Here is a 57,671-nt window from a genome sequence, read left to right on the forward strand (position 1 = left end):
TTACGCCGTATTGGCGGCCATCTGCTGGGGTTTGTACATCAAGACGGCAAGCACAGTCTCACAAATTGGCAGTAAAGGTGTGGCAACGGGGATGCTGATCGCCGCGCTGTTTATGGTGCCTATTGGCACAGTTCAAGCGGGACTCTCTCTCTTTACTCCAAATGTTCTTATGCTTGGTTTAATCATTGCCTTGCTATCCAGCGCCATCCCTTTCTTGCTCGATATGTACGCGCTAAAACGGCTGCCAAGAAGTATTTTTGGGGTTTTAATGAGCGCATCGCCTGCGGTTAGCGCCATTGCTGGCGCCATCATTCTTAACGAGCAACTAAGCGCATTACAGTGGCTGGGCATTGTGGCGATCAGTCTAGCCTGCATTGGTGCAAGCCTTACTAAAAAATCATAAGTCACTGCTTGTCGCGCTCGCCTCCCTCTTTGAGGCCTTGCCCGCTCTCATTTTTCAAACAAAAAAACAGAGCGGGCGCCGATGAATCCCTTCTTTATTTAAGCGCCACCGACAACAGATCAAAAAACAAGCAATTGTGTCACATTTAATCTCTCGTCCCTATGGTAGACTAGCGACTCCACGGAACCTGCCAACCTCAAAAAAGCCAAACAGCGCGCCGTTTTTTAACTTAATTAAAAGAGCCATATATGCAAAATTTAACGCAAGACGGACAACAATTAGTTAATAACCTTAGCCGTAAGTACAACCTGAGTTTCGATGCGGTGATGCACATGCTGATCGCCGTCAATAACGGGGCTGGTAGCATGGCACAATTCAATTGCCCAGAGTTAGGCGGCGGCGGTCAATGGATGCGCGGTGGCATGACCATGGTAGGCGACATGTTCAATTATGGTTTGAAAAACACCGTAGACAACCTTTGTAACGAATTGGCCAATGGCCTAGTCAACTTTCAAGTGTTTGTTCCTATTCCAAAAGGCACGCCCGGTAGCAACCAATGGTGGCCAGGCGATTTAGGTCAGCCGTTTAGCAGTGGCGCACAAAACAATATTCGCTACGCAGTCTTTCCCAACCGTTTGGCGGTGGAGCTCAATGGCCAAGTCACCGTTTACAACACACTGGACAACAATATTGGCGGCGTTAGCCAGCAACAAGGTGGCGACTCGTCTCTCACCTTCAGCAGCCAATACGGCACCATCGCGGTCAATAGCTTGCCCATAGTGTCAGGAGTAGGCATAGCGCCTGCACCACAGCGTAATTTCGCCGAACCGACACAGAATAGCTATGCGCAGGCGAACAACAACCAAACAAGCAGCCATTCAGTGCAAACCAATAATGCACCACAAAGCAACACCAGCCTTCCGAGTAGTACATCGATTGATGAGACCTTACAAATCATCGAGAAGCTGGCCAAATTAAAAGACGCTGGCGCCATCTCCGAAAACGAATACAACTCGAAAAAGACAGAACTGCTTAATCGTATCTAGTCGCTATTAAGAGATACGAAACCACTCCCGCCCATTGAGTTTTCAATCAGCGGGAGTGGTTTCACACTCTCTCATGCGTGTCGTAAGACCTTATCGAATTAAGCCGAGAATGGAACGAAACTCCGGTGCTCTGCAGTCTTTTACCAGTTCGTACAGACACATTTCCAAGCCCGTTATCGCCACCCCTTTATTCATCAGTGCGGTTATCCCAAGTTGCTTATTGGTCTGCGTTCGGGAAGAAACGCAATCACTGACCAAGTGCACATCGTAACCACGATCCAACAAGCCAATGGCGGTTTGATAAACGCATATGTGCGCCTCAATGCCACATACTAACCAAGTGGTTACCTGTGATTCTGCCTGCACCGCTGCGCGAAACTCGGTTGCTTCACAAGCATTGAAGGTAAACTTTTCGATTGCCTCCAACGGGGCTAGTAACGAGTGAACTTCTTCTATCGTCGAGCCTAATTTATCCGGATTTTGTTCAAGGTAAATAATCGGGAGAGCGAGCGTCTGGGCAGCCTTAATCAGCTTTTCGCAATGGGAAATAAAGGATTCACTGTCGTGAACTAGGCGAGCAAGCTTACCTTGAATATCCACCACGATAAGGCCCGTCGTTTCTTTTGCTAACATGAACACCTCCTAAATATTGACCAAACCTAACGCCAATCTGCACGCTGTAATCCATACACAGCATGATCAAGCACTCGACCATTCACGTTTTCGGCTCGTGTAATCATACCTTCAAGCTTGAAACCTAAACGTTCACACACTCGGCGACTGGGCCGATTGTCTACCGCCGCTGATATTTGCACTTTCTCCATATCGAGGTCAGTAAAGGCCATCGTTATTAGTTTAGTAACGCATTTAGAGACAATCCCTTTACCTTGATAATTAGCGCTTAGCCAGTAACCAATCTCCACCTTTTTCAGATCATGATCGATGCTGTTAAAGCTGATATTACCCACTAAGGTTTCATTATAAAACATTGCACAAACCAGTGATTTTCCATCGGCGTAGTCGCGCAAAGAGCGACTAATAAAATTCAGAAAAAAACCGTCATCATGAGCCTGTGGCGGCCAAGCCAACCATTCCCCCAAATAGTCACGCTCTCTCGTCACAATATCAAAATATAAGGGCGCGAATGTGCGGTGAACCAGAGCCAGTTTTAAGCCTTTTTCAACCTCCAATGTAAACATAATTTCCTCTTACGTTAGGCAAGCTTTGCAATAAATCAGATAGTCTTTCTGCGTTTGCGACACTCAAAGACAGTACGAATCATTTTAAAACGACACCGATGAAAAGCTAGAGAATAATTAGGAGAGTAATAACAGGAAAGCGGTAACAGGAAAAAGGGAGAGGTAAAAACGACGTTACCCATGTCGTCTGGGTAACGCGCTTTAGCGTGTGGTTAGGCGTCTTGCAACTCTTTTAGTAGGTCGTGAATTTCCGCTTTGAGCTCTTTGTCGATGATTTTATTGCTGTTGATTTTGGCTTTTTCTAACGAGGCAATGGCCCCGGCCGTATCGCCAAACTCAACTTGCAGGCGGGCTGTGGAATAACCAATAGAAGACAAGTAGTCTTTTGAATTAATCGCTTCCGCTTTTGATAAAGCCTTATGGTAAAGCGCAATGGCCAATTCAATGTCATCAGTAAAGTCAGCAAGCGCTTCCCATTGAACCGGGTGATCCTTGTCGGTGTTGTCGTGTTCGTCACAGATTTTTTTCAATTGCGCGTAGCAAGTATCAAAGCCCGCTTGATCTTGTTTATTTGCACAAGACATCAAATCACTGGCAAGGGAAAAGACTTCTTTATAAATTTTCGTGTTCATATGTCACTCTAAGGTATGCGTTCAAAGGGAATTGTCGCCTATGGTAATTTTAATCGCGTCGTTATGACAGTTCTGTTGTGACAAAGCCCACTTTTCTTTAAAAAGCGTGCCACCCACAAATACGATGAAGTTAAGATTCGACGACGGCGCTAGCTTGGTTCGCTAAATTCTTTGCCAAAAAGATGAATGTCTTCTTTGACGCTGCCATTTTGCGCAATGTTGGGCAATAACCCCCACTGCTCAAACCCTTGCTTTGCAAAAAAGCCTTGGCTGCGAACGTTACTTGCGTAGATAAACGCAATCAGATGAGTAAAGCCAATGTCGTCTTGGTGCTGCGACAAATAATGAATAAGCTGTTTCCCCAACCCTCTGTGTTGATGTTCAGGAGCAACATAGAGGCTAAATTCGGACGCTTTATCAAAGGCAGGAAGACCATAAAAAGGCTCAAGAGAACACCAAGCAAGCACCTCCCCATGGGCTTCAATCACCAACATTGGGTGCTTGTCTGTAGCGGTTTCAAGCCATTCCATTACGTCGAGCAGACCGATGCAGTCTTGTCGATTGGCGGTGACCGCAAACGGATCACCTTGCTGAAAGATGGCTAAAATAGCCGGGGCGTCGTCTAACACAGCGGCACGAATAAAATGACTTTGCTTTGTATTCATACCGCTATGGTCTCTTAGACGGTCGTTATTGAGGCTTGCAACCTAGCCTTGCTCAAGCAAACTGCGCAAATCAATCAAGGCCGCGTTAGCACGAGAAAGGTAAGACGCCATCACCAAAGAATGGTTCGCCAACACCCCAAAGCCACTGCCATTTAGAATCATTGGAGACCACACACTTTCCTGAGTGGATTCCAGTTCTCGAATAATTTGACGCAAGCTAACAAGCGCATTTTTATCGCGCAGTGTCGGAGCAAAATCCACTTCTACGGATTTAAGAATGTGAATCAAGGCCCAGCTTGTACCACGCGCTTCATAAAAAACGTTATCGATCTGACCCCAAGGAGTCTTAACGTATTTATAAGCTTCTTCATTGTTATTGTTGCTCGCATCCTGTGCGCTCTTATTACCGGCCAAATCTGTGTTCTCGCGCACTTTCACCACACTGGCAGATAAACGCTGAGACAAGCTGCCTAATCGCGTACTAACATCAGACAACCAATCCACTAGATTGTCTGCACGGGCATAAAATTTCGCGGGGGCTTGTGAAGAATTTCCCGCCAAGCGATCCATGTATTCTAATATTTCTTTGTTGCCACGCAGGTACTCGCTTTCACTAGACGGCAATGCCCAGCTGTTGTTATCGAAGTTAAACTGCGGCTCAGCGACTTTTAGGTTCACATCTTCGGTAGATTGAGATTGCGAACGGCTAAACTCTTTACGCATCGCGCGGGCTAAATCCCTGACTTGTACCAAGACGCCAAATTCCCAAGACGGCATATTGTCCATAAATATACCTGGTGGCATCACATCATTCGAAATAAATCCGCCTGGCTTATTAAGTAAGGTATCCACCATTTCATGCAATGTATTGGCGGTGGTGTAACCCACAACCAATTGCTTGTTTTCCCCCAGATCATCGCGCGCTTGCGCCGTCGCTTTGGCTTCTGCAACCACATCAAACTGGCTCGGTTCATTGCTCCAATACATGCCCAACACAGAGAGCAAAATAGCCAACACACACACCAACGCCAGCAACCATTTCCACAAACCAGGTAAATGGGAGCTACCTTTCCAAAACTGCAATTTACTTAATAAACTCGCCATCATTATTTCACCTTAATTCTGTTGTAATTCGACCATGTAATCTGAGCGATGATAAATCATAGCCCGCACACGAAAATCAACCACACGACTGTTAATAATTTGATAAATCAATCGCGCTTCTTTGTCATTCGGCCAATAAATGGCAATGTCATTTTTGTCTTTTTTTACCTTATCGATGATAGGCTGCATTTTCTCAACAATCTCATCGTCACTCAAACTAAATAGCGTCTTTGGCAAAAAGTATTGCCCAGCTTTTGCTGGCGCCGTCGTCACTGCTGTCTCAACGGCGTGGCCGCTCTCCTTTTGTAATGACTCAGCAGATGGCTGAGCCGCCTTTTGACGCGCTACTGCGGCCGCTCGCTGTGCTTTTAAACGGGCAATTCGTTGGTCCATTTGCGTAATAGTCGCATCTTCTGGGTTAGCAGAACGCGCGGACGCCAAATAACGAGTCGCCATTTTATAATTACCCTGTTGCGCAGCATTCCACGCCCACTGGGTGTAAGTATCGACAATCTCGGCAATCCCTACTGTCGCAGAGTAATTACCTGGGTCGCGCCCTAACACCGCTTGAAAATACAAATTAGCATTGTCTTCTACAGGCGTAAGCAAACGCTTCTCCGCCAGCGCTTGTTGACCCTGTTTGACCAGCTTGTCAGTAAGACTCTCATACGCCGTCATCGTTTTTTTAGGTAAAGCCGCCGCTTGTGTGACTGACGTGCGAGGCGGCGTTGTTGATTGTGATGATGCCAAGGTCGGCGCGGACGGTTCTGCGTCAGCCATCGTTTGTGATGAGTCTGATTTTTTCACATTTGCCTGACACCCTGCTAGGAAAATGACAGCAAACAGTAAGGATATCGTTTTAATGCTCAATTTAACCCCTTATGACTAGCAACTTTTTGACGGCTTGATAGTCTATATCCGCTATTCGCGTGATGGAATAGATTCACGCACTCTAACTTATTTTACGAAAGATTATTATGCGCACATTGATTGTATTTTTTTTGCTATTGGTTAACAGCACGGCCTTTGCCTTTACTTTTGCCCCCACTAGCAAATCATTAGAGCCAACCTTTCTTCCCGTTGAGCAAGCATTCAAAGTGTCTATTGATGCCCCTCAAAATGGCATCATCAAAGCCAATTGGTTTATTCACGAAGGTTATTATCTCTATCAAAACCGCCTGTCTCTTTCTGGTCCGCAAGCCGACAAACTGCATTTCGCGGCGCTGCCGAAAGGAGAAGACAAAACCGACAAATACTTTGGTGATGTCATTGTTTACAAACACCAGCTATCGGTTCCTATTTATTATGACATTACCTTACCTGCTGGCACCAAAATCAAGGCCGCCTTACATTATCAAGGTTGTGCTGAAAAAGGCCTCTGCTATGCGCCACAAGTAGAGCCAATTGAATTTACCGTACCGCCCGTAGAAAAAAAGTTCACGACAACTACCGCTGAACAAACAAAGCCTAGCATAGACAGCAAAAAGACGTCATCGTCTGCGTCACAAACGCCTGATTTTGCGCCTTCAGAAGCCTCCTCCATTAGCCAATTGCTTGCATCAAGCAGTCTGTGGACCGCTATTGCCGCGCTCTTTGGGTTTGGGCTTTTGCTCTCACTCACCCCTTGCGTATTGCCTATGATTCCAATTGTTAGCGCTATTGTGGTGGGCACTCGGCGCTCAAAACTAGGGGCTTTCTATTACAGCGTTGTCTATGTGTTGGCCATGGCTCTGACGTATGGTGCCATTGGTGCCATCGCTGGCGTCTTTGGCACTCAACTCAACCTGCAAGCGCAATTGCAAAGCCCTATTTTACTGGGCATTAGTGCCGCTCTCTTTATTGCGCTGGCGCTCGCCATGTTTGGTGTTTATGAGTTGCGTCTGCCATCTTCTTGGCAAAACCGACTGCAACAAAGTGGCAAGTCTGCAACAAACTCTAGCGTACGCACTACTCTAAATACGTTTATGGCTGGGGTACTGGCGACGCTGATCGTTTCACCTTGTGTCTCGGCTCCCGTGGCAGGCATCTTGCTTTATATTTCCAGCCAAGGGGATATTTGGTATGGCGCGCTGATGCTGTTTGTCATGGCGTTAGGCATGGGGATTCCTTTGCTCTTGGTCGGACTTTTTGGCCCCAAAATACTACCCAAAAATGGCCCTTGGCTGCACGATACCAAAGTCATTATGGGCTTTGCCCTACTGGCGGTGTCGATTTGGCTCGCCACCCGTTGGCTACCCGCTATGACACACCTTGTGTTGTGGGGCGCGCTGGCTTTTGCGATCAGTGCCTATTTCTTACATAGAGTCACCACGTCTTACTCTCACCCAGTGCGCTGGTTCTTCGCCCTATTCTTTGGCGTCATTGGTGCGTTCGAAATGTACGGCGGAGCCACTGGTTCAAGCAACCCTCTAAAACCCATTGCTGCCAGTCAAGGCATGGTCACGACACTGTCCGCACCTATGTTCAAACAAACCATCGGTGGATTGGATGAGATCCACGCCTTGGTAGCCGCCGATGACAACAGACCCATAGTGTTGGATATTTATGCGGATTGGTGCATTAGCTGCAAAGTCATGGAAGAAGAGATTTTTAAAGCCAACGACGTGCGTCCACTGCTGCAAAACGTTCAGCTTGTGAGAGTAGATGTGACCAAAAACACGCCAGAGAACAAAGCGCTGATGGCGCATTTCGCTATTTTCGGCCCGCCATCACTGATTTTTCTAGACACTAAAGGCAATGAAAGGAAAAAGTTAACCCTCGTGGGTGAGCCGACTAAGGCTGAGGTTTTAAATCGTCTACACTTTGTAACGAAAAGCGATTAAGTGAAAAAAGGCCGGTCGGTTTACCACTGGTTAAATATAAAACAGGAGTGCCAGTTTTCGGTTTTTTTACGTCATAACTGGACAATTTCACGGTTTTTAACGATAATTTCTCGCCACATGACTCTGACCCCTTCCCTTTGGTCATTTGATGTTAGCAGGTTGCCAGGACGGCTGTTTTGCAATCTCTTCATTAAAGATCTTTATTTTTGCCAGAGCGTGCCGAATTAATAATGATTAGCCTTCATAAAAGCGCTAAACAATTTAGACCGAAAGAAGAGAGTAACAATGGATATTCGCAAAATTAAAAAACTAATCGAGCTTCTAGAAGAATCTAACGTCTACGAGATTGAAATCAAAGAAGGCGAAGAAGCCGTTCGCATTAGTCGTGGCGGCGCTCCCGTTGCTATGGCGCCACAAATGATGGCAGCGCCAGCACCTCAAGCTGCGCCAGCGCCTGCACCAGCGTCTTCTTCTGCCGCACCAGCAGCCGCACCTGAAATCGCAGGCCACACAGTAAATTCCCCAATGGTTGGAACTTACTACAAATCTTCAGCACCAGGTGCTAAAGCCTTCATTGAAGTCGGTCAAAAAGTCAACGCTGGCGATACTATCTGTATCGTTGAAGCCATGAAAATGATGAACCAAATCGAAGCTGACAAGTCTGGTACTATCGGTGCCATCCTTGTAGAAGACGGCGAGCCAGTTGAATTTGATCAACCTCTCGTTTCCATCGTTTAATCCACAGCAATAGGTTTCATCATGCTCGATAAGGTATTGATTGCAAACCGAGGCGAAATCGCGCTACGTATTTTACGTGCGTGTAAAGAACTCGGTATCAAAACCGTTGCGGTTCACTCTAAAATTGACCGCGACCTACTTCATGTTCGCCTAGCAGACGAATCCATCTGTATCGGACCAAATCCTTCAGCGCAAAGCTATCTGAACATTCCTGCGATCATCAGTGCCGCAGAATTGACAGACACTTCTGGGATTCACCCAGGTTACGGCTTTCTAGCTGAAAACGCAGATTTTGCTGAACAAGTTGAACGCTCTGGCTTCGCCTTCATTGGCCCTAAAGCTGAAACAATTCGCCTTATGGGTGACAAAGTTTCTGCGATTAAAGCCATGAAAGAAGCTGGCGTTCCTACCGTTCCAGGCTCTAACGGCCCAGTGCCAGAAGATCCAGAAGAATGTGTTCGCATTGCTCGTGAAATTGGCTTCCCTGTGATCATCAAAGCCGCTGCAGGTGGTGGTGGTCGTGGTATGCGCGTTGTTCACAACGAAGGCAGCCTACTTAAAGCCATCAGCGTGACGCAATCTGAAGCGGGCTCTTACTTCGGTGACAGTACGGTTTACATGGAAAAATTCCTACAAAACCCACGTCACGTAGAAGTTCAAGTACTTGCTGATGGCCAAGGCAACGCGATTCATTTATACGATCGCGACTGTTCTTTGCAACGTCGTCACCAAAAAGTATTGGAAGAAGCACCAGCACCAATGCTGAACGAAGAATCTCGCCAAGCCTGTTTAAAAGCGTGTGTTGATGCTTGTATCAAGATCAACTACCGCGGCGCAGGTACATTCGAATTCCTATACGAAGATGGCGCTTTCTACTTCATCGAAATGAACACTCGTGTACAAGTAGAGCACCCTGTTACAGAAATGGTAACGGGTGTCGACATCGTAAAAGAACAGCTTCGTATTGCCAGCGGCATGCCTTTGACTCTTAAACAAGAAGACATCAAGCTAAACGGCCATGCAGTAGAAGCACGAATTAACGCTGAAGACCCTAAAACCTTCATGCCAAGCCCTGGTAAAGTGAACTACTTCCATGCGCCAGGCGGTAACGGTGTACGCGTTGATTCTCACCTTTACAGCGGCTACTCAGTACCACCAACGTACGACTCTATGATTGCAAAAATCATCTGTCATGCGCCGGACCGTACTATGGCACTAAAACGCCTTTCTGGTGCATTAGATGAAACCTTCATCGATGGCATCAAGAGCAACATTGACCTGCAAAAAGATCTCACAAACGATGCGAACTTTATTGCTGGTGGCGTTAACATCCATTATTTGGAGAAAAAGCTCGGCCTTTAATCGCTGACGCTTTTACCCCTAGCGATCGTAAAAATCGCTAGGGGTAATCATTTTCTACTCGCGAACCTTCCCCAGCTTCGTTATTCTACCCCTTGATTGTTTATTTTCGGATTCTTGTTTTATGCCTTGGCTTCAAATACGTTTAAATACCACACCTGAGCACGTCCCAGCCTTTGAAGATACTCTGCTAGATTGCGGCGCAATCGTGGTGACCTTTGAAGACGTGCATGACGACCCAGTCTACGAACCAGACCTGAACACCACACCATTATGGAAGCACACCCAAGTCACTGGCTTATTTGAAGCGGATGCTGACCTTGAGCACATTCGCCCAGCCGTTGAACACAAAGCCGCTGCATTAGGCGACGCTGAGTCACTTGAGCTAAAAATTGAAATCGTAGAAGACAAAGATTGGGAACGAGAATGGATGGACAGCTACCATCCCATCAAATTCGGCGAACGCCTATGGGTATGCCCTAGCTGGCGCGAAGTGCCTGATGAAAATGCCATCACACTGATGCTAGACCCAGGCTTAGCCTTTGGCACAGGCACTCACCCAACCACAGCGTTATGTCTACAATGGCTAGACAGCATTGACTGCGAAAACAAAACCATCATTGATTATGGTTGTGGCTCCGGCATTCTAGGCATTGCAGGGCTATTGCTTGGCGCGAATAACATGGTGGGTATCGACATTGACCCACAAGCGGTTCAAGCCACCCAAGCCAATGCAGAACGCAACCAAATAGACCCAGCGCGCATTGAAGTAAAACTGCCGCCTTATGAGTCAGACTTGCAAGCTGATATCGTGGTAGCAAACATCCTAGCGGGCCCTCTTGCTCAATTGGCTACAACGATCACCGCCCTAGTGAAACCTAACGGTAAACTGGCGCTATCCGGCATCCTTGCGAATCAAGCACAGGAAGTCATCGAGGCGTATCAGGAATGGTTTACCATTGAGTCAATGACAGAAAAAGAAGAATGGGTACGCATTGTTGGCGTAAAAAACGCTTAAAACAACATTGCTCTTTGTGAAAGTTCGATAAGGAAGGCCGTAACGCAATGACCGATAGCTTAATTACTCGTTGTCCAAAATGTTCCACTGCATTTCGTGTAACCGATGATGTATTAAGCATGGCAAAAGGAAAAGTGCGTTGCGGTCAATGTTTCCATATTTTTGATGCCATGGAAGCCGCTAACCCCTCATCCCATGGTCCTATCGCCACGCCATCCCCAGTCACAGAGCATACCGCGACAAACGACACAGCAACCAAGGCGGGCTACAGCGAGACACAAGACCCTATAGCCAGTGCATTTGATGACGCTTTTGCAGAGCAGCCAGACACATCGGCGAAAAACACCATGTTGTTCACCTCGGCTGATGATGAACCCGTCAATCCGGAATGGCTGCAAACCTTATTCGACGAAGACGATCTAGCCCCAGGCACACCAGACGATCCATTATTCGACGCGCCAAAACACAACAAAACCTATTCCGCCACACCACCAAACAAGGCGACCAAAGTCAGCGAAAGCACGTACGCTGGCAATGAAACACCACACACGCCTCAAGCCAAACCGTCCCCCAAAAAGCCTGTCACAGACAACAGTGACCCGGCACCGTGGGAATTAGAACTGGCCGAGGTAGAAGCCGCCCTTAGCGCGTCGCCAAGATCGCAGCCCATCAAAAAAGAAACCATAGAGCACTTTGCGACAACCCAGAAAGAGCCTAAGCAAGATGCCAAGGCCAATGAGCCAGAACCCGATTATATGGTGGCACTGCATTCACTCGCGCAAACCGCAGCGGAAGTAGAAGCCCCGAATCGAGTCAGCCAGCAAAACAATGCGCTTAACCAAATCACCAGCCAAGAATACCTAGACCCCTTGATTGGCGAATATGAAAAAGAGCAGAAATCCAACAAAAAACCTCGCACTTTCCTGTGGTTTTTAGGCGCGCTATTGGCCCTATTCGCACTGGCGACACAAGTAACAGGGCACTTTTTTGTGCAAGGCAGTCAGTCGGAAAATTTTCGCGTTTTTTACCGAACTTTTTGCACCTATACCGGCTGCACACTCCCCACGTTTGTAGACATCCATGCCATTAGCATTCAACACGTGCGCATTCAAAGCCACCCGACTCAAACCAATGCGTTGTTAGTCAACGCCATTATCACTAACACCAGTCGCTACGCTCAACCCATGCCCAAAATTGCCCTGGAGTTTTTCGACCTTAATGGCGCACCAGTGGCCGCCCGCCTCTTCGCCCCTAAAAACTACCTAGACAAAGACTTCCTCGACATCACTTATATGCCACCCAACACGCCAATTCATCTGGTGATTCCGATCCGTGATCCAGGCGCAAGAGCCGTCACTCACCAACTCAGAGTTTTCCCAGCAGAGACTCGCTCTTACTAATTTGGGGTTATTTTGATCTAGCGGCAAAATAAGCACAATTTTTAGTCAATTTTTGTGCTGTCAAGACTTCAAAAATGCCTATCGACTAGGTATTATGCACGCCCGCTCGACGTTGTCGCCGATCTTTAAACATCCGATTCAGTATTCAGGAACAACATGGCATTTGCTATTGGTTCATATTGCGTTGACAAACCCGTTATTCTTGCCCCTATGGCAGGTGTAACAGATTTGCCTTTTCGCCGTCTTTGCCATGATCAGGGTGCCGGTTTAGTCGTCTCAGAAATGGTGACGTCTGATGTTCGTCTTTGGAACTCAACGAAGAGTCGTCATCGTTTAATTCATGATGCCGAAGTCTCGCCAAGGTCAGTGCAAATTGCTGGCGGAGACCCACTGATGATGGCTGAAGCCGCTCAACAAAATGTTGAGCTTGGCGCACAAATCATCGATATCAACATGGGCTGCCCTGCTAAGAAAGTCTGCAACAAAGCCGCAGGCTCTGCTCTGTTGAAAGATGAAGTGTTGGTTCGAGAAATACTAGAGTCGGTGGTAAATAGTGTGTCCGTTCCTGTGACGTTGAAAATCAGAACAGGATGGAGCCTAGACCAGAAAAATGGTCTCACCATAGCCAAGATGGCAGAAGACATTGGCATTAAAGCATTGGCCGTTCATGGAAGGACTCGTGAATGCAAATTTAAAGGCCAAGTCGAATACGATACCATCGCCGAAATTAAACAACACCTTACCATTCCGGTGTTTGCTAATGGCGATATCAAGGACGCGAAGACCGCAAAGTTTGTGATGGATTATACCAAAGCAGATGGCGTTATGATTGGACGTGCCGCACAAGGACGACCATGGATTTTCCGGGAAATAAATCACTATTTACAAACCAATGAACTGTTAGCGCCTCCTTCTCTTTTAGAAGTGCAACAGTTAGTGATCAGCCATGTGAATGCTCTTCACCAGTTTTATGGTGATTATCTAGGCGTGCGCATTGCACGCAAACATGTTGGCTGGTACCTGCAAACGTTGGCGGACAAAACACAATTTCGCAGCGAATTTAACCGTATTACTAATACGCAAGAACAGCTCGATCAATTGAACGAATTTTTTGTTTGTCATATGGCAAACGAACCTTGTACTTAATAGACAACGATTTCATAGTCTCGGCTGATTTATCCTCATCCGTGGTCTATGCTCAATGCCTATTACTAAATGGTTAGCTTTAAACTAGAAGGTTACTCTGTGGTAGAACAAACTCATACTCAAACGTTTCAAGCTGCTTCTTCAGAGCAGTCACAAACCCTACGTGACAATGTTGAAAAGGCACTGCAAAACTATTTCGCTCACTTGGATGGGCAACCAGTGACTGACTTGTATCAGTTAGTCTTAGCTGAGGTTGAGGCACCTCTGCTAGAGTCTGTCATGAGCTACACAAAAGACAATCAGACAAAGGCGTCAACTATCCTTGGCTTAAACCGAGGTACGTTGCGCAAAAAGTTAAAGCAGTACGGCATGCTTTAACCATTGAAAAAAGGGCGGTTTCGCCCTTTTTTCGTTTTACCTTCCCCTTGTTTATTTATCGTTAATCAATTGCGAGAACCATGATGGCAAATCACACTACTGTTACTCCAATCAAACGAGCTCTAATCAGCGTTTCCGACAAAACAGGCATTGTCGAATTCGCACGCGAATTGACCGCACAGGGCGTCGAAATCCTTTCTACTGGTGGTACTTACCGTCTACTGCTTGAAAACCAAGTAGCAGCAACGGAAGTGTCTGATTACACCGGCTTTCCTGAAATGATGGACGGCCGTGTAAAAACACTGCACCCGAAAGTACATGGCGGCATCCTTGGACGTCGTGACATCGACGGCGCGATCATGAAAGAACACGGTATCGACGAAATCGATATGGTTGTCGTTAACCTATACCCATTCGAAGCAACCATCGAACGCCCTGACTGCGATTTGCCAATGGCAATTGAAAACATCGACATCGGCGGCCCTACTATGGTTCGCTCTGCTGCGAAGAACCATAAAGACGTCGCAATCGTTGTTTCTCCAGCAAGCTACGACACACTGCTTGCTTCGCTAAAAGCAGATGGCGGCTTAACCTACGACCAGCGTTTCGACTTGGCCGTTCAAGCCTTTGAACACACGTCTCATTATGATGGCGCTATCGCTAACTTCCTTGGCAAAAAAGTGGCTGGCGGCAGCGAAGATTTTGCTCGCACTTTCAACTTGCAATTCAACAAGCAAGAAGAAATGCGCTACGGTGAAAACCCTCATCAAAAAGCGGCGTTTTATGTAGAAGCCAATCCAAAAGAAGCGTCCATCAGCACCGCGAAGCAAGTTCAAGGTAAAGCCTTGTCTTACAACAACATCGCCGATACAGATGCCGCTCTAGAATGCGTTAAAAGCTTCGACAAGCCAGCCTGTGTTATCGTTAAACACGCCAACCCTTGTGGTGTCGCGACGGCTGAAAATCAGCTGGCAGCGTACGAACTGGCCTTCCAAACTGACCCAACGTCTGCTTTCGGCGGCATCATTGCTTTCAACCAAGAATTAGACGCTGCAACGGCTCAAGCCATTGTTGACCGTCAATTCGTTGAAGTTATTATCGCGCCAAGCGTCAGCCAAGCGGCAGCCGATATCGTTGCAACTAAGCAGAACGTACGCCTGCTAGAATGTGGCCAATGGTCAGCGAACAAACCCGCTGCCCTAGACTACAAACGCGTTAACGGCGGCTTATTGGTTCAAGACCGTGACGACGGTGTCATCACTCTTGATGACCTTAAAATCGTGTCTAAGCGTCAGCCAAGTGAAGCAGAACTAAAAGATCTATTGTTCGCTTGGAAAGTCGCTAAATTTGTTAAGTCTAACGCCATTGTTTACGCGAAAGCAGAACAAACGATCGGTGTGGGCGCTGGCCAAATGAGCCGTGTATACAGTGCAAAAATCGCTGGCATTAAAGCCGCAGATGAAAATCTAGAAGTGGTTGGCTCTGTTATGGCCTCTGATGCTTTCTTCCCATTCCGCGACGGCATTGATGCCGCAGCACAAGCGGGCATCACAGCGGTCATTCAGCCTGGCGGATCTATGCGCGACGCAGAAGTTATTGCGGCTGCCGACGAAGCTGGTATGGCCATGGTCTTCACTGGCATGCGTCATTTCCGTCACTAAAATAGACGTCACTATTTAGCGAATAACCAGTGGAGCGATCCACTGGTTTACAATAGAAAGGATGAAATAATGAAAGTTCTTATTATTGGTAACGGCGGCCGTGAACATGCTCTTGCATGGAAAACCGCAGAATCAAACGATGTCGAAAAAGTCTTTGTTGCTCCAGGTAACGCTGGCTCAGCAACCGAAAACAAAGTCGAAAACGTTAATATCGGCGTGACTGACATCGCCGATCTTGTTGCCTTTGCAAAAAAAGAAAACATCGACCTGACCATTGTTGGTCCAGAAGCACCGCTTGTTATCGGTGTGGTTGATGCTTTTGAAAAAGAAGGTCTTGCGATCTTCGGCCCAACCGCCGCAGCCGCTCAATTAGAAGGCTCCAAAGCCTTTACTAAAGACTTTTTGGCTCGCCACAACATCCCAACAGCGGCTTACGGCAACTTCACTGAGATCGCACCTGCGGTTGCTTACATCAAGCAACAAGGCGCGCCTATCGTGGTAAAAGCCGATGGCCTAGCCGCTGGTAAAGGCGTGATTCTGGCTCAAACAGAAGCAGAAGCCATCGAAGCCGTTGAAGACATGCTACAAGGCAACTCTTTTGGTGACGCTGGCAGCCGTGTGGTTATCGAAGAGTTCTTAACTGGCGAAGAAGCAAGCTTCATCTGCATGGTTGATGGCGAAACGGTTCTACCAATGGCCACCAGCCAAGACCATAAAGCGCGCGACAATGGCGACTTAGGTCCAAACACTGGCGGCATGGGCGCTTATTCTCCTGCCCCTGTTGTTACGCCTGAAATCCATGATCGCATCATGAACGAAGTGATTATGCCAACCGTGAAAGGCATGAATGCAGAAGGCAATCGCTATCGTGGTTTCTTGTACGCTGGTGTCATGGTTGCCGCGGACGGCACACCAAAAACACTGGAATACAACTGTCGTTTTGGCGACCCTGAAACGCAACCTATTATGATGCGTTTACGTTCCGATCTAGCAAAAATGTGTTTGGCGGCCATTCATGGCGAGCTAGACAGCGTGGAAGCAGATTGGGACCCTCGTGCCAGCCTAGGCGTTGTACTGGCGGCGGGCGGCTACCCTGCTGACTACCCGAAAGGCGACGTAATCTCTGGTTTGGACACAGCACTGCCTGCACACCAAAAAGTCTTCCAAGCGGGCACCGCATTGAAAGATGGTAACGTGGTTACTAACGGTGGTCGTGTCCTTTGTGCGGTCTCTCTTGGCGACACAGTAGCTGATGCGCAAGCTGGTGCTTACGACGTAGTGAAAACACTGTCTTGGGATAAAGTTTACTTCCGCACCGACATTGGCCACCGTGCCATTGCTCGTGAGCAAAAGTAATACCCAGTTCTGCTGACAAGAAAGCATTAAAAAGGCCTCTAGATGAGGCCTTTTTAGTTGGTGAATTCGTTTACTGTTTTATCTGTCGCTCTTTTTTGTCGAGCCACTGCTTAAATGTGCGACCAAGCTCGAGCACAATTAAGCCGAAAATTACTCCTGCTACCCAATCCAGCGCAAGCAAAAAGCCCACAACAATCAGCATTCCATAGCCATACATCAAGTTAGTACGTGTTTTTGGCTTGTGTTGGCGAGTGAACCAAGTAATGCACAATAACGCTAAGCCGAACCAAACATAATACTCGACCAAAATTGGATATAGCATTTCATCCCCTATCTAGTTAATAATAATAGCCTTACTTCAAATAGGTTGGGCTAGCTTTTTGTTTTCACGACTAATTCTACTCTTTTTATTGTGCGCAACCAATTACTCATGGGCAGCCAACGACATTGCTTTGATTGATGATAATCACAGCGATTTTAACGTGGCCAAGAGTGCGTACTACATTATTGATGAAACTGGGCAGCTTTCTATCGACACCATTTCATCGGAAGAATATGCCTCGCATTTCTTGCCGGTGAACGACCGTTTTCTACAACTTGGCTTAACCAAAGGCAATATTTGGTTACGAACCGAAGTGGCGATTCGGATCACTAAAAATGAGCCTGTGTTACTCGAGCTGAACGCCCCGCGTTTAGAGTACCTGAATATCTATATACCCAGTCTCTACGGAAACCAAGCTCAGGCCAGATTAGGCGAGGCTCGCCCTTATAGTAATCGACTGATTGAGCACCCCAGCTATCTGTTTCCTATGCCCAGCACCGCACCGCCTGTTTTTACCGTGTATATAAAGCTGTCATCCCATTTACCGGTTAATGTACGCATTCATCTTAAAACCCTCTCACAGGTCTCTCTCGACTCCCAAATAGACTTTTCTTTTACCGGGTTACTGATGGGGATTTTGTTAATCCTGTTCTTGAGCAATATATTTTTCTACATCAAAAGCTCTCACCCAATGTACATATTGTACAGCCTACTATTGCTCGGAATTGCCTTATTGCACCTTGCTTTACATGGTCAGTTGTATCAGTTTTTTCCGAATCAAATCGGCATTCAAGAACGAATCTATAATTTTGCCGCGCTCTCCTGTGGCGTTGCCATTACTTTTTTCTCACGGCTATATTTAGACACCAAGTCGTATTTTCCTACGCTAGACAAGGCAATGATTGCTCTGGGTGTCACCAACGCATTGGGGACTATTTTATTCACTGTGTCGCCTCAGCTCATCAACATTTTCTTTTTGTCGTTGATGACATTTTTCACCTTGTTTGCGCTCACCGCATTGGCCATGTACGCGTTCTTTAAAGACACGCCGTTTTCTGGCTATTATTTGATTGCCCGCCTCGTTCTCTTCATTGGTTATTTTATTTGGACCATGTCAGCTTATGGCATTCTTCCAAGCCCGACCGTGTATGAATGGGGATTGACCATTGCCATTATTATCGAGGCCATGATTCATTTTACCGGCATGATTGCGCAGCTAAACCCATTGCTCAGAAATCACGCCAGATTGACTCGTCACTCACAAGCCAAGCTCTTTGACCTGCTCTCGGACCTCTCTAGCCGCTTACGTCGCCAATTGAATGTAATCGATGGCAGTTTTACACAAATAGAAAAAGCCATTAAAAACGAGCGCAACAAACCCTTGGTACATAACGGCCAAGTTGCCAATAACAACCTACAAAAACTGGCGGAGCGCCTTGATTACTACATCAGTGCGGAGCAAAACCACAGTCACGTATTGGCTGAGCAATCGTTGCCTCTGTTTCTAACAACGATTATCGACGAAGCCTACAACACCTTCCAACAGCTAGACCAAGACAACGCCAGCATCGAATTCGTCGTGAAAAACATTCATCACGTTGAACTCCTGCACGACGCCGAGCTTATTCAGCACCTTATTGAAACCATGCTTTTGGAGTTCAAATACTTCACCGATCAAACACTAACCTTAGAAATCACTCGCCATGAGCTAAACCGTGAAGGCATTACTACTCTTGAGATACGCTGCTCCCCACTACCAACTCGTGTCTCCACCCATGATAGCTCAGTGGATTTAGGCATGAGTTACATCATGCTGTTAATCGAGCAACTCAATGGCAGCATAAAAACCATCCAGCAGGGACAATTTCGCGCCTTAAGCATCTACATCCCAATCCACTCCCATGTCAGACACATGAATTTGGAGCATGAAGAAGAGGTGTACTACGACCTAGTGCTTTTCGGGCAACATGATAAAGACCTGCAGCAAGCCTTTAATATTCTGCAAGCAAAACCCTATAGCATTGAACATTTCTCCCAGCTCGATGAGCTGCTAGCGTCCTTGGAAAAACCCGACACCCGACGCAACGGCAGTGTTATTTTAGTGTTTGATAATGGCGGTCATATTCCACACATCACCTACCAAAAACTCCGTCCGCTGATGAGACCAGAAGACCAATGCCTACTGATTACAAATAATGTTAAAATGTCGCGCGATTACGCAAAGACCATTGGCTTTGATGAGTTATTAACCTGCAGCGAACTAGAACCAGAGCTGCTACAGCAATTGTTACGCCTAACTCGCAAAGGTGAGAGGTTAAGAACCACTTTATTGCCTCGAATCAAACCTTTGCTCAATGAGCCTTGAGAAACCCACAAACGCCTTAAATAATAGAAACAAAGGGAATAATATGGACTGTCTATTTTGTAAATTAGTCAAAGGCGAGATACCTGCCACTATTTTGTACCAAGACGATGATGTCATTGCCTTTGAAGACATAATGCCTCAAGCACCGACGCACTTTTTGGTGATTCCTAAGCGCCATATTAGTACGTTAAACGACTTGACCGATGCCGATGCTCCCATCGTAGGAAAGCTCCCCATCGTGGCCGCAAAAGTCGCCAAAGAAAAAGGCATCAGCGATGCAGGCTATCGCGTAACAATGAACTGCAATGAGATGGGTGGCCAAACGGTTTACCACATTCATATGCACGTCCTAGGTGGCCGCGCCATGACCTGGCCACCAGGTTAACGACAGGAGGTTAGATGTTTTCTTTTCTAGATAGAACGGTGTTGCAATTTGATCGCGCCCTACAAACATTGGTCCCCCATGCTGCCCGTGCCATGCGAGTATCACCGGCCGACAACGAGGAAGAAGCACCACTAAACGCCGCCGAACGCAAACATTCGATTGGCTTAATGCGCATTAATCACACTGGCGAAGTCTGTGCACAAGCGCTGTACGCAGGCCAAGCCAGCACAGCAAAATTGGATGCCGTCAGAGAAGAAATGGAACACGCGGCAGAAGAGGAAGTGGATCATTTGGTTTGGTGTGAAAAACGACTCTATAGCCTAGGCAGCCGCCCAAGTATTTTAAACCCGCTGTTTTATGGTGCGTCTTTTAGCATTGGGGCCGGTGCCGGCCTGATCAGCGACCGCTTAAGCTTAGGCTTTGTGGCCGCCACAGAAGACCAGGTGTGCCTGCATTTGGACAAACACATGGAGGCGTTACCGGCTCAAGACGCCAAGAGCAAAGCCATTTTGACACAAATGCGCATTGACGAAGCCAAACACAAGCAGGCGGCATTAGCGTCAGGTGGTTATGTTTTTCCTAAACCGATTATGGCCATCATGACCCAGGTTTCAAAAGTCATGACAACCTCTACTTACAGGATTTGATTATGAACCGTGACCTTCACTCCATTAGACGCGATTATCAATTTGAAGACCTACTCGAAGACAGCGCGGGCGACGACCCTTTCGCTTTCTTCGACCAGTGGCTTGCTTTCGCCATTGATGAAGGCGTCGATGATCCAACCGCCATGATGATCAGCACAGTCGATGCCCAAGGCCAGCCCCACGCCCGCATCGTATTGCTAAAAGATCGAAATGAGTCAGGTTTTACCTTTTTCACCAACTACGACAGCGACAAGGGTCAACAGCTTGCACACAACAACAAAGCTTGTTTGACCTTCTTCTGGCCGACACTATCGAGACAAATTCGCATTGAAGGCGAAGTAGAAAAAGTCGCTCGTGAAGTGTCTGAGACCTATTTCTCTAGCCGCCCTCGAGGCAGTCAACTGGCCGCTCGCACGTCAAAACAAAGCGCCATTATTAAAAATAGAGAAGCCTTACAAAAAGCCTTTAAAGCAGAAGACGATGCTTTCTTAAACCAAAAAGTAGCTTGCCCAGAAAACTGGGGCGGATACACATTGAAACCGACTTTCATTGAGTTTTGGCAAGGCCGCCCTAGTCGACTCCACGATCGACTCTGCTTCAATAAAACTGGCGACCAGTGGACACTCGTGCGCAAAGCGCCATAGTTCAGTACAAAGCGATTAAAATAAGAGGAGTCGAAAGGTTAAACTTATGCGCTCCTCTTTTACTTTTCTTCTTTTCGGCAAACTATGCTGCCACAGCACCTGAGTAGATGGCGCCATCACCAACCAACTTTCGTTCGCCAACCACCGCTCATGCTTCACCTTGTGATTGCCTTTTAATCGAAACAAAAACGTCCTTTCTGCCCCTAGACTTAGCATAGTCACCACTGGCGCTGGCCCAAGCGTTGCTTCGCTGTCGGAATGCCAGCCCATATAATCATCGCCATCCTGATACCAATTGAGCAACACAGAGTTAAACCCTTGACCTGACAAACGCTCCGCTTCTTGTTTCGTGCTCAACAACCAGTCAGGCCACCCTTGCCCATAGTGGTCTTTGCCTGAATAACGATAACAAAGGCCATGATCTCCCAAGAAAGCGACTTTTCGAGGCACACTGACCTCACGGCCAAACAGAACGAGCCGTTCTTGCTCCCACGCTAAACGCGTTTTAAGGCAAGGCAGCAGATCAGGAAATCTTGAGCTCGAATTTGAGTATCGGTATGATGGCCGACGTCTCTTTGTCATATTTCCTTTGGACCCCAATGTCAGCTGATCCTGGTACGTTAAAGATTTCACGTAGTACATTCCTTGATGCGTATCGAGGTTTTGCGGTTTTGCTTATGATGATCTTTCATCTTTGCTGGGATTTAGGCAATTTTGGCTTTATCTCATTCTCTTTTGCAGACCCGTTTTGGATCGACTTTAGACGTGTCATAGTCACGTTATTTCTGACCGCCGTTGGCTGGTCTGCGTACCTATCTAATCGCCAACGACTCAGGTTGATTATTTGGCCACGTGACGCCAAAGTACTGCTGGCCGCGGTGCTAATTTCCCTTGGAACCTATCTGGCACTACCGAATAACTGGGTGTTCTTTGGCATTTTACACTTTATTTTTCTAGCCACTTTTTTGGTACGGCCGTTAAGTAGCCGCCCTATTCTATCAGCCTTAATCGGCAGTGCTATCCTTGTCATCTACAGTGAAACCTCTTGGTTGCATTTTCCTAATGCGCTTCCTACCATCGTACATTACTTAAATTTGCCCCACCAAACACTGGACATTCTTTTTCCATTGCCGTGGATTGGGGTGGTTCTCATTGGTCCCTTGCTTGGTTATCTAAATTGGCACAAGTGCACCATTCCAAACCACTTTTTGGTTCGCGCATTGAGTGCCATGGGACGCTTTGCCTTACCTATCTATCTGTTGCATCAGTTAATTTTATTTGCTTTGGTGGCCCTCGCCAAAATAGTGCTAAGCCATTAACCCTGTTCGATGTTTGGGCAAGAAAAAAGGCTATTTTTTTTTCGTAAAAATAGTTAAAAAAAGGCAAAAAGCATATTGCCTCCCACCAAGTTTCCGCTTCCTAAGGCGAACCTAGTTAGTAGACACTTACAGCAAGCAACAGCCCTCAAGTTGGAGCAATTATCAAGTCTTGATTTTAAAAAAAAAGAGCACTATTGTTCGCACAGTCAGGTGATAAAAACACTATATGTAGTGTTCTAACAAGCAAACTAACACTAGATACAGTAAACACCTCTTAAATCACAGAATGCACTAATGGGAAGTTAAGGCATGAGCACTCTCACAGTTACTAAGCGTAACGGGCAGACCGAAAACATCAATCTTGAGAAGATTCATAAAGTCATTACATGGGCCGCTGATGGCTTAGACAATGTCTCCGTTTCCCAAGTCGAATTAAAAGCCCAAATTCAGTTCTTTGAAGGGATTCGAACCACTGATATTCACGAAACTTTGATCAAATCGGCGGCGGATCTAATCTCGGAAAACACCCCAGATTACCAATATCTTGCAGCGCGTCTTGCTATCTTCCATTTGCGTAAAAAAGCCTTCGGCGATTTTGAGCCACCGCACCTTTATGATCATGTACAAAACCTTGTTGAGCAAAAACGTTACGATGAGAATCTGTTAAAAGATTATTCTAAAGAAGATTTTGAGCAACTAAACAGCTTCATTGATCACTCTCGTGACATGGACTTCTCTTACGCTGCCGTTAAGCAGCTAGAAGGGAAATACCTCGTTCAAAACCGTGTAACTGGTCAAATCTACGAAAGCCCACAGTTTATTTATATTCTGGTCGCTGCGTGTTTGTTTGCAGGCTACGATAAGAGTGAGCGTTTGTTATTGATCAAACGTTTTTACGACGCGGTTTCTAAGTTCAAAATCTCGCTACCAACACCGATCATGTCTGGCATCCGTACGCCAACACGTCAGTTTAGTAGCTGTGTCTTGATCGAATGTGGCGACTCGCTGGATTCTATCAACGCAACCTCTAGCGCCATCGTTAAGTACGTCAGTCAACGTGCTGGTATTGGTGTGAACGCTGGTGCCATTCGCGCTTTGGGTAGCCCAATCCGTGGTGGTGAAGCTTTCCATACAGGCTGTATCCCATTCTACAAACACTTCCAGACAGCGGTAAAAAGCTGTTCACAAGGTGGTGTACGTGGTGGTGCTGCGACTGTTTTCTACCCTATCTGGCATCTAGAAGTAGAAAGCCTGTTGGTATTGAAAAACAACCGTGGTGTGGAAGAAAACCGTGTTCGTCACCTAGATTACGGCGTTCAGTTTAACCGTTTGATGTACCAACGCTTGATCAAAGGCGGCAACATCACCTTGTTCAGCCCATCCGATGTGCCTGGTCTATACGATGCCTTCTTTGCTGACCAAGAAGAGTTTGACCGTCTATACGTTCAATACGAACAAGATGAGTCCATTCGCAAGCAAACCATTAAAGCGTCTGAACTCTTTACCTTGTTTGCTTCTGAGCGTGCAAGCACTGGTCGTATCTATCTACAAAACGTGGACCACTGTAATACGCACAGCCCGTTTGACCCAGCCGTTGCGCCGGTTAAACAAAGTAACTTGTGTCTAGAAATCGCGCTACCGACAAAACCATTAAATCGCATCGACGATCCAGAAGGCGAAATCGCCCTTTGTACTCTGTCTGCCTTTAACCTTGGCGCGTTGGACAACCTTGATGAACTAGAAGAGCTGTCTGAACTGATCGTTCGCGCATTAGACGCTTTGCTTGATTACCAAAACTACCCAATCCCAGCCGCACAACGTGCGACTGAACTGCGCCGTACTTTGGGTGTGGGTGTGATCAACTACGCATACTACCTTGCGAAAAACGGTGTGCGTTACTCGGATGGCAGTGCCAACGAATTGACTCACAAAACCTTCGAAGCGATTCAGTATTACCTACTAAAAGCTTCGAATAAGTTGGCGAAAGAATTCGGCCCTTGCTTGGCGTTCAACGAAACGACCTACGCAAAAGGCATTTTGCCAATCGATTCTTACAAAAAAGAAATCGATAACATCGTTTCTCCTGAGCTTTACTACGATTGGGAAACATTGCGTAGCGACATAGTGACGCACGGTTTGCGTAACTCAACACTCACGGCGCTGATGCCTTCTGAAACCTCGTCTCAGATCAGCAACGCGACCAATGGTATTGAGCCACCACGTGGTTTTGTCTCTGTGAAAGCCAGCAAAGACGGTATCCTGAAACAAGTGGTACCTGAGTTTGATCGCCTAAAAGAGCAATATGAGCTACTATGGACCATCCCTTCAAACGATGGTTACTTGCAGCTTGTGGGTATTATGCAGAAGTTTGTCGACCAAGCGATTTCAGCAAACACAAACTACGATCCACAGAAATTTGAGTCTCAAAAAGTGCCAATGAAGGTAATCCTAAAAGACCTTCTAACCGCTTACAAACTGGGTGTTAAAACGCTTTATTACCATAACACCCGTGACGGCGCGGACGATCAGCAAGACGATATTGATGACTGTGCTGGTGGCGCTTGTAAAATTTAGGTCTGATATTTGTCTTACAGACCCTGCGTTATTGGTAAACTAATACCGTTGAAATAGCGCAGACACGAGCCCCATCCTAGATGGGGCTTAGTTGTGTAAAGCGAAACAGAAAATTAATCACTCTCTAAGGCCTTCCTCTCTAGAATGCCTGACGAATTTAAGGAATCCCCTGAGCAATGAGTTACTCGACTTTTAACCGCAAGCAATTCGATAGTATGAAAGAACCTATGTTCTTTGGTGAAAATGTCAATGTTGCTCGCTACGACCAGCAAAAACACCCTATTTTTGAAAAGCTGATTGAAAAACAATTGTCTTTCTTTTGGCGCCCAGAAGAAGTCGATCTTTCTAGCGATCGCAAAGATTTCCAACGACTGGCAGAGCATGAACAACACATCTTTTTGAGCAACCTGAAATACCAAACCTTGCTAGACAGTGTGCAAGGCCGCTCACCGAATGTCGCGTTATTACCGATTGTTTCTCTACCTGAATTAGAAACTTGGATTGAAACATGGTCTTTCAGTGAGACCATCCACAGCCGTTCTTACACTCATATTATTCGTAATATCGTCAATGATCCGACCGTCATTTTTGACGACATTACCGTCAACACGGAAATCACCAAACGCGCAGACAGCGTCTCTGTCTACTACGACCGTTTAATTGAAATGGTGAGTTTGTACAACACGCTAGGCATGGGCACGCACCATATTCCAGGCAAAGGCAATGTTGAGATCTCAATGCCGACGCTTAAAAAAGCCCTCTATCTAACCATTGCGTCGGTAAACGTTTTAGAAGCCATTCGTTTCTACGTGAGCTTCGCGTGTAGCTTTGCGTTTGCCGAACGCACACTCATGGAAGGCAACGCTAAGATCATCAAACTGATCGCTCGTGATGAAGCCCTTCACCTAACGGGCACTCAGCACATGCTGAACCTAATGGCATCAGGCAAAGATGACCCAGAAATGGCTGTTATTGCAGCAGAATGCCAAGAAGAAGTTCGCAACATCTTCATAGAAGCCGCCGAGCAAGAAAAAGAATGGGCAAGCTACCTCTTTAAAGATGGTTCAATGATTGGTTTGAATGCACAAATTCTTGGCCAATATGTTGAATACATTACCAATGTGCGCATGCAGGCAGTGGGTCTAGACGCTTGCTTCGGTACTAAGCACAACCCAATTCCTTGGATCAATGCTTGGTTAGTCAGTGACAACGTACAAGTGGCGCCACAAGAAGCGGAAATTAGCTCTTACTTGGTAGGTCAAACAGACAATAACTTAGACGATTCAGACTTCGATGACTTCGACCTCTAAACAAGGTACGCCGTCTAAAGACCAAGTCCATCGAGTATTATTGGGCAAGCAGCAGTTTCTCGTCACTGAAGACGAGCCTTTGCTCCCTCAGCTTGAAAGAGCCGGTATTCACATAGAATATCAATGCCGCGAAGGTTACTGCTCATCTTGCTCAATCAAACTCTTATGGGGTCAGGTGGAATACCCATTTGAGCCCCTCGCTTGGGTTCACAGTGGCTACATGCTTGCCTGCTGTGCAATCGTAAAAAGCGACATTGAAATCGCGTTTTTCCACGAATAACCCCCCATAAATAAAGATATTCTGGCCATTGCATTGTCAATGGCCAGCCCTTCATCGCACTCCCCCTAGAGCAAGGCACACATAGCGCCTAAGACAAAGTCCGGTAACCTGCGTAGAGACGAGTTGCTGTCGTTACCCAACACGCCGCCCCAAACACATAAGCCAACACTGAAAAGTAACTAGGTAGCAGACAAATAAGCACCAAGAACAAGATTGTCTCTGTGCCTTCTGTTAAGCCCCCTAAAAAATAAAGCGACTTGCGACCATAGTCTAAACGCTCGATATTGCGTTTTTCCGCCATGATAGCAAAGGCTAAAAAGCTGCTTCCCGTGCCCATAAACGCAAAAATCAAAAAGCTGGCGGCCAAGGCATTTTCAGCAGGGTTCATCAACGCGAAACCAAACACCACCGCGGAATAAAAAATAAAATCCAACGTAATGTCTAAATAACCACCCAAATCGGTTGGTCCTTGAATACGCGCCACCGCGCCATCCAATCCATCCATCGCGCGATTGAACACAATCAACAACAGCGCCACAAAGGTCATCTCAAAATAGAGGGCTGGCAAGACTAAAATGCCAAACAGAAAACCGACCACTGTAATGCCATTGGCCGTGACGCCGAGTGCATCCAAGCCTTTCGCTAAGCGGGCTAATGGTTGTTTTAAATTTCGAATAAAAAAGGTATCTAACATGAAAAAAAGTGCCTTGTTTGAATGGAAGCGAACAGTCTAAAGACTTGTTACAATAGGTTAAATTCGATGTTGAACAATAAGGTTATTATGATACACGCAAAACAATACGGTGAATCTGGCCCTGCCCTTGTCATCATTCATGGCCTTTTTGGCAACGCAGACAACTGGCACTCTATCGCGCAATCTCTTGCTGAACACTTTACTGTGTATTGCTTAGATTTGCCCAATCATGGCAAGTCCTCTGCGTTAGAAGAAGCCAGCTACCCTAAAATGGCCAGCGCTATTCTAGCGTGGGCCAATTCAACTCAGCTGTCCTCCTTCTCTCTTCTCGGACACTCAATGGGCGGAAAAGTTGCCATGCAGATGGCCGCCATGGCCAAGCCAAACCAAGTGACAAAGCTGATTATCGCAGACATTTCCCCTGTGGATTATCAGCCAGGCCACACCGACATATTCAAAGGCCTAAAAGCCATTGACCAAGCAGACCTTCAATCGCGCAAACAAGCCGACACCTTATTGAGCCAATTCGAACCAAGCCTGCCTATTAGACAGTTCTTACTGAAAAATCTTACAAAAACAGACAAAGGTTTAAGTTTGGTGCTCTCTCTCGACAACATCGCCAACAGTTACGCCACGATTCTACAAAAACCAGAGATTACTACGCCCATCGATACGCCAACGCTGTTTATCAAAGGGGAAAAGTCGAACTACATAGTGGCCGATTACCAAAGCGCCATCATGGCACTCTTTCCTAACGCAGAATTCAAAATGATCCCAGACACAGGCCATTGGTTGCACGCCGAAAAACCCGCCGTATTTACGGGTTTGGTAAAACGTTTTTTAAGCAAATAACCGCCCATAAAACGCCCTGTTCTCAGGGCGTTTTAATAAGCGCAATAAACGTGGTTTGTGTTAGCGACTAGGAGCGACCTTAATCAGGTCATCGTCATGAAGATGTGTCCATTTGCCTTTCGGCTTATCGAGATATTGAAAGTGCTCATTGGTAAAAGCCCCTTGAATACAAACATAACCTCTTGGCAAACTCGCGACGACTTCTCCCTCTAACACCTCATTCCATACAGTCGGCCCAGTGGTGTTATAAACGCCTTTCTTTTTCAATATTCGATAACGGTTAATGTTGGAGACAATTTTATCGATAGCACATTGGTAGTGATGATTGTTCGGTGTGGCCGCTAAAAAGAAATTGGTGAACTCTGTATTGTTCTTCTTAAACTTAATATACAAGGCATCGTGATCTTCTTTTAGCGTTTGGCTAAGCGGCCACACAAGTGATGCGTCTATGTCCATGTACACACCACCATTGGCGTATAAGTTCACGGCTCGCCACAGATCCGCCTGCGCAGCGCCGTCATTGAGTTTCAAATAGGCTCGGCACACTTCAACAGGAGCCTGCTCTTTCATAAATCTCTCCCGCGCCTCTGTACTGACATAACGGTAATCGTAATCCAGCGACATCATACGATTAAAAAGGTAGTTCACATAGACGGGTAAGGTACAGCGATTGGAATAATTAGTCTGCCAAATAACCTTAGGAATAGCGGATCGGTTATGAGTGGTAAACTTGGCTTTTGAGTAGTCAGGGAGGGTAAAACGCAGGTTAGGAAAAATAAAATGGAACGGATAAGAGAATATTTTCACCAGATTACCGCACAAACGAATACTGCGATTAGCGACCATTTTGAAGGAATTATTCATTAGATGATGTACCTATGTCAGTCGTGCTAAACATGGGCATTCTGTGTCAACCCACACTTTATATGGTCGATTAACACAGAGTATCAATACCCGCTTAACAACATAGGTAACACGGTTTTCTTACAGATTAATGAAAAGCCCATAACCGAGAATCTAGATAAAATCGCTTAAGACTGTCGCAGCCTTGCAGCTCTTCGCACATTCACTTACTTTTGGTGCGATATTCATCCGCGTAATACGTGCCTAACAGTCGAATTTCTTCTGAGAAAAAACGCAATTCCTCCAACGCACTTTGCATCGCAGGGTCTTGAAAATGCGCTTCCACATCGACGTAAAACTGAGTCGCCGTAAAATGCCCATTCACCATGTAACTTTCCAGTTTCAACATGTTAATGCCGTTCGTCGCAAAGCCCCCCATGGCTTTATACAGTGCCGCAGGAATATTTCGCACGCGAAACATAAAAGAAGTGATGTAAGTCTGTTGCACTTCAAAAACCGGCATTTTCTGCTGCTTCGCAAACACCAAAAAACGCGTAGTGTTGCCTTGAGTGTCATTAAAGTAGGTTTTTAGTATATTTAGCCCGTACAACTCAGCGGCCAGCTCTGAGGAAATAACCGCTAAGTCAGCTTCCTCTTGTTCGGCAATGTGCTTTGCCGCACCGGCGGTGTCGTACATGGCAAGATTTTTCGCCCCCAATGCTTTGATATTGCTATCACATTGCGCCAGTGCTTGCGGGTGGCTACCAATCCGTTTTACCTGCTCCAACGTCATCCCATGACGTGCCATTAAACAATGATTGACCGGTTCAAAGTGCTCTTTCACCACATACAACTGAGTACGCCTCAGCTCACGATAAATTTCTTCTACTCGGCCTGCGGTGGAATTCTCGACGGGGATCATGGCGTAATACGCACTGCCCTGCTCGACCATTTGCAAGGCGTCTGCAAAGGTGGCACAGTTAACGCTCTTCCAGTTCGGGAATGTTTGTTTACAGGCTAGATGAGAGTAAGCGCCCGGCTCGCCTTGATAGGCCACAACCTGAGTCGCATCAAAATGAGTAATCTGTTCTGACATGGTATATTCGTTTTTATGTGAGTAGGAACCACCACTAGACCGCGTTTTAAAAGACAAAGCAACCTTATGATAAAAACCCTATTTATTAAGTTGATAAGAGGCTATCAGTTCATTATCAGCCCCCTGCTTGGCAATAATTGCCGATTCTACCCAAGTTGCTCTCGTTATATGATCGAAGCCATTGAACGCTTCGGCATCATAAAAGGCGTTTACCTAGGAGTAAGAAGATTGGCCAAATGCCACCCGTGGCATGAAGGTGGTATGGACCCTGTGCCTCCTTGTGCTCACTGCCAAGAAGAGCAAGACAAAAAGTAGTGTTACGGGTGACCAATCTGTAATTTCAAATCACTGGCCACCAGCACCGCTTGCGTACGATTATTAATCTCAAGCTTACGAAAGATCGCTGTTATGTGCGCTTTCACCGTCGCTTCAGAAATCGACAATTCATAGGCGATTTGTTTATTCAACAACCCTTCATGAAGATAACAAAGCACCTTGTATTGCTGCGGCGTTAACTCCGCCACTCGATGCTGCATGCTCAAATCAGGTTTTGGTTGATCTTGTAATTCAGATTCTAGATAGTCAGGAAGCCAAATGTCTCCCGCTAAAATGGCGTTAATGGCATTGCTATAAAGAACCGGTTCACTGGTCTTAGGAATAAAGCCCAGCGCCCCCGCTTCGATGACTTTTGCCACCATGCTCACATCATCACTGCCAGAAATCACAGCAACAGGAATATCAGGAAAGTCGGTGCGAATTCGAATAAGCCCGAATAAATCACCACTGCCGGGCATGTTTAAGTCCAAAAGAAGCAGATCCACATCCTCCATTTGCCGTAAACAGCGCAATGTCGAATCCAGATCATAAGCTTCTTCAATGGAAATACCTTTCATTTCTGCCCGCAATGCGCTGCTTAGCGCACTGCGAAACAGAGGATGATCATCTGCAATAATAAGTGAAATCACTAACGACTCTTTTTTTAAGTGTTATTAAGATTTCATATTTAAACGGTTATCGATCAAATCATCAACCACACTTGGATCCGCCAAGGTACTTGTGTCACCTAATTGGTCCTGTTCATTGGCCGCAATCTTACGCAAAATACGACGCATGATCTTACCTGAGCGGGTTTTTGGCAGCCCTTTGGTCGCCCATTGGATGAGGTCTGGTGTCGCAATTGGACCAATTTCTTTGCGTACAAACTGTTTCAATTCTTTCATCAGCTCATCGCTTGGCTCAATCCCATCCACCAAAGCCACATACACATAAATGCCTTGGCCTTTAATATCGTGTGGGTAACCAACGATGGCCGCTTCTGCGACAGAAGGGTGTGCAACTAACGCGCTTTCAATTTCGGCCGTACCCAAACGGTGTCCAGACACGTTTAATACATCGTCCATTCGACCGGTTATCCAGTAATGACCGTCTTCGTCTCGAGACGCCCCATCACCGGTAAAATACATGCCATCAAACGTACTAAAATAGGTTTGCTCAAAACGTTCATGGTCACCATAAACGGTGCGCGCTTGGCCAGGCCAAGAATCGGTAATGACCAAACCACCATCGACTCTAACACCTTGAGCGTCTAACAAAACACCTTGTGCGTCCAATAAGGCAGGCTGCACCCCAAACAGAGGGCCAGTACAAGAGCCAGGTTTAATATCGGTTTGTACGATACGCGGTGTCATCATCATGCCACCGGTTTCGGTTTGCCACCAAGTATCCACCACCGGGCAAGATGAACGACCAATTTCTGTGTAGTACCAAGACCAAGCTTCTGGGTTAATCGGCTCGCCCACACTCCCCAGAATACGCAGAGAGTTTCGTTTACTAGAACGGGTGGCTTCATCGCCTTTTGACATTAACGCTCGGATCGCTGTCGGTGCCGTATAGAGAATAGACACATTGAATTTATCAACCACACGGCCAATACGACCAGAATCTGGGTAAGTCGGTACGCCTTCAAACAAAATGCTTGTCGCCGCGTTGGCCAAAGGTCCGTACACAATGTAGCTGTGTCCAGTGATCCAGCCGACATCCGCTGCACACCAATAAACATCATCGGGTTTAAGGTCAAACACCAATTCGTGGGTCATTGAGGCATACACCAAATAACCACCGGTTGTATGCACGACCCCTTTCGGTTTGCCTGTTGACCCTGAGGTATAAAGAATAAACAAAGGGTCCTCTGCGTTCATCGGTTCAACAGGGCATTCGGTGCTTTCGTTTGCCACTTCCACCGCCCAATCCAGATCTCGGCCTTCAAACCAAGGCACATCTTTATTAGTGTGACGATAGGCGATGACTTTTTCTACTGATGGGCAGGCGTTGTTTTCTAGCGCCATGTCGACGTTGTGTTTTAAAGGAATAGTATTGCCCGCTCGGCGGCCTTCATCCGCTGTAATGACCACTTTTACTTCACAATCATTTAAACGGTCGGCAATGGCGTGGGCAGAAAAGCCACCAAAAATAACGGAGTGAATCGCACCAATACGAGCACACGCTAGCATGCTGTATACGGCTTGTGGGATCATCGGCATATAGATAGCGACACGATCGCCTTTCTCTACACCTTGACGTTTTAACACATTGGCTAAACGGCCGACTTCATCGTGTAGCGTTTGGTAAGTAATGGCCGTTTTTTCTGAATTTTCTTCATCGCTTTCAAGGTAATACGCAACTTTATCAGCGTGCTTTGCTAAATGGCGATCAATACAGTTGTGGGCAACATTTAGCGTGCCATCCTCAAACCATTTTATGCTGACATTACCACGTTCGAACGAGGTGTTTTTCACCTTACTGTAAGGGGCGATCCAATCTAAACGCTGTCCTTCTTTCGCCCAAAAAGCCTCTGGGTTGTCGATGGATTCTTGGTAACGCTTTTCGAATTCTGCCTGGCTGACAGTGGCATTGTTGGCCACTTCTTTAGCAGTATCACTGTATAATGACGTCATAACTCGCTCCATTTTTAAAGTTGTTTTAAGGATGCTTAAGCTACTATAGCTTGCTGAATTCTATGATCTATTCCACTTTAGTCTTAGCGATGCTTATTTCATTCGCCCAGCTCTGACAAAAAAAGGCAAACTAACTTGCTTCTTATGGGAAGGGTCAGTCCATACGGAGCGCAGCATTTGATTCGCTTCCACCAAGAAGTCATCGCCTTGATCTTGAATCCGCAATTGGGCCGCGGTCCAAGAACGAATAAAGTCCATGGTTTGAGAAACAGACCAATTACAATATAAATCAAATTGAGGCACTTCAATCGCCTCAAAGGGGAAATGGATGTCTTTGTATTGATTCCACAGTAAGCGACTTTTGACAGGCCAGTAAGAAGATAACAAGGGCAATACATGCTCAGAAATCACCAAATCTTCTGGCTCTCCCAAGGTAAACCAGTTGTACCCCCAACACACAAACAAACCGCCAGGTTTGAGAACCCGTTGCACTTCTTGCCAAAACAAATCCAAATCAAACCAATGCAAGGCATGCCCAATGCAAACCGCATCGAAATAGTTATCAGGGTATTCGGTCTTTTCAGAAGGAAAAACGCGGTAGTTTACTTTTCTGTGGGGGGTGGCCTCAGCGATTTGCGACTCACTAATGTCTGATGCTTCTACTTTGTCAAAATACGCAGCCAAATCAATAGAGGCTTGGCCGGTTCCGCAAGCGGCATCCCATACTACCCCTGCGCTGATGACTTGCTGAGAAAGCCAATAATACAGCTCGGCAGGGTAGGTCGGTCGTGCTCGCGAATAAATGCTTGAAGATTGCCCATCAAAAGAACGCATAAGAAATACCCTATTCAAATTATTTTGCTATCTCGACGACAATGACTTCCTGTCAAGGGAGCGCAATACCTTGTTATTTTAATCAGCAAATAACGTCTATTCCTGCAATACATTATAGGAATTTAATACGCTTTTTGCTTCCTCAACACCCTTAACGCGATACGCCTGAATACCCATTGATTGTGCCATATCAATGTTTATTTGATTGTCATCAATAAACAAAATTTCGTCTGGTGCAACCTGTAATGCATCAAGCACGTAATCGTAAATAGCGCGATCCGGCTTTACCGACCCTATCAAATGAGAAGCAAAATAACTGTGAAAATTTCCAGCAAGCCCCATTTCATTCATCAAGCGGGACCAGTGGGCAGCATTGTTGTTCGATAACACCGCTCTGTGGTAGTGTGGCTTTATCGATTGCACTAACTCTAATGCCCCCGCAAACAACCCTTTTGGCCACGCTTGAAACGCCTGTTTAAAAACCGCGGACGCCACGGAACTGCCCACTTCGTCTGGTAATCGCTCAGCAAATTCATCAAAACTAATCCGACCAGAGTCAAACGCAGCCACTGTGGGAGAACGTAACCATTTGAGCCAAACCGCGGCCTCTTCTCCTTCAGTATTCAGCATTTCGTGCATTTGACTCACATCGCCGAGGTCGACTAATACCCCTCCTAAATCAAACAACACCACACTGATATCTGCATTTTTCATAGACAATCCTCTTACTCTTGGTTATAAAAACGGAATAAATGTGCAAGAATGAGCCTAGACTCGCGCAATATTACGATTTATCTTTGAATTATTTTTACAAAACACGGTCAACTTAAGCCGTTAGTCACTACCCTATCATGATTAAGCATTCTGATTTATTCAGGATTAACCATGATAGTAATAACAAAATCACCAACAATAATAAGCTATGACACTCTCTCCAAGGAGAAAAATAAAATGAAACCGGGATTCTTAACAAAAACAATTTTCGCCACTGCGACAGCCGCTACCATTGCCTTAACAGCAACCAGTAGTTTGGCCGCCGACAACAGAAACTACATTCTTGCTACTGCCTCAACGGGCGGTACCTACTACCCTGTTGGTGTTGCGATCGCGACACTGAGTAAAGTAAAACTAGAACCTAAATTTGGTATGTCTTTGTCTGCTATCAGCTCTGCTGGATCAGGTGAAAACATCAAGCTGCTAAGAGAAAGCCAAGCACAATTTGCCATTTTACAAGGTCTCTATGGTGCTTGGGCATGGAATGGCGAAGGCCCACTAACACAATCTGGTAAGCAAACGGAATTACGTTCTGTTTCTATGTTGTGGCAAAACGTTGAGCACTTCTCAATCAAATCCAATCTGGTCAAAACCGGTACGATTGAAGACTTAAAAGGCATCGAAGGCACTAATAATAAGTTTTCCATTGGTCCCAAAAACTCTGGTACAGAAGGCTCCGGTCGCCAAATCTTTAAAGGCCTAGGCATTCAACCAGACAACTTTAGTTTGGCTTACATGGGCTATGGTGCCAGTGCTGACGCTATGCAAAACGGCAACATCGAAGGCATGAACACGCCAGCGGGTGTTCCTGTTAGTGCGGTAACCCGTTTGTACGCGTCTCTTGGTGGCGATAACGTCACTGTGTTGGATTTCACCGATGAGCAAATGAAAAAAGCCAACGGTAACTACAACCTTTGGACGCGCTATGTGGTTCCTGCGAACACTTACCCAGGCCAAAGCAAGCCAATTAACACCATCGCTCAGCCTAACTTCTTGGCCACTCGTGCCGATGTTTCAGACGAAGACGTTTACCAGCTAACAAAAGCCTTGTATGAAAACTTGGGTTACCTAAGTGCGATTCACAAAGCGACAGCGGTTATGTCCCTTGAAAAAGCCATTGCAGGGTTACCTGTACCGCTTCACCCAGGCGCCGCACGTTATTACCGTGAGCAAGGAATCAAAATTCCTGCTGATTTAATCGCTGAATAATCGAATCGTTCGTAAGTATCGCTCCCTAGTAGGGGGCGATACTGCTTTCTGCTTTCCTCCTGTTTGTACAAAGGTAGCTGTTTTATGACCGCTTCACATGACTCGATAGACTCCTCCGAGACTGATATTGATTTAGAAGAATTCGAGACCAAACATCGTTCTGGTCAATGGCTAACACGTTTTGTTTTTGCCTTATCTATTTTTCTTGCCGTTGCCCATATCTACATCAACACAATAGGCACCTTGCCTGAATTAAGAATATCTGCTTTTCACTTTGCTGGATTTGGTGCCTTGTGTGCGCTCTTGGTCCCAGCCAACCCGAAATGGCGTGATAGCAAGATCGCCCTCTTTTTCGACATCCTGATTGTGCTCGCGCTGGTCGGGATGGTGCTTTACATCGTCTTTTTCGAAGACGCGTTATACGCCCGTGGTGTCACCTTCGACACCGGTGATTGGATTGTTTCCAGTATTGCTGTTTTGCTGTCACTGGAACTCATTCGACGCACCAGCGGTTGGTTCATTCCGTTTTTAATTCTGGTCGCACTGACGTACGTTGTGTTGTGGGGAAAATGGATCGGCGGTCCTTTCTCCTTCCCTGGTTTGAGCCTTGAAACATTGCTTTATCGCAGCTTCTTCAGTACCGATGGCATGTTTGGTTCTATCTCCCGAATATCGTGGAGCTTTGTCTTCATGTTCATCTTATTTGGCGCGTTTCTTGTCAAATCAGGTGCCGGTGACTTTATCATTGCGCTTGCCCGCTCATTGGCAAGTAAAATGATTGGTGGCCCGGGATTTGTGGCGGTTTTAGGTTCTGGTCTAATGGGCTCGGTATCCGGCTCTTCTGTGGCCAACACCGTATCCACTGGGGTTATTACGATTCCATTGATGCGCAAAGCAGGCTTCCCAGCTCGCTTTGCGGCAGGTATTGAAGCCGCTGCCTCCACGGGTGGACAATTAATGCCTCCAATCATGGGGGCAGGCGCGTTCATCATGGCGTCGTACACGCAAGTGTCTTACGTCACCATCATTGGTGTGGCGACCATTCCGGCCATCTTGTACTTCCTATCGGTTGGCTTTTTCGTTCGCGTTGAAGCAAAACGACAGAATGTCACCTCAGTGGAAGAAAATGGTCCGCCGATTTCACAAGTACTAAAAGAAGGCTGGCACAATATCTTGCCATTGGCGGTATTGGTAACGCTATTGGTACAAGGCTTTACTCCAACCTATGCCGCTGGTCTTGGCATCATCGCCGTGATTGTCTCTTCATGGCTTTCTAAGAGTCATAAAATGGGCCCTGTTGCCATCCTAGATGCGATGGCTCAAGGCGCTCGAAATATGTCGACAACCGCCGTATTGCTTATCGGCATCGGTTTGGTGGTTAATGTCATCAGTACCACAGGCGTGGGCAACACTTTCTCAATCATGATTTCAGATTGGGCGGGCGGCAGCTTATTCCTTACCTTGGTACTGGTTGCTATTGCGTCGCTGGTCTTAGGCATGGGGCTTCCTGTCACCGCGTCTTATATCGTTTTGGGCACCCTGTCGGCACCGGCTATTTTTAACCTCATCGCAGAAAGCCAATTATTGGAAATGATGAGCAGTGGTAACTTGCCACAAGCCGCGACCGCTGTCTTTATGCTAGTGGACCCAGGTGCAATCGCACAACTTGCTCAAGGCATGCCAATGGATCAAGCGGCTGCGCTGTTGGCGCAAGTGCCTGCTGACTTTAAGAGCATGTTGATGGATCAAGCGCTGGGCGCTAATAACGTCGCCATGATTTTGGTGACCGCTCACATGATCATCTTCTGGTTGTCTCAAGACAGTAACGTGACGCCTCCGGTGTGTTTGACGGCATTTGCCGCTGCGGCGATAGCCAAAACACCTCCGATGCGTACCGGTATGATGGCTTGGAAACTGGCTAAAGGCCTCTATATCGTGCCTTTATTAATGGCCTATACACCATTGATTGGCGGCGATACAGAAACGCTCATTCGTCTCACCTTGTTCGCGATCTTTGGTCTGTATGCATTAGTGGCCGCCATGGAAGGTTACTTAGAAGACAAACTCTCTATTCCATCCAGACTATTGGCCTTGGTCGCGTCTGTCTTGATGTTGTGGCCAAACTTAGACATCTGGCTACAAATAGTCGGTTTGGTCATTTTCTTAGCCTTGTTTGTCATTGGCAACAGAACATACGCAAAAGGCAGTGTGTTAGCTAAGTAATAGAAAAATACTGTAAAAGCCGATTTTTGCTGTTTATCCAATCCTTTGGAAAGCGTGAAAATCGGCTTTTTTATTGACCACTAGCGCCGCCCCTCTTCGGATAATCTAGCCTCTTATTCGGACTTGTCATTTGAATTTCATAAAATACCTATTTACTGATTATCATGGCACCCCTTACTATGCCTTTCATAGGCTTATTAACTCTGCAAAAGGACCGCAAGTATGATCAGGGCACACTGTTTTACTAGGCTAAAACTCACGCTGGCATTTATTCTCAGCCTCATTGCATTCTCCGCCAACGCGGCGACAAAAAGCATTAGCTTGAATGTTTTTGCCATTCCTTCTCAACCCATTATAGATTTAGTTCAAACCACCAGTGATTCACTCAAAAAAGAGGGAATTACGACGTTTTACGAAAAAGGCTTTCCTGTTCACGCCACCTTGTATCTCACTGACTTTCCAGAAGGTTCTGAAGGCGCCATTTTAAAAGAAGTGAAAAAAGTGGTCGCTCGTTTTCAGCCATTCCCCATTCAAGCAAAAGGCTTAACTGTTACCCAAAGCCATTGGGCCTTTCTCGATTTGGTCCCCTCAACTAGGCTACAAAGACTGGCGGACGAAATCACCTTAGCCATAGAGCCACTGCGTGATAAACAGGCCACGCTGCCAACTTGGGTGAAACACTTTCCAAATAAATTGGCCGCTTTTCAACGTTATGGTAGCCCTAACGTGTTCCAAAACTTTCAGCCTCATTTGACCCTACTTGCGAACGAAAAAAGTCCGAAACTCGCAACATTTAACAGCAAAATGAAAGCCAATCCGCCTCAAGCAACAGGGCAGATTGTCGGTATCGGTGTGGGGATTTCCGACCAATGGGGGCAACAAAAAGAGGTTGTCGCTCACTATTTATTCAAATAGCCCTCTAACCTCATAGAATCCTCAACAAGAGAAAGTGACCATAAGGCTCACTTTCTCGTTTTAGCCTTTAAAATCTGTTCAAAAAACCATCATATCTGATTGTTTTATCAGAAAAAGCTTTCTTTTTATCAAGAAAGTCCGATTTTCTTTTTCATTTCCATTTTTCATGCTAGATTGCTACCGCCTTTATTTTTAACAAGCCAATTTACTAACGAGTTCCCCTCAACGCTGTTGGTTTGTTCTCTATCGGCATCAGAGGAATTGGCACCCAATCATCCTCTGTAAAAAATTATAACAATGCTTACCAAGCAATCACTTTGGAGAATTTCATATGCAAGCATTCATTGATTTCTTAAACGGAGTCATTTGGAGCCCAGTGTTAATCTATCTGTGCCTAGGCGCAGGATTATTCTATTCCGTACTTACTCGTTTCGCCCAAGTCAGACATTTCAAAGAAATGTGCAGCTTACTACTCAACTCAAACGATTCAGATAAAGGCATTTCTTCTTTTCAAGCCTTAGCAGTCTCTTTATCTGGCCGTGTTGGTGTGGGTAATATCGCAGGTGTTGCCGCAGCCATTGGTTTTGGTGGTCCTGGTGCTGTTTTCTGGATGTGGGTTGTGGCTTTCTTAGGCGCTAGTACGGCGTACGCGGAATCTACATTAGGTCAACTTTACAAAGTCAGTGAAGACGGTCAATACCGTGGTGGCCCAGCGTATTATTTTGATCGCTGCCTTGGCTGGCGCTGGTTGGGCATTTTATTCGCCCTGTCTTCTATTATTGCATGTGGTATTTTCTTACCAGGCATCCAAGCCAATGCTGTAGGCAACGCCGTAGTAGAAATTTTCGGGCCAGGTAACATAGTATCAAGTTCATTCGGTGACGTTAGCTCAACCAAATTGGTGGCTTTGGCGGTGATTTTGTTGGTCTTGGCCTTCATCATCTTTGGCGGCATCAAGCGAATTGCCAACTTCACACAAATCATCGTTCCTTTCATGGCATTGGGTTACATTGTCATGGCGTTGATCGTTGTCTTTCTAAACATTCACCAAGTACCAGATATCTTCAAACTGATCTTCTCTGACGCCTTTACTGCTCAAGCAGGCTTTGGTGCGGCGATCGGTTGGGGTGTAAAACGTGGTGTTTATTCCAACGAAGCAGGTCAAGGTACAGGCCCTCACGCCGCCGCTGCTGCAGAAGTAGAGCACCCTGCACAACAAGGTCTTGTTCAAGCCTTCTCTGTGTATGTGGATACGCTGTTTATCTGTACGGCAACCGCATTGATGATCTTGATTACCCAGCAATATAATATTCAGGGTAGCCTACCTGATGGTCAGTTCATCGTTCAACACGTTGACCCATCAACAATCATTTCTTCTCCTGCCTTCACACAAATGGCTTTAGCCAGTGTATTTGGTGGTGTTGGTCCAGTGTTTGTTGGCGTCGCGCTCTTCTTCTTCGCCTTCACCACTATCTTGGCTTACTACTATATTGCCGAAACCAACGTAGCCTACCTACGCCGTGCATTAAAATTCAACATTCCACTAACCTTAGTGAAACTCTTGATCATGTTCATGGTGGCATACGGTACCGTTAACACAGCAGGTTACATTTGGAACCTGGGTGATGTTGGCGTTGGCTTAATGGCTTGGATAAACATTGTTGGTATTTTGGTTATCTTCTTCCTCGCGAAGCCAACGATGAAAACCCTTCGTGACTATGAACGTCAAAAAGCCGAAGGCGTTGAAAAATACACGTTTAACCCGAAAGCCCTTGGCATTAAAGGCGCTGATTTCTGGGAAGAGCGTTATGAAAAGCAACAAGCAGAAGATGCGAAAAACAAATAACGTCTATTGCTAATACGCTTTCTTGATAAGAAAAACGGCCAATCGTTTCCGATTGGCCGTTTTTTTATCCCTCGCCTTACTGGCTGATGGCTTGCCGTAAAAGCCAGCGCATCGTGTTAACTCATGGCGTCTTCTGCTAACCACTCTGCCACTTGTTTCGCATAATACGTCACAATCAACGAAGCCCCTGCCCGTTTAAAACCAACCAGAGTTTCAAACACCGCTTGTTGCTCATCCAGTGCGCCCGCCAGCGCAGCAAACTTGATGCCTGCGTACTCACCGCCTACTTGGTAAGACGCCAGTGGAAGATGTGTCTCTTTGCGTAAATTGGCCAACACATCCAAATAGGGTGTACCTGGCTTAACCATCAAGATATCAGCGCCCTCTTGCTCATCCAATAACGCTTCTTGCATAGCCTGACGGCCGTTAGCGCAATCGAGTTGATACGATTTTCTATCGCCATCCAGTTCGCTTTCGACCGCTTCACGAAAAGGTCCATAAAAAGAGGAAGCAAATTTCGCCGAATGGGCCAAAATGCCCACATTTTTATAGCCTGCGTTGTCCAATCCTTGACGAATAGCCAGCACTTGTCCATCCATCATCGCCGATGGTGCCAGCATATCCGCGCCAGCCTTAGCCGCGGTAATACACTGTTTTACTAGGTTGTGAACGCTTGAGTCATTTTCCACATCGCCGTTGTGCACTACGCCACAATGACCGTGATCTGTATATTCACAAAAACAAATATCAGGAATCACCACCATCTCTGGGCACGCCTCTTTGATGGTTAAAATCATCCGTGCTAGCAAACCGTCGTCTTGCCAAGTATCGCTGCCTAGTGCGTCTTTGTGATGACTAATACCAAATGGCATAACATAGCGAATCCCCAAGGCAAACAAGTCCTTTGCCTCTTGTGCTAAATCCTGTTCCGGTAAACGAAAAATACCCGGCAACTTCGTCAGAGGTATCGCCTTATTAATGTCTTCTTCGATGAACAAGGGGTAAATTAAATCGCTCAAAGAAAAGTCATGCTCGCGCACTAAATCCCGCATGGCAGGCGTGCCCCGAAGACGACGTAAACGTTTTAATGGACCAACAGAAACAGCAGATGACATGGACATTCCTTACTAATAAGCGCGTTAAAACACGCATTCAAAAATCGGTTGGAATAAAGGGTACACCCCAGAGAAGGGCACAGGCTACGGCAAGCAAAAGAGATTCATGGAATAAACACATTTCTATGGCTTGCATCAGAAAACATGGAAAAGACACAGAATGTCATGACCCTAGGGAGAGCCCAAGAGCCACTTCTCAGCATAAAAAAACGGGGCGTCATCACAATGACGCCCCGTTTTTTTATAGGACAAGGGGTTCTAACGCGCGTTCTGGCGCTTTATAGCAGGGTCACACCCGCCACTTCGGTCACACTTTTAGCGTCAGCTCGTTCAATAATTTTAACCAATACGGACTGGATCGTTTCGTCTTCGCGCACATCTGTTTCGCATGAGAAACGTTGCTCTTGTGGCGCGTCGCCCTCTTCCATCACAAAGCTAATCGCCACTTCTGTAGCCAACTCTTTTGTCTTACCAAAATATTCTAATGAAATAGCGGGGTACCCTTTGAAACCTTTTTTTACTTGTTTCGCGATACGTTTTTGCGCTTTATCCACGTGCATGTTGAACCCTTTTTATGGCTGTATTTAGTTTCATCAATGATGGTTTATAATGCTGATTATAACGGCAGAGTCGCCTGTTATGCCCAAAAACTTTTCACACGACAATCAAAAGATAATAATCTCTGATTCATGCCTGTGTTAGCAACTTTATTTGCGCCTAAAATAACGTTTTTCTGACTGTCATTGGCCACTTATCAAGGTATTCTCATGTTCAATAAACTCAGTCACTGGTGGGAAGCGCGTCACATCGATCAGCTTGAGATCACGCCAGAGCAATGGGAAGCCGCTGTCGCTAGCTGGCCTGTAATGACACGCTATCAAGGTGAAGAGCGCGACGCTTTACGCCAACTGACCCTGCGCTTTCTTGTCCATAAAACCATTTCTCCTGGCGGCGGAGCAGTGCTAACCAATGACATGTGCTTGCGCCTTGCGACCATGGCATGCGTGCCCATCTTGCATCTAGGGCTGCACTGGTACGACCATTGGAGCACGATCATCCTCTATCAAGGGGACTTTATTCCAAATCGCCCTTATCAAAGTGACGATGGCGTCGTTCATAGTCAGGCCCCTGGTTTGAGTGGCGAAGCTTGGCTCCGTGGGCCTTTAATACTGTCATGGGAATCGATTTGTGAGACTGGCGCCCATGCCAGACACGGCCATGCAAGCAACGTCGTGATTCATGAGTTTGCCCATAAACTGGACATGCTACGCGATGGCGCCAATGGGGCTCCACCGATGCACCCAGACATGCGACCAGGTGAATGGCATCACACCTTTAGCGCCGCTTGGGATCGTTTATCCAGCGACTGGGAACATCATCGCCCACTGCCTCTTGATGAATATGCGCTGACCAATCCTGCTGAATTTTTTGCGGTGTGCAGTGAAACCTTTTTCGAAGCGCCTCACAAAATGAAAAAACACATGCCTGAGGTGTATCGCCTGCTGTGTCAGTTTTATCGACAAGACCCTAACGCGAATAACGCAGCCCAATAGACAGAGTCCGTAAGCGGTTTGGTATTGAGTTATCTAGGGCGATGGTGTTCGTAGGGGAAAAAGCCAGCGATATGATGTCACTGGCCTGATACGGGTTAGGCTTGAGTCGCTCTCAACATCCAAGCGGTTTTTTCATGGGTTCGCATACGATCAGAGACCAAAGAAGCTGAAGATTCATCGCCCGCTTCTTGAGCCACTTTTAACACCTTGCGAGCGGTTCTGATGACTTGTTCGTGGCCTTTGGTTAATAGTTTAACCATCTGCGCAGAGCTAGGAACACCCTCTACTTCTTCAATAGAAGTCAGTTTGGCAAATTCTTTATAGGTAGCAGGCGCGGGCACATCAAGAGTACGAATACGCTCTGCAATGTCATCTACCGCGGTTGCCAACTCTTGATATTGCTCTTCAAACATTAGGTGAAGTTCGCGGAACTGAAGGCCGGTCACGTTCCAATGGAAATTATGAGTTTGTAAATACAAGGTATAGGAATCGGCTAAAAGACGCTTTAATCCCTCTGAAATTTCAGATCGATTTTCTTTATTAATACCAATATTAATGTCTGTCATGTTATTACCTCATTATTAACATCGTGATACGGCATTGATTAAACGCGCTAACAAAACCCAATCAGCCGTTTTTAGAAACAGCGTATTCCACGATAAAATTCATTCGTTAACATGAAGCCTGAACCCTTCTCTCTCTTTTGATTCATTGGCGATTACAAGGCCAAAACCCTGCTCTATTTTCGCTCGGTCTGTGGGTAAAAACCAAACACAATTTAAACCGCCCTAAGGCTTCATTCTCAATACAACACAGTTAATCCGTGTGGCATAACTATATTATTACAGGAAAGAAGAGGTCTTCGAAATGGGTTAACTTGTAGCAAATGAGGAGATAACAGCAAGAAAGCTGACAGCATGACTTAAGACAATTTCCAAGCATGAATAATACATCATGCTATTAAGGAGCGGTGCCAGCCCGAAAACCCTTCCAACTGGCAGCGACTTATTTTACGTTGAGTATTGGCGGTTAAAAAAGCCAATATTCTTTAACATGCCATGAGCGTCATTTAACGTTTTATCTTTTCTAATGCGGTAAATAACATACGTTTATCGGACTCACTTATGTAGTGGTTGTCCAAGGTGTCTTTAAATTCTGGCCAATCATTCTGAGTAATTTTATGACCTGATGCCAAATAAGTGGATAAGTTTTTATTCAGCTCATTATTTAATTGAATTAGGGCTGGTCGAATAACGGTTGTTAAATCTCGAGGTTTAGAGTCTGTCGGCTTGCTCAGCAAGTCGGCACGGTAGCGATATTGAATCGCTTTGGCGACACTAATTTGAGCGGCGGTAAAATTTTCTATACTGACTTTATTAAGCTGATATTTTTGGGCCGATTCGCCCGCCTTGCTAATCACAACCGCTTCACGAGGTAAGTCTTCAATGGCTTTATGATGTTGAGCCTTGTACAAAGCAACATCTTCCATGTAACTCAATCTTTCGTTAACGGTTTGAAAAAGGCTAAGTGAGGTAGGCGTGGCCGCAAAACACGAAAACGATGCCATTGACATACACACCAGAAGAGACTTTTTTAACATAACAAACATCCTATTTTTATTGGTTTAAATAACGCCATCAGACTTAAAGAACAAGACCTTAACAAAAAACGTGTCCTTGTTAACGAGTGCTCAAAAAACACAGTAAAAATCTCATAATGGCGGCCTCAAAACAACCAAAGCCATCTCAAAAAACGGGGCGAACCGAACACTCCGAACGGTCTGGAAAAGACTCCGCCAGTCATAGCCTCAAAAAACATTCGCTGCTAGCACTTATACAATTGGTGCATTACCGCTAGAATGAGCACAATTTGATACCATTCCTATTTATTAAGAAGGCAAACAAGCTACTCGCATGAAAATACTTATTAATCTAATCCGTAACCTGCTAGGCGCTATCATCGCAACCATTGATCTTGTCACCCGAGGATCAAAAGTAAAGCGTACGCCAGAAAAGCAACAAGCCGTCAATATGGCTGCAAAAGACCTAACGCTTTACCAATTCTTCGCCTGCCCTTTCTGCATCAAAACTCGCCGCGCAATATACAAGCTGAACCTGCCAATTGAAAAGCGCAGCGCATCTGAAGGGTCTCCACATCGCAAGGCGTTACTAGAAGGCGGTGGTCGAGTCAAAGTGCCTTGTTTGCGCATTGAGCAAGATGGCAAAGTAGAATGGATGTACGAATCTTCAGATATCATTCGCTATCTAGAGAAACGCTTCGCCTAACCTTAGAGTAAAGGGCGAAACGTAAAAGACACTGGGCAATGCCCAAATAAAAATGGCCGCTGTAGACAGCGGCCATTTTTTATCTGTATTTCCGAAGAGACAAGGCGCTAGCCGATTAATTCTTGTAACGCCGACATAGCCGCTTCAGCTTTGTCTTTCTGGACAAAAATATGGTCATGATAATACGCAGCAACAACATTTGCGCTGATGCCTTTCTCGGTAAGTTTTGCAGCAATGGCGGCGGTTAAACCAACGGCTTCTAAGCTTGAATGAACCGTTAACGTAATTTGTTTGTAGACACCATCGCAATCAAAACCCGCTTGCTTAGCCGACGCCAACGGTAGGATCAGCGTTAGCCCTTCTGCTTCGCGAAATGTCGCCACTGGCAACAAATCTTTATAATCAAAGTCAGCGTCTTTGCTTGTACAAAATACAAATTCTTCTGCTTGTAGCTTAGGTGACATGCTGCTTAACAGCTCATTAAGGTCCATCATACCGGACATAAAAAAACTCCTTAAAGGGGAAAGGATTGTAAATTCTAGACTTTAACACAACCCACGTTTGATGGCAGACCCCAAATCATGCCGCTCTCCTTTAAACCCCATAAACAAAGGGTCAACAACAGCGCTTACATTGACTTACCAAGGGTGCCTTTTTGATTCTCAATATCATGTCTTATTTTGCAAGAATCAGGCAACGATAAGAGGCGTTTTACGTTATACTGCGCGCTACTCTCCTTATGACAATCTGTCCGAGCCTCTATGCCATTTTCAAAACTAGGGTTATCCAGCCCTCTTGTAAAAGCCACCAAAGCACTGGGTTACCGCACCCCTACCGAAATTCAGCGACAAGCCATTCCGGTTATCCTTGCTGGTAAAGATCTAGTCGCAACCTCGCAAACCGGTACCGGTAAAACGGCGGCGTTTGTTCTACCGATTCTAGAAAAGCTGAATAAAGAACGCACCCTACGCGGCAAACGCGTACACGCACTTATCCTGACACCAACACGTGAATTATCCGTGCAGGTAGAAGCCAATATTGCTCTGTACAGCAAAAACTTAAAGCTCACGTCTATGGCCGTTTACGGTGGTGTGGATATAGAGCCACAAAAGCAACGCCTAATTGAAGGTGTTGATATTCTGGTCGCGACGCCTGGCCGATTGCTTGATTTAGCGCATCAACGTGCGATTCACTTTGATGAGCTTGAAGTATTAGTGTTGGACGAAGCCGATCGAATGATCGACATGGGCTTCTCAGACGATTTGTATAAAATATTAGATCGCCTACCTCAGCACCGTCAAAATCTCTTTTTCTCAGCAACCATAACAGACAGTGTACGCTCACTTTCTTACGATTTTGCTGACAGCAAGGTCAGTGAAGCCGCAACAGAAATCAAAATTTCACCGCGTACCAAAACAGCACCAACCATCAAACAGTGGTTAATCACGGTTGATAAAGACACTAAATCAGCATTGCTTAGCCATTTGATCAAGGAACACCAATGGGATCAGGCGCTGATTTTCATTGAGAAAAAACACGGTGCTGCCAAGCTTGTTGCTCAACTTGCCAAGCGCGGCATAGTAGCAGACTCGATTCATGGTGATAGAAGCCAAGCCATGCGTGAAAAGATTCTGGCTGATTTCAAATCCGGTAAATTAAAATACTTAGTCGCAACCGGCGTTGCCGCACGCGGTATCGACATTGGCGACCTAAGCCGTGTTGTTAACTACGATTTGCCATTCAAGCCAGAAGAATACGTTCACCGTATTGGTCGAACTGGCCGTGCTGGTGCAGACGGTGAAGCCATTTCTTTTGTTGCTATGGGTGACTTTAAAAACCTATGCGCGATTGAAAGCCGTTTGAAACATGTTATCGAACGTGAAGAAATCGATGAATTCCCGGTTCGAAAAACAGTACCCGTTTCTGTGTTGAATTTTGTTCGTAAGAGCAAAGCGCCAGAGCGAAAAGGCCCATCGAAACCAAGAACAGGCACAAAACCTAAACATCCGATTAAGTCAAAAAGCGACGCGCCACAAAAAAACGCAGAGCGCAGTCATAAGAGTAAGTAACTCAGCCGCAAACACTGGCAGACAGATTTCGTAAAGATCGTTTCTCGGAGTAGAATGTAAAGAGGCCTCATGGCCTCTTTTTTATTGCGTATCGACGGCTGGCTAGGATGGAGTTTATGCAAATAGCGGAATCATTGATTGATTGGGTTTATGTCCATTGGGTTACCAATGTACTGATCTTACACATCAGCTTATCTTTGCTCACTTCGCTGCATGTCTTACTGTTTAAAGAAAATGATCGCACTTCATTGGCTTGGATTGGTTTAGTCATCTTTTCCCCCTTTATCGGCAGTATGTTCTATTGGCTCTTTGGTATAAACCGCATTAAGCGACTGGCTCAAAAAGAGCACCCTCAGACACTCAAAGAGGACTTTCGTAACCAAGCTTCCGCCCTTGATTTTCACTCTTTGCCTGACACTTGGCACTCCTCCATTACGGCAGGGTACGCCATTCACCCAGTTAGTTTTGTCGCACACAACGCCATTACACCGCTTATTAATGGCGATACCGCTTACCCGGAAATGATCCGCTCCATTAAGAATGCCCAGCACTATGTGGTGCTCTCAAGCTATATTTTTGACTACGATTCATTAGGTCGACAATTTGTTAAGGCGCTGGCCGAAGCCCACCAAAGAGGCGTTACTGTCAACGTTCTATTGGACGGCATTGGGGTCGGCTACAGTTGGCGTAAATCGGATCGGGCCTTGAAAAAAAGAGGGGTAAACACCGCCCGTTTTCTACCCGCTGTTTCTCTAACGGGCATTCGTTTTATTAATCTAAGAAACCACCGAAAAATACTCTGTGTGGACGGCGAAGTTGCCTATATTGGCGGCATGAATGTCAGTAAAAACAATCTGGTAAAGGCCTCAAAACACCCCATTGATGACGTTCATTTTAAAGTAACGGGTCCTGTCATCGACCAAATAAGCAAAGTCTTTGTGGAAGATTGGTTCTTTGCCACAGGTAAGCGCATCCAATTCCCTTTGTTTGATCTGCATAAACCTCGGCCAGAAAAAAGCCACCCTATCGTGGCTCGCGTAGTACAAGACGGACCAGATGAATACCATAATAGAATACGCTGGACACTGATTAACGCCTTAGTTTGCGCGCAAAAAAGCGTCAAAATCATCACCCCCTATTTTATCCCAGATCAAACCCTGATGACGTCGCTTCACGCTGCCGCTTTACGTGGTGTGGCGGTCGATATTATCGTTCCTGCCCACAGTAACATCCCTTTTGTAGACTGGGTCATGGAGGCCAACTTTTCGCGAATACTCGAACACGGCATTCGCATCTACAAAAACAAACGCCCCTTTGATCACAGCAAAATTGTCATCATCGATGATGTTTGGTCTTTTATCGGCTCCACCAATTGGGACGCAAGAAGCTTAGAGTTTAACTTCGAGATTAATTTAGAATGCTTTGACAGCTCCCTCAATGCACAATTAACCCAGCTGTTTAATGAAAAGCAAAAAAATGCAGAGCTGGTTATAGAAGAAGAAATGAGCCAATTGCCTATTTACAAAAAAATCCGCAATAACTTGTTTCGTTTGTTTTCCCCCTATTTATAAAATCATGTAGGACAGGACAGAACAGAGTAGCAACAAACCGCTAGCGTATTTATTTGAGGTTTTATTCCATGATTACACATCGTTATCACACAGTTGAATCACTTACCTTAATGGGAAATGCGCCTGAGCAAACACTGGGACCGAACATCGAACTGCTGCTTTGGAATGTGTTTAAATGCAAGAAAAAAGGCTGGCAAAAAGATTTTTCCAGCCTGATTCACAACAAAGATTTGGTGCTTTTACAGGAAGCGGTTTTAAACTCCCCATTCGATAACCTGTTTCATAAATCATCTCAGCATCAATGGATTATGGCGAGCAGCTTTCGGAACGTAAAAACCAACATAGAAACTGGGGTAAAAACAGGCTCCTCTGTTACCGCCAAATCTCAGTATTTTTCTGCATCTGACCATGGAGAGCCACTCACGCAAACCAAAAAAATGCTGTTGGCCATCGAATACCCACTGACTCAGCGTGAATCGGCTCACAATGAATCATCCCTCTTGGTGGTCAATGCGCACCTGATCAATTTTGTTTCCATCGAAAAATTCAGAGCCCATCTCGAACAAATATCACACACGCTACAAGACCATAAAGGGCCCATTATATTGGCTGGGGATTTTAATACTTGGAACAAAAAAAGGCTGTCGGACTTTAATAAGCTCGCCGCCGCTTTTGCATTGGGAAAAGTAGACATGATTCGTCAACCTAGGTTGAATCACCTGTTCAGGCATCTCGATCATGTCTACTGCCGAGGCCTAGACGTAACTCATGTGCAGGTCCACACCGACATTCATTCATCCGACCACTACCCCATCAGTCTGTCACTGCACCTGCCTAACTAGCAGACGCTAAAACACACGACTGAAGGGGCAATTGCTCAGGGCCATAACGCCATGATAAGAGCACTTTTATCTCAGAGCACTCAATGCTCCCATACGATATGATTGACCTCCAGCGGCGTGGATATACCTTCTCGACACGGTATGATTCGCAACGTGTAATTCGTTAAGGCGCGCGACGCAGGCACGGTTAAACGATACAAATGAGTGCCTTTGCTGTCATCCGGTAGGCATTCACACACCATTGTCTGTCGTAGCGCTTCCTTGCCGTCCACACCGTCGGCATAGAGTTCAACACTCACGTCCTGTGGCGCTAAACCATTAAGCAAGACGCTGGCAGAAAAGAAGTACTGCTGATTTTCTTGTCTAGCCATCACCCCGTCAATGCGCAACCCAGCCCACTGCTGATCAAGCGTTTGCTGCCAATCTGCGATTTGTTTGGCGAGTGCGCCATTGTCGGCAGCACGCTCACGAAAAGCCTTCGCAGCCGGAAGATAACGCAGCTCTGTGTATTCACGAACCACTCGATTAGTCGAAAAATGAGGCGTTAAATGCGCCATGCTTTCACGCATTCGTGTTGTCCATTCGATCGGGATGCCTTGTTCATCCCGTTGGTAAAACTCAGGAATCACTTCCTGTTCGAGCAGGTCATAAAGCGCCTCGGCTTCAATCGCATCCCAATCAGGATCATCACAGTGCTCTTTACCATCCCCCAGTGCCCAGCCAATATCAGGGCGATACGCTTCAGCCCACCAGCCATCCAGCTCAGAGAGATTAATGGCCCCGTTCACCAACACCTTCATTCCACTGGTGCCACTCGCTTCCCAGGGCCGCTGCGGGGTGTTTAACCACACATCAACACCCGCCACCAGATGACCACTTAGCAACATATCGTAATCGCTCAGAAAGATGACGTGTTGGCGCACCTGTGGCTGGCGAATAAAGTCTATCCACTGCTTAATCAATGCCTGACCAGCCTGATCCGCAGGGTGTGCTTTCCCCGCCATAACAAGCTGCACAGGCCGCTCTGGGTTGGTTAATATGCGCAGTAAGCGAGCGGGGTCATGCAGCAATAGATTCGGTCGTTTATAGGTCGCAAAACGTCGAGCAAAACCAAGCGTCAGTACTTTAGGGTCAAACAAATGCTGCGCTTCTTCCATGTCCGCTTGAGGCGTTCCCGACGCCGCCATCTGACGCACTAGATGCTCGCGCACGTAACTGACAAACGTCTGGCTTGCCGTCGTTCTAAAACGCCACAACTCAGCATTCGACACGGCTCGAATAGATTGACCTAGCTCGTCTGTAGCGCCAAGCCAACGGTCCTTGCCACAGGCTTTCGTCCACAGTTCATCAGCGCTCGCCGAGTCCCAACTTGGGGTGTGCACACCATTGGTAATATGCCCTATGGGAATCTCGTTCAAGGGCCAACGAGGGAACAAGGAGGCAAACAGTCGCCTGCTCACGTCACCATGCAACGCACTCACGCCATTGACGGCACCACTGCCACGAATGGCCAAATACGCCATATTGAAGTCAGCGCTAGAATGGTTCGCATCCACCTGCCCTAACGCCAATAAATCAGGGGTTGAAATGCCTAACTCAAGGTTGGCGTAGTCGCCGAGCCACTGCTCAATCAAAGCGGGCGCGAAATGGTCAAAGCCCGCGGCGACCGCAGTGTGAGTGGTAAAAACATTGCCTGCTCGCGTGGCGGCCAAAGCCACCGCAAAAGACTGCCCACTCTTTTTCATAAAGCAACGCGCACGTTCTAAGATGGCAAAAGCGGCATGCCCTTCATTTAAATGACAAACCTCCGGCTCTATTCCCAATGCATTCAACAAGCGCCAACCGCCAATGCCCAACACCAACTCTTGCATCAAACGCAGATCCGCACTGCCACCATAAAGCTCACTAGTGATTGCACGAAACGGGGCATAATTTGCGGTGTCGTTGCTGTCTAGTAAATAGAGCTTTGTTCTACCAACCTGAACTTGCCAAGCACGTAACCAAATAGGATGACCCGGTAGATCCAGCTTTATGCGTAACCATTCTCCATTCGCATGACGCAAAGGAGAGACTGGTAATTGCCCTGGATCGTTATAGGGATACACGGCTTGTTGTAGACCATTTTGATCGATTATCTGACGGAAATACCCTTGCTGATAAAGCAACCCCACGCCGATGACAGGCACCCCCAAATCATTAGCGGCTTTTAGCTGATCTCCAGCAACATTGCCCAGGCCACCTGAATAAATAGGCAGCGCGTCACTCAACATAAACTCCATACTGAAGTAAGCCACCGCATTAAGCGCCGATTTAGGGTGGTTTTGTTGAAACCAAGCTGGCGTTTGTTCCGCCTCACGTTTCTTTTTCACCAGCTTATCAAGCTGCGCTCGATACCCCGGATCGGCCAACAATGTACGAATTTTCTCCCGCGATACGGTTTGCAATAACCCCCAGGGATTGTGTGTGAGTGCCCATAATTCAGGGTCAAGCTGTCGCCATATGTCGTCGGTGGCGTGATTCCATGAGCAACGTAAATCGAGTGCTAACTCGGCTAACTGATCAAACCCTTCCAATTCGGTTGGAAAAAGAGCGGTCAGTGGTGAGCTACAAGGTGTTTGTGTGTCCATATCGCTTCCTGCTTGAATCTATTGGGGCATTGTTTAGCGCAATGTCATCGAGGGATGGGCCGAATTTGACGCTTACTTGCTAACCAAGTGAGGGCATCATTAACCGGCCAACCAGCCTAAAACTACCAGCTGGATAAATCATTGGAAAGGCATTATGAAGGGAACATTGACTTGCATTACATCGACAAAGGTAAAGTGCTACAAGGGGGATGATAAATCATGAAAAATGCGGAAACTGTGCCAAAGTGGCGATAAAAAAAGGGGAAACGAGCGTTCACCCTCTTTCGAGCAGCATACAGATCCTATGCCAATATTGTGCGCTTAGTTAAAGACAGCAGCGTCTCAATACAACAGCGTCTCAGCCCAAAAGCCCACCACCATAAAGGTGGCTCAACTGGCGCTTAAAACACCTTAAGCAGCTCGGCGTTGGTTGGGTATTCTTTTAGCAAGGTAACGAGTTTTTGCGTGCCATCAAGCGGTTTTAGGTTGGTAAAAGCACGGCGCAGCGTTCTGACTTGTTCAAGGTCGTTAGGGTCAATTAATAATTCTTCGCGTCGGGTGCCGCTTTTGGCGATGTCCAACGCGGGGAAAATTCGATGACTTGCCACTTCTCGCGACAGCACAACTTCCATGTTACCGGTGCCTTTGAACTCTTCAAAAATCACCTGATCCATACGACTACCAGTGTCCACCAGTACTGTCGCGAGAATCGTCAATGAGCCGCCATTTTCTATCTTTCTGGCCGCACCAAATAACTTACGAGGAATCTCTAATGCCCGCGCATCGACCCCACCCGACATGGTGCGACCACTGCTTCGTTGCCCTGCATTATGCACACGAGACAAGCGCGTCAAAGAGTCGATAACAATCATCACGTCCTGACCTTCACCAGCTTGCGCGCACGCCATGTCCAATAAATCGTCAGCGATACGGACATGCTGAGCATGGCTGTTGTCTGACGAAGAGGCGTGCACTTCAGCTGACACGCTGCGTTTGAAATCAGTTACCTCTTCTGGACGCTCATCAATCAGCAAGGCGTAAAGCTTGATCTGTGGATACGCTGTGCTCACCGCCTGACAAATGTGCTTCAACAAGGTGGTTTTCCCAGATCCCGGAGGGGCAACAATCAAGCCTCGCTGTCCCATGCCAATCGGTGAGATCAAGTCCATAGCACGAACCGACAATTCAGCAGAGCCAGATTCCAGACGAATGCAGGGAGAAGGATGAACCGCTACGCCATTAAGAAAGCGTTTTTGCGGATCATTCGGATACAGATCCTCAAGGCTTTCTTCTACTGGGTTAAGGTCTTTGGCTCGCTTGCCCTTCAAACTTAATATTTTTCTGGTCATAATTGGATTAATTGCTCTGAATAATAAAATAGTAAGTCTGACTTTTGTCGTCTATTAATCGCTTAAATAGACAAAAAAGACTGAACCTCTTGATGCGTTAAATAGCGCCAATGCCCCACTTCTACATCCAAGTAAACGGCGCCAATTTGCTCGCGATGCAATGCCACTACGCGATTGCCCATCGCTGCAAACATACGTTTTACCTGATGAAACTTACCTTCTGTTAAGGTCAGCAATACTTCTGTAGGGGTGATGACTTGTAACGTCGCAGGCAAGGTAAGCTGCGACTCTCCTTGAAGCATAATGCCATGTTCAAATTGCTCAGAAATTTCCTTCGCTCGCTCACCAGATAAGGCTTGCGATAAACAAACTCGATACACTTTATGGCACGCTTTACTGGGTCGCGTAATATCAAACGACCAGCGTCCATCGTCGGTGATAAGCACTAAGCCGGTCGTATCCGCATCCAAGCGCCCTGCTATGTGTAACTCGGAGCACTTATCAATCTCTAAACCATTAAACAAAGAAGGGTAAGCTTCATCAATGTTCGAGCAAATCGTGCCGGCGGGTTTATGCATCAGCAAATAACGAAACGGCCGTGGCTGTAGTCTAACACCCTTTAAGAGAATCTGATTATTCTCATGCACTTGCTGGGCTTCTTTTGTTACGACCACGCCATTGACGCTCACCTCACCCTGATGAATGCTGTGCAACACATCGTGCTTACTAAGCTCGGTACTTTTAGCAATAAACTTATCAAGGCGCATAAGACTCAGACCAATACTTGTCGCGTGCTCGCAATGTACTCATGCACTTGCTCTTCAATTTCAGGCGCGACCATTTCTTTGGGTCGGCAACTATTAGGGCAAGCCAGATTCGGCGTAGTACCGAACAATCGGCAAATCAAAGGTCGCTCATCGTATACTTCACAGCCATTTGGCCCTAAGTGTACACAGGAAAAATTTTCTAAGGCGGCGTCATGCTCTGCGTCTGTTTTCACTGGCAGGCGTGACATTTCTTCTGACGAGGTGGTCACAGGGCCGCAACAATCATGACAGCCTGGAGTGCATTCAAAAGAGGGAATATTACTGCGTAAACGCGCGATGATGTCTCGATTAGTATTCATTTACTGTCGCCTTTTGTAGGGCTCATTCACACTCTTATTTGACATTTTTTACTGACATTTTTTACAGCCAGTTAGAGATGTCGTTTCGGTGCATTAAACCAATTCTTAGCTAAGCCTACCATGAGTCTGCCTCTAGGTAGACATGCGCTGTTATTTCACTAAGCGAATACCGGAATATTGCCATTGAAAGTGCGGATGGAAGAAGTTTCGATAGGTCGCTCTTGAATGCCCTTCAGTCGTGGCCACAGAGCCACCTCGTAAGACCATTTGATTGACCATAAACTTGCCATTGTATTCACCCACGGCGCCATCGCTGATGCTAAATTTCGGATAAGGATGATAAGCGGAAGCCGTCCACTCCCAGCGCTGTCCCCAAGAAAATCGTGATGACGCGACCTCCCATTCAAATTCCGTGGCCAATCGCATTTTTTTCCAGCAAGCAAACGCACTCGCTTCATAATAGGAAACATGGGATAGCAGCGCATCTCTATCCAACGGTTTTAACCCTGCTAAGGTGTAATAATGCCATTGGCCTTCTATTTTGGTCCAATACAAGGGGCTGTTGATTTGATGCTTACAACGCCATGCCCAACCTTCATCAAACCAATAGCTAAAGGTGTCGTATCCCCCAGCTTCAATAAACTCAATGTATTCACCATTGGTCACTAAAGAGGCTGAAATCTCAAAATCTTGCACATACACCTTATGCCGTCCTTGCTCATTATCAAAGCAAAAATCGTCACCAGCATAGCCGACTTCGTAAACCCCTTCTTGGATCGCTATCCAGGACTCACTTGCCGCTTGGCTGTCGTTATGACCGGCCACCAGATTGCTGTCTTTTTGGTATACCGGGTACATAGGGTTTAATGACAAGGTGTATTTTAAATCGGTCAACAACAACTCTTGATGTTGCTGTTCATGGTGAATGCCCAGTTTGACCAACTCTTTTACTTCTTCTGGTGCCTCGCCCTTGAGCAAACCTTGAATATGCTCATCCACGTAATGGCGATATTGGTACACTTGATCCACCGTGGGGCGCGTCATTAATCCACGCTGAGCACGTACCGCCCGTTCTCCCACACTGTGGTAATAACTATTAAATAGAAAGCCAAAATGCGCATCAAACACCACATAATCCGCCATATATTTGGTCAGGATCATTTCTTCAAAGAACCACGTTGTATGCGCTAAATGCCATTTTGGAGGGCTCGTAAAATCCGCCGCTTGTGGAATATAGTCTTCAGTGTTCAACGGTGCGCAAAGAGATTCAGTCCGCTCTCGTGTGGTTTGATAGTGGGCTAATAACATGGTCTATACCTTGGAGATTATGGGTCGCTTCAGTGAGGAGATGCCTGAGGCATTCAGCGCCTAAAATAAAAGGCGCCTATTATGCCTAACATTCAAATTAAGAGCGACCTTAGCCAGATCCAGTATTGACCCATTGACTGGCCAGAAAGTCTCTCTTACAGGCAAGAAAAATGAGACTAAACGGACGCTTTTAGCGGACCATCGAGCTCAATAATTTGTTTTACAATATCGCCCATGGTGGCAGCGACTATGTCTGCTTGACGATATAATGGGTGGTAAATCGCTGGTGTACGTGCAATATACGCCGCCTTCATGCCCACCGACAAAGCGCCGTGGGTGTCCCAATCATGAGTCGCCACCAAACGCAAAGACGACAGTGGTTGATCTAACTGCTCAGCAGCAAACTGGTAAGCTTGTGGATCAGGTTTAAAGCGGCCGGTACTTTCAACAGAAATAACCTCATCAAAGCATTCTGATAATCCCGCATTGTTGATCTGCATAGCAATTAAATCACGCGATGAGTTTGAAAAGGCCACGGTGCGAAAACCGGCGTCTTGTAATTGACGCAAGGCAGGTTGAATGTCTTCGTGAGCCGGCAGATTAGCAAAGCCCGTTAGAATCTCGTCGCGCATCTGGACGGATAAGGTAATGCCTTTGCGGGTCGCAATGCTGTCCAACATAACACGAGCCAAGGAGGCAAAGTCGGTCTTAACATCGGTAACAACACAGACGGTTGACGAATGCAGCAGCATTGAAAACCATGTTGCCATCACACTGTCATCGCCAAAAGCCGCCACAAATTTAGGCTTTAAC

Annotated in this window: 56 protein-coding genes (2 of these 56 cut by a window edge); 30 read left to right on the top strand and 26 right to left on the bottom strand. The window is 46.4% G+C overall.

Annotated features, from left to right (window positions below):
- Together ACIGBN_RS04980 and ACIGBN_RS04985 are read left to right on the top strand one after the other, a co-directional pair.
- On the top strand, positions 1–403 hold the final stretch of the coding sequence (locus tag ACIGBN_RS04980) for an EamA family transporter (protein WP_396663965.1). The gene continues 434 nt to the left of window position 1, outside the view; 403 of the gene's 837 nt are visible here — the last part of the coding sequence; the start codon falls outside the window, past its left edge; it ends in the stop codon at positions 401–403.
- 248 nt (positions 404–651) lie between these two features.
- The gene (locus tag ACIGBN_RS04985; protein WP_396663967.1) at positions 652–1,449 is read left to right on the top strand and encodes an SHOCT domain-containing protein; all 798 of its coding nucleotides are present in this window, start codon (positions 652–654) and stop codon (positions 1,447–1,449) included.
- Positions 1,450–1,539: 90 nt separating this feature from the next.
- On the opposite strand, the gene ACIGBN_RS04990 is transcribed toward ACIGBN_RS04985, so the two are convergent.
- From ACIGBN_RS04990 to ACIGBN_RS05015, 6 genes are all read right to left on the bottom strand, one after another.
- On the bottom strand, positions 1,540–2,082 hold the full coding sequence (locus ACIGBN_RS04990) for an isochorismatase family protein (protein WP_396663971.1): 543 nt from the start codon (positions 2,080–2,082) through the stop codon (positions 1,540–1,542).
- 26 nt (positions 2,083–2,108) lie between these two features.
- A complete protein-coding gene (locus ACIGBN_RS04995; RefSeq protein ID WP_133002983.1) occupies positions 2,109–2,648 on the bottom strand; it encodes a GNAT family N-acetyltransferase in 540 nt (179 codons plus the stop codon).
- Between the two features lie 212 nt (positions 2,649–2,860).
- Positions 2,861–3,280, bottom strand: coding sequence for a tetratricopeptide repeat protein (locus ACIGBN_RS05000; protein ID WP_133002982.1), 420 nt, complete (start codon positions 3,278–3,280; stop codon positions 2,861–2,863).
- 149 nt (positions 3,281–3,429) lie between these two features.
- Complete coding sequence (locus tag ACIGBN_RS05005) at positions 3,430–3,945, bottom strand: GNAT family N-acetyltransferase (protein WP_396663976.1); 516 nt, start codon at positions 3,943–3,945, stop codon at positions 3,430–3,432.
- Between the two features lie 42 nt (positions 3,946–3,987).
- Complete coding sequence (locus tag ACIGBN_RS05010; RefSeq protein WP_133003344.1) at positions 3,988–5,049, bottom strand: DUF2333 family protein; 1,062 nt, start codon at positions 5,047–5,049, stop codon at positions 3,988–3,990.
- A 12-nt stretch (positions 5,050–5,061) separates the two neighbouring features.
- A complete protein-coding gene (locus ACIGBN_RS05015; RefSeq protein ID WP_396663978.1) occupies positions 5,062–5,919 on the bottom strand; it encodes a hypothetical protein in 858 nt (285 codons plus the stop codon).
- A gap of 107 nt (positions 5,920–6,026) precedes the next feature.
- Here ACIGBN_RS05015 and dsbD point away from each other — a divergent pair, with 107 nt between their 5' ends.
- From dsbD to purD, 9 genes are all read left to right on the top strand, one after another.
- Entirely contained in the window at positions 6,027–7,871 is a 1,845-nt protein-coding gene (gene dsbD / locus ACIGBN_RS05020) for a protein-disulfide reductase DsbD (protein WP_396663980.1), read from the top strand.
- A 285-nt stretch (positions 7,872–8,156) separates the two neighbouring features.
- Positions 8,157–8,609, top strand: a complete 453-nt coding sequence (accB, locus tag ACIGBN_RS05025; RefSeq protein WP_133002978.1) for an acetyl-CoA carboxylase biotin carboxyl carrier protein — start codon at positions 8,157–8,159, stop codon at positions 8,607–8,609.
- Positions 8,610–8,630: 21 nt separating this feature from the next.
- Positions 8,631–9,971 carry an acetyl-CoA carboxylase biotin carboxylase subunit gene (gene accC / locus ACIGBN_RS05030; RefSeq protein WP_133002977.1) on the top strand — a complete coding sequence of 447 codons (1,341 nt, stop codon included), beginning with the start codon at positions 8,631–8,633 and terminating at the stop codon, positions 9,969–9,971.
- 121 nt (positions 9,972–10,092) lie between these two features.
- Positions 10,093–10,986: a 50S ribosomal protein L11 methyltransferase gene (gene prmA, locus ACIGBN_RS05035; protein WP_396663983.1), complete on the top strand. Its 894-nt coding sequence runs from the start codon at positions 10,093–10,095 to the stop codon at positions 10,984–10,986.
- A gap of 47 nt (positions 10,987–11,033) precedes the next feature.
- On the top strand, positions 11,034–12,386 hold the full coding sequence (locus ACIGBN_RS05040; protein ID WP_396663985.1) for a zinc-ribbon and DUF3426 domain-containing protein: 1,353 nt from the start codon (positions 11,034–11,036) through the stop codon (positions 12,384–12,386).
- Positions 12,387–12,542: 156 nt separating this feature from the next.
- On the top strand, positions 12,543–13,532 hold the full coding sequence (gene dusB / locus ACIGBN_RS05045; protein WP_133002974.1) for a tRNA dihydrouridine synthase DusB: 990 nt from the start codon (positions 12,543–12,545) through the stop codon (positions 13,530–13,532).
- A gap of 69 nt (positions 13,533–13,601) precedes the next feature.
- Positions 13,602–13,910, top strand: coding sequence for a DNA-binding transcriptional regulator Fis (gene fis / locus ACIGBN_RS05050; RefSeq protein ID WP_243712003.1), 309 nt, complete (start codon positions 13,602–13,604; stop codon positions 13,908–13,910).
- Positions 13,911–13,993: 83 nt separating this feature from the next.
- Positions 13,994–15,571 (top strand): bifunctional phosphoribosylaminoimidazolecarboxamide formyltransferase/IMP cyclohydrolase, encoded by a 1,578-nt coding sequence (gene purH, locus ACIGBN_RS05055; protein WP_133003343.1) that lies wholly within the window; start codon positions 13,994–13,996, stop codon positions 15,569–15,571.
- A 69-nt stretch (positions 15,572–15,640) separates the two neighbouring features.
- Complete coding sequence (gene purD / locus ACIGBN_RS05060; protein ID WP_396663988.1) at positions 15,641–16,927, top strand: phosphoribosylamine--glycine ligase; 1,287 nt, start codon at positions 15,641–15,643, stop codon at positions 16,925–16,927.
- A gap of 70 nt (positions 16,928–16,997) precedes the next feature.
- Here purD and ACIGBN_RS05065 read toward each other — a convergent pair whose 3' ends face one another.
- Positions 16,998–17,249: a hypothetical protein gene (locus tag ACIGBN_RS05065; protein WP_133002972.1), complete on the bottom strand. Its 252-nt coding sequence runs from the start codon at positions 17,247–17,249 to the stop codon at positions 16,998–17,000.
- Positions 17,250–17,307: 58 nt separating this feature from the next.
- Between ACIGBN_RS05065 and ACIGBN_RS05070 the strand changes: the two genes are divergently transcribed.
- The 4 genes from ACIGBN_RS05070 to pdxH are packed head-to-tail and all read left to right on the top strand — an operon-like array spanning position 17,308 to position 21,290.
- Positions 17,308–19,614: a 7TM diverse intracellular signaling domain-containing protein gene (locus ACIGBN_RS05070; protein WP_396663990.1), complete on the top strand. Its 2,307-nt coding sequence runs from the start codon at positions 17,308–17,310 to the stop codon at positions 19,612–19,614.
- Between the two features lie 43 nt (positions 19,615–19,657).
- Complete coding sequence (locus ACIGBN_RS05075) at positions 19,658–19,999, top strand: histidine triad nucleotide-binding protein (RefSeq protein ID WP_341564005.1); 342 nt, start codon at positions 19,658–19,660, stop codon at positions 19,997–19,999.
- Between the two features lie 14 nt (positions 20,000–20,013).
- Positions 20,014–20,646, top strand: coding sequence for a 2-polyprenyl-3-methyl-6-methoxy-1,4-benzoquinone monooxygenase (gene coq7 / locus ACIGBN_RS05080; RefSeq protein ID WP_341564006.1), 633 nt, complete (start codon positions 20,014–20,016; stop codon positions 20,644–20,646).
- A 2-nt stretch (positions 20,647–20,648) separates the two neighbouring features.
- Positions 20,649–21,290, top strand: a complete 642-nt coding sequence (gene pdxH / locus ACIGBN_RS05085) for a pyridoxamine 5'-phosphate oxidase (RefSeq protein WP_396663993.1) — start codon at positions 20,649–20,651, stop codon at positions 21,288–21,290.
- 15 nt (positions 21,291–21,305) lie between these two features.
- Here pdxH and ACIGBN_RS05090 read toward each other — a convergent pair whose 3' ends face one another.
- Positions 21,306–21,932 (bottom strand): alpha-ketoglutarate-dependent dioxygenase AlkB family protein, encoded by a 627-nt coding sequence (locus ACIGBN_RS05090; protein WP_396663995.1) that lies wholly within the window; start codon positions 21,930–21,932, stop codon positions 21,306–21,308.
- On the opposite strand from ACIGBN_RS05090, the gene ACIGBN_RS05095 reads away from it, so the two are divergent.
- The 4 genes from ACIGBN_RS05095 to yfaE all read left to right on the top strand — a co-directional run bounded on the left by ACIGBN_RS05095 (position 21,890) and on the right by yfaE (position 26,773).
- Positions 21,890–22,609: a heparan-alpha-glucosaminide N-acetyltransferase gene (locus ACIGBN_RS05095; protein ID WP_396663997.1), complete on the top strand. Its 720-nt coding sequence runs from the start codon at positions 21,890–21,892 to the stop codon at positions 22,607–22,609. The genes ACIGBN_RS05090 and ACIGBN_RS05095 overlap by 43 nt on opposite strands.
- A gap of 309 nt (positions 22,610–22,918) precedes the next feature.
- Positions 22,919–25,183, top strand: a complete 2,265-nt coding sequence (gene nrdA, locus ACIGBN_RS05100) for a class 1a ribonucleoside-diphosphate reductase subunit alpha (RefSeq protein ID WP_396663999.1) — start codon at positions 22,919–22,921, stop codon at positions 25,181–25,183.
- A gap of 176 nt (positions 25,184–25,359) precedes the next feature.
- The gene (nrdB, locus tag ACIGBN_RS05105) at positions 25,360–26,493 is read left to right on the top strand and encodes a class Ia ribonucleoside-diphosphate reductase subunit beta (protein WP_133002964.1); all 1,134 of its coding nucleotides are present in this window, start codon (positions 25,360–25,362) and stop codon (positions 26,491–26,493) included.
- Complete coding sequence (yfaE, locus tag ACIGBN_RS05110; RefSeq protein WP_133002963.1) at positions 26,477–26,773, top strand: class I ribonucleotide reductase maintenance protein YfaE; 297 nt, start codon at positions 26,477–26,479, stop codon at positions 26,771–26,773. Before nrdB ends, yfaE begins: the two co-directional genes overlap by 17 nt.
- Before the next feature lie 88 nt (positions 26,774–26,861).
- Here the strand turns inward: yfaE and ACIGBN_RS05115 are convergent, their stop codons facing one another.
- On the bottom strand, positions 26,862–27,467 hold the full coding sequence (locus ACIGBN_RS05115) for a CDP-alcohol phosphatidyltransferase family protein (protein WP_396664001.1): 606 nt from the start codon (positions 27,465–27,467) through the stop codon (positions 26,862–26,864).
- A gap of 66 nt (positions 27,468–27,533) precedes the next feature.
- Here ACIGBN_RS05115 and ACIGBN_RS05120 point away from each other — a divergent pair, with 66 nt between their 5' ends.
- A complete protein-coding gene (locus ACIGBN_RS05120) occupies positions 27,534–28,319 on the top strand; it encodes an alpha/beta fold hydrolase (RefSeq protein ID WP_243712000.1) in 786 nt (261 codons plus the stop codon).
- 60 nt (positions 28,320–28,379) lie between these two features.
- On the opposite strand, the gene ACIGBN_RS05125 is transcribed toward ACIGBN_RS05120, so the two are convergent.
- Both ACIGBN_RS05125 and ACIGBN_RS05130 read right to left on the bottom strand, forming a co-directional pair.
- Complete coding sequence (locus ACIGBN_RS05125; RefSeq protein ID WP_396664003.1) at positions 28,380–29,183, bottom strand: glycosyltransferase family 32 protein; 804 nt, start codon at positions 29,181–29,183, stop codon at positions 28,380–28,382.
- A gap of 202 nt (positions 29,184–29,385) precedes the next feature.
- Positions 29,386–30,258 (bottom strand): prephenate dehydratase, encoded by an 873-nt coding sequence (locus ACIGBN_RS05130; protein WP_396664005.1) that lies wholly within the window; start codon positions 30,256–30,258, stop codon positions 29,386–29,388.
- 66 nt (positions 30,259–30,324) lie between these two features.
- Between ACIGBN_RS05130 and yidD the strand changes: the two genes are divergently transcribed.
- A complete protein-coding gene (gene yidD / locus ACIGBN_RS05135; protein WP_133002959.1) occupies positions 30,325–30,573 on the top strand; it encodes a membrane protein insertion efficiency factor YidD in 249 nt (82 codons plus the stop codon).
- A gap of 2 nt (positions 30,574–30,575) precedes the next feature.
- On the opposite strand, the gene ACIGBN_RS05140 is transcribed toward yidD, so the two are convergent.
- The 4 genes from ACIGBN_RS05140 to ACIGBN_RS05155 all read right to left on the bottom strand — a co-directional run bounded on the left by ACIGBN_RS05140 (position 30,576) and on the right by ACIGBN_RS05155 (position 34,760).
- Positions 30,576–31,223 carry a response regulator transcription factor gene (locus ACIGBN_RS05140; RefSeq protein ID WP_133002958.1) on the bottom strand — a complete coding sequence of 216 codons (648 nt, stop codon included), beginning with the start codon at positions 31,221–31,223 and terminating at the stop codon, positions 30,576–30,578.
- Between the two features lie 24 nt (positions 31,224–31,247).
- On the bottom strand, positions 31,248–33,212 hold the full coding sequence (acs, locus tag ACIGBN_RS05145) for an acetate--CoA ligase (protein ID WP_396664008.1): 1,965 nt from the start codon (positions 33,210–33,212) through the stop codon (positions 31,248–31,250).
- A gap of 93 nt (positions 33,213–33,305) precedes the next feature.
- Positions 33,306–34,046, bottom strand: a complete 741-nt coding sequence (locus tag ACIGBN_RS05150) for a class I SAM-dependent methyltransferase (RefSeq protein ID WP_396664010.1) — start codon at positions 34,044–34,046, stop codon at positions 33,306–33,308.
- Positions 34,047–34,142: 96 nt separating this feature from the next.
- On the bottom strand, positions 34,143–34,760 hold the full coding sequence (locus tag ACIGBN_RS05155; RefSeq protein ID WP_396664012.1) for an HAD family hydrolase: 618 nt from the start codon (positions 34,758–34,760) through the stop codon (positions 34,143–34,145).
- Between the two features lie 237 nt (positions 34,761–34,997).
- Here ACIGBN_RS05155 and ACIGBN_RS05160 point away from each other — a divergent pair, with 237 nt between their 5' ends.
- From ACIGBN_RS05160 to ACIGBN_RS05175, 4 genes are all read left to right on the top strand, one after another.
- Entirely contained in the window at positions 34,998–36,029 is a 1,032-nt protein-coding gene (locus tag ACIGBN_RS05160; RefSeq protein WP_133002954.1) for a TAXI family TRAP transporter solute-binding subunit, read from the top strand.
- Positions 36,030–36,113: 84 nt separating this feature from the next.
- The gene (locus ACIGBN_RS05165; RefSeq protein ID WP_396664014.1) at positions 36,114–38,252 is read left to right on the top strand and encodes a TRAP transporter permease; all 2,139 of its coding nucleotides are present in this window, start codon (positions 36,114–36,116) and stop codon (positions 38,250–38,252) included.
- A gap of 222 nt (positions 38,253–38,474) precedes the next feature.
- The gene (locus ACIGBN_RS05170; RefSeq protein ID WP_396664016.1) at positions 38,475–39,167 is read left to right on the top strand and encodes a 2'-5' RNA ligase family protein; all 693 of its coding nucleotides are present in this window, start codon (positions 38,475–38,477) and stop codon (positions 39,165–39,167) included.
- 331 nt (positions 39,168–39,498) lie between these two features.
- Positions 39,499–41,013 carry an alanine/glycine:cation symporter family protein gene (locus ACIGBN_RS05175; protein WP_396664018.1) on the top strand — a complete coding sequence of 505 codons (1,515 nt, stop codon included), beginning with the start codon at positions 39,499–39,501 and terminating at the stop codon, positions 41,011–41,013.
- A 116-nt stretch (positions 41,014–41,129) separates the two neighbouring features.
- On the opposite strand, the gene hemB is transcribed toward ACIGBN_RS05175, so the two are convergent.
- The gene (gene hemB / locus ACIGBN_RS05180; protein WP_396664020.1) at positions 41,130–42,128 is read right to left on the bottom strand and encodes a porphobilinogen synthase; all 999 of its coding nucleotides are present in this window, start codon (positions 42,126–42,128) and stop codon (positions 41,130–41,132) included.
- A gap of 278 nt (positions 42,129–42,406) precedes the next feature.
- Positions 42,407–42,688, bottom strand: coding sequence for a hypothetical protein (locus tag ACIGBN_RS05185; protein WP_133002949.1), 282 nt, complete (start codon positions 42,686–42,688; stop codon positions 42,407–42,409).
- Positions 42,689–42,895: 207 nt separating this feature from the next.
- On the opposite strand from ACIGBN_RS05185, the gene ACIGBN_RS05190 reads away from it, so the two are divergent.
- Positions 42,896–43,681, top strand: coding sequence for a zinc-dependent peptidase (locus ACIGBN_RS05190; protein ID WP_396664022.1), 786 nt, complete (start codon positions 42,896–42,898; stop codon positions 43,679–43,681).
- Positions 43,682–43,776: 95 nt separating this feature from the next.
- On the opposite strand, the gene ACIGBN_RS05195 is transcribed toward ACIGBN_RS05190, so the two are convergent.
- Complete coding sequence (locus ACIGBN_RS05195) at positions 43,777–44,247, bottom strand: Dps family protein (protein ID WP_133002947.1); 471 nt, start codon at positions 44,245–44,247, stop codon at positions 43,777–43,779.
- 503 nt (positions 44,248–44,750) lie between these two features.
- Positions 44,751–45,281: a chorismate mutase gene (locus ACIGBN_RS05200; protein WP_396664023.1), complete on the bottom strand. Its 531-nt coding sequence runs from the start codon at positions 45,279–45,281 to the stop codon at positions 44,751–44,753.
- Between the two features lie 313 nt (positions 45,282–45,594).
- Here ACIGBN_RS05200 and ACIGBN_RS05205 point away from each other — a divergent pair, with 313 nt between their 5' ends.
- Positions 45,595–45,966 (top strand): glutathione S-transferase N-terminal domain-containing protein, encoded by a 372-nt coding sequence (locus tag ACIGBN_RS05205; RefSeq protein ID WP_133002945.1) that lies wholly within the window; start codon positions 45,595–45,597, stop codon positions 45,964–45,966.
- Between the two features lie 107 nt (positions 45,967–46,073).
- On the opposite strand, the gene ACIGBN_RS05210 is transcribed toward ACIGBN_RS05205, so the two are convergent.
- Complete coding sequence (locus tag ACIGBN_RS05210) at positions 46,074–46,469, bottom strand: ACT domain-containing protein (RefSeq protein WP_396664024.1); 396 nt, start codon at positions 46,467–46,469, stop codon at positions 46,074–46,076.
- Positions 46,470–46,727: 258 nt separating this feature from the next.
- Between ACIGBN_RS05210 and ACIGBN_RS05215 the strand changes: the two genes are divergently transcribed.
- From ACIGBN_RS05215 to ACIGBN_RS05225, 3 genes are all read left to right on the top strand, one after another.
- Positions 46,728–48,035: a DEAD/DEAH box helicase gene (locus ACIGBN_RS05215; RefSeq protein ID WP_396664025.1), complete on the top strand. Its 1,308-nt coding sequence runs from the start codon at positions 46,728–46,730 to the stop codon at positions 48,033–48,035.
- A gap of 116 nt (positions 48,036–48,151) precedes the next feature.
- Positions 48,152–49,606: a cardiolipin synthase gene (gene cls / locus ACIGBN_RS05220; RefSeq protein ID WP_396664026.1), complete on the top strand. Its 1,455-nt coding sequence runs from the start codon at positions 48,152–48,154 to the stop codon at positions 49,604–49,606.
- 68 nt (positions 49,607–49,674) lie between these two features.
- Positions 49,675–50,448, top strand: a complete 774-nt coding sequence (locus ACIGBN_RS05225; protein WP_133002941.1) for an endonuclease/exonuclease/phosphatase family protein — start codon at positions 49,675–49,677, stop codon at positions 50,446–50,448.
- 80 nt (positions 50,449–50,528) lie between these two features.
- Here the strand turns inward: ACIGBN_RS05225 and glgP are convergent, their stop codons facing one another.
- From glgP to ACIGBN_RS05255, 6 genes are all read right to left on the bottom strand, one after another.
- A complete protein-coding gene (gene glgP / locus ACIGBN_RS05230; RefSeq protein WP_396664028.1) occupies positions 50,529–53,075 on the bottom strand; it encodes an alpha-glucan family phosphorylase in 2,547 nt (848 codons plus the stop codon).
- Between the two features lie 401 nt (positions 53,076–53,476).
- Positions 53,477–54,424, bottom strand: coding sequence for a transcription termination factor Rho (rho, locus tag ACIGBN_RS05235; RefSeq protein WP_396664030.1), 948 nt, complete (start codon positions 54,422–54,424; stop codon positions 53,477–53,479).
- A 62-nt stretch (positions 54,425–54,486) separates the two neighbouring features.
- Positions 54,487–55,191 carry a pseudouridine synthase gene (locus tag ACIGBN_RS05240; RefSeq protein WP_396664032.1) on the bottom strand — a complete coding sequence of 235 codons (705 nt, stop codon included), beginning with the start codon at positions 55,189–55,191 and terminating at the stop codon, positions 54,487–54,489.
- A 5-nt stretch (positions 55,192–55,196) separates the two neighbouring features.
- Positions 55,197–55,550: a YkgJ family cysteine cluster protein gene (locus ACIGBN_RS05245; RefSeq protein ID WP_133002937.1), complete on the bottom strand. Its 354-nt coding sequence runs from the start codon at positions 55,548–55,550 to the stop codon at positions 55,197–55,199.
- A 150-nt stretch (positions 55,551–55,700) separates the two neighbouring features.
- Positions 55,701–56,858, bottom strand: a complete 1,158-nt coding sequence (egtB, locus tag ACIGBN_RS05250; RefSeq protein WP_396664034.1) for an ergothioneine biosynthesis protein EgtB — start codon at positions 56,856–56,858, stop codon at positions 55,701–55,703.
- 176 nt (positions 56,859–57,034) lie between these two features.
- Positions 57,035–57,671, bottom strand: the 3' portion of a protein-coding gene (locus ACIGBN_RS05255) for a haloacid dehalogenase type II (RefSeq protein WP_396664036.1). The gene runs 56 nt beyond the window's last position; the window shows 637 of its 693 coding nt (coding positions 57–693); its start codon lies beyond the right edge, outside the window — the gene reads right to left on this strand; its stop codon occupies positions 57,035–57,037.

This window comes from Marinomonas sp. NPDC078689, from assembly GCF_044542435.1.
GTDB classification, from domain to species: domain Bacteria; phylum Pseudomonadota; class Gammaproteobacteria; order Pseudomonadales; family Marinomonadaceae; genus Marinomonas; species Marinomonas arenicola.

Coding starts and splice junctions, on each gene's coding strand:
- ACIGBN_RS04985 (WP_396663967.1), top strand. CDS start 652: ATGCAAAATTTAACGCAAGACGGACAACAATTAGTTAATAACCTTAGC.
- ACIGBN_RS04990 (WP_396663971.1), bottom strand. CDS start 2,082: ATGTTAGCAAAAGAAACGACGGGCCTTATCGTGGTGGATATTCAAGGT.
- ACIGBN_RS04995 (WP_133002983.1), bottom strand. CDS start 2,648: ATGTTTACATTGGAGGTTGAAAAAGGCTTAAAACTGGCTCTGGTTCAC.
- ACIGBN_RS05000 (WP_133002982.1), bottom strand. CDS start 3,280: ATGAACACGAAAATTTATAAAGAAGTCTTTTCCCTTGCCAGTGATTTG.
- ACIGBN_RS05005 (WP_396663976.1), bottom strand. CDS start 3,945: ATGAATACAAAGCAAAGTCATTTTATTCGTGCCGCTGTGTTAGACGAC.
- ACIGBN_RS05010 (WP_133003344.1), bottom strand. CDS start 5,049: ATGGCGAGTTTATTAAGTAAATTGCAGTTTTGGAAAGGTAGCTCCCAT.
- dsbD (WP_396663980.1), top strand. CDS start 6,027: ATGCGCACATTGATTGTATTTTTTTTGCTATTGGTTAACAGCACGGCC.
- accB (WP_133002978.1), top strand. CDS start 8,157: ATGGATATTCGCAAAATTAAAAAACTAATCGAGCTTCTAGAAGAATCT.
- accC (WP_133002977.1), top strand. CDS start 8,631: ATGCTCGATAAGGTATTGATTGCAAACCGAGGCGAAATCGCGCTACGT.
- prmA (WP_396663983.1), top strand. CDS start 10,093: ATGCCTTGGCTTCAAATACGTTTAAATACCACACCTGAGCACGTCCCA.
- ACIGBN_RS05040 (WP_396663985.1), top strand. CDS start 11,034: ATGACCGATAGCTTAATTACTCGTTGTCCAAAATGTTCCACTGCATTT.
- dusB (WP_133002974.1), top strand. CDS start 12,543: ATGGCATTTGCTATTGGTTCATATTGCGTTGACAAACCCGTTATTCTT.
- fis (WP_243712003.1), top strand. CDS start 13,602: ATGGTTAGCTTTAAACTAGAAGGTTACTCTGTGGTAGAACAAACTCAT.
- purH (WP_133003343.1), top strand. CDS start 13,994: ATGGCAAATCACACTACTGTTACTCCAATCAAACGAGCTCTAATCAGC.
- purD (WP_396663988.1), top strand. CDS start 15,641: ATGAAAGTTCTTATTATTGGTAACGGCGGCCGTGAACATGCTCTTGCA.
- ACIGBN_RS05065 (WP_133002972.1), bottom strand. CDS start 17,249: ATGCTATATCCAATTTTGGTCGAGTATTATGTTTGGTTCGGCTTAGCG.
- ACIGBN_RS05075 (WP_341564005.1), top strand. CDS start 19,658: ATGGACTGTCTATTTTGTAAATTAGTCAAAGGCGAGATACCTGCCACT.
- coq7 (WP_341564006.1), top strand. CDS start 20,014: ATGTTTTCTTTTCTAGATAGAACGGTGTTGCAATTTGATCGCGCCCTA.
- pdxH (WP_396663993.1), top strand. CDS start 20,649: ATGAACCGTGACCTTCACTCCATTAGACGCGATTATCAATTTGAAGAC.
- ACIGBN_RS05095 (WP_396663997.1), top strand. CDS start 21,890: ATGTCAGCTGATCCTGGTACGTTAAAGATTTCACGTAGTACATTCCTT.
- ACIGBN_RS05090 (WP_396663995.1), bottom strand. CDS start 21,932: ATGTACTACGTGAAATCTTTAACGTACCAGGATCAGCTGACATTGGGG.
- nrdA (WP_396663999.1), top strand. CDS start 22,919: ATGAGCACTCTCACAGTTACTAAGCGTAACGGGCAGACCGAAAACATC.
- nrdB (WP_133002964.1), top strand. CDS start 25,360: ATGAGTTACTCGACTTTTAACCGCAAGCAATTCGATAGTATGAAAGAA.
- yfaE (WP_133002963.1), top strand. CDS start 26,477: ATGACTTCGACCTCTAAACAAGGTACGCCGTCTAAAGACCAAGTCCAT.
- ACIGBN_RS05115 (WP_396664001.1), bottom strand. CDS start 27,467: ATGTTAGATACCTTTTTTATTCGAAATTTAAAACAACCATTAGCCCGC.
- ACIGBN_RS05120 (WP_243712000.1), top strand. CDS start 27,534: ATGTTGAACAATAAGGTTATTATGATACACGCAAAACAATACGGTGAA.
- ACIGBN_RS05125 (WP_396664003.1), bottom strand. CDS start 29,183: ATGAATAATTCCTTCAAAATGGTCGCTAATCGCAGTATTCGTTTGTGC.
- ACIGBN_RS05130 (WP_396664005.1), bottom strand. CDS start 30,258: ATGTCAGAACAGATTACTCATTTTGATGCGACTCAGGTTGTGGCCTAT.
- yidD (WP_133002959.1), top strand. CDS start 30,325: ATGATAAAAACCCTATTTATTAAGTTGATAAGAGGCTATCAGTTCATT.
- acs (WP_396664008.1), bottom strand. CDS start 33,212: ATGACGTCATTATACAGTGATACTGCTAAAGAAGTGGCCAACAATGCC.
- ACIGBN_RS05150 (WP_396664010.1), bottom strand. CDS start 34,046: ATGCGTTCTTTTGATGGGCAATCTTCAAGCATTTATTCGCGAGCACGA.
- ACIGBN_RS05155 (WP_396664012.1), bottom strand. CDS start 34,760: ATGAAAAATGCAGATATCAGTGTGGTGTTGTTTGATTTAGGAGGGGTA.
- ACIGBN_RS05160 (WP_133002954.1), top strand. CDS start 34,998: ATGAAACCGGGATTCTTAACAAAAACAATTTTCGCCACTGCGACAGCC.
- ACIGBN_RS05165 (WP_396664014.1), top strand. CDS start 36,114: ATGACCGCTTCACATGACTCGATAGACTCCTCCGAGACTGATATTGAT.
- ACIGBN_RS05170 (WP_396664016.1), top strand. CDS start 38,475: ATGATCAGGGCACACTGTTTTACTAGGCTAAAACTCACGCTGGCATTT.
- ACIGBN_RS05175 (WP_396664018.1), top strand. CDS start 39,499: ATGCAAGCATTCATTGATTTCTTAAACGGAGTCATTTGGAGCCCAGTG.
- hemB (WP_396664020.1), bottom strand. CDS start 42,128: ATGTCATCTGCTGTTTCTGTTGGTCCATTAAAACGTTTACGTCGTCTT.
- ACIGBN_RS05185 (WP_133002949.1), bottom strand. CDS start 42,688: ATGCACGTGGATAAAGCGCAAAAACGTATCGCGAAACAAGTAAAAAAA.
- ACIGBN_RS05190 (WP_396664022.1), top strand. CDS start 42,896: ATGTTCAATAAACTCAGTCACTGGTGGGAAGCGCGTCACATCGATCAG.
- ACIGBN_RS05195 (WP_133002947.1), bottom strand. CDS start 44,247: ATGACAGACATTAATATTGGTATTAATAAAGAAAATCGATCTGAAATT.
- ACIGBN_RS05200 (WP_396664023.1), bottom strand. CDS start 45,281: ATGTTAAAAAAGTCTCTTCTGGTGTGTATGTCAATGGCATCGTTTTCG.
- ACIGBN_RS05205 (WP_133002945.1), top strand. CDS start 45,595: ATGAAAATACTTATTAATCTAATCCGTAACCTGCTAGGCGCTATCATC.
- ACIGBN_RS05210 (WP_396664024.1), bottom strand. CDS start 46,469: ATGTCCGGTATGATGGACCTTAATGAGCTGTTAAGCAGCATGTCACCT.
- ACIGBN_RS05215 (WP_396664025.1), top strand. CDS start 46,728: ATGCCATTTTCAAAACTAGGGTTATCCAGCCCTCTTGTAAAAGCCACC.
- cls (WP_396664026.1), top strand. CDS start 48,152: ATGCAAATAGCGGAATCATTGATTGATTGGGTTTATGTCCATTGGGTT.
- ACIGBN_RS05225 (WP_133002941.1), top strand. CDS start 49,675: ATGATTACACATCGTTATCACACAGTTGAATCACTTACCTTAATGGGA.
- glgP (WP_396664028.1), bottom strand. CDS start 53,075: ATGGACACACAAACACCTTGTAGCTCACCACTGACCGCTCTTTTTCCA.
- rho (WP_396664030.1), bottom strand. CDS start 54,424: ATGACCAGAAAAATATTAAGTTTGAAGGGCAAGCGAGCCAAAGACCTT.
- ACIGBN_RS05240 (WP_396664032.1), bottom strand. CDS start 55,191: ATGCGCCTTGATAAGTTTATTGCTAAAAGTACCGAGCTTAGTAAGCAC.
- ACIGBN_RS05245 (WP_133002937.1), bottom strand. CDS start 55,550: ATGAATACTAATCGAGACATCATCGCGCGTTTACGCAGTAATATTCCC.
- egtB (WP_396664034.1), bottom strand. CDS start 56,858: ATGTTATTAGCCCACTATCAAACCACACGAGAGCGGACTGAATCTCTT.